Annotated in this window: 45 protein-coding genes and 1 tRNA gene (1 of these 46 only partly in view); 12 read left to right on the forward strand and 34 right to left on the reverse strand. The window is 68.6% G+C overall.

What is annotated here, in order from left to right; genetic code table 11:
• From atpA to rho, 11 genes are all read right to left on the reverse strand, one after another.
• Positions 1-326 carry the beginning of a F0F1 ATP synthase subunit alpha gene (gene atpA, locus OPF83_RS01885; protein WP_264885502.1) on the reverse strand. Its footprint begins 1,312 nt before the window's first position, so the window shows 326 of its 1,638 coding nt (coding positions 1-326); it begins with the start codon at positions 324-326; its stop codon lies beyond the left edge, outside the window.
• A 101-nt stretch (positions 327-427) separates the two neighbouring features.
• Positions 428-1,246: a F0F1 ATP synthase subunit delta gene (locus OPF83_RS01890; RefSeq protein ID WP_264885503.1), complete on the reverse strand. Its 819-nt coding sequence runs from the start codon at positions 1,244-1,246 to the stop codon at positions 428-430.
• 14 nt (positions 1,247-1,260) lie between these two features.
• Entirely contained in the window at positions 1,261-1,833 is a 573-nt protein-coding gene (locus OPF83_RS01895) for a F0F1 ATP synthase subunit B (RefSeq protein WP_264885504.1), read from the reverse strand.
• A 26-nt stretch (positions 1,834-1,859) separates the two neighbouring features.
• Positions 1,860-2,099, reverse strand: a complete 240-nt coding sequence (locus tag OPF83_RS01900) for an ATP synthase F0 subunit C (protein ID WP_264885505.1) — start codon at positions 2,097-2,099, stop codon at positions 1,860-1,862.
• Positions 2,100-2,196: 97 nt separating this feature from the next.
• Positions 2,197-2,976, reverse strand: a complete 780-nt coding sequence (gene atpB / locus OPF83_RS01905; RefSeq protein WP_264885565.1) for a F0F1 ATP synthase subunit A — start codon at positions 2,974-2,976, stop codon at positions 2,197-2,199.
• A 241-nt stretch (positions 2,977-3,217) separates the two neighbouring features.
• Positions 3,218-3,667, reverse strand: coding sequence for a hypothetical protein (locus tag OPF83_RS01910; protein ID WP_264885506.1), 450 nt, complete (start codon positions 3,665-3,667; stop codon positions 3,218-3,220).
• Between the two features lie 10 nt (positions 3,668-3,677).
• Positions 3,678-4,838, reverse strand: coding sequence for a glycosyltransferase family 4 protein (locus OPF83_RS01915; RefSeq protein ID WP_264885507.1), 1,161 nt, complete (start codon positions 4,836-4,838; stop codon positions 3,678-3,680).
• 2 nt (positions 4,839-4,840) lie between these two features.
• Positions 4,841-5,494, reverse strand: a complete 654-nt coding sequence (locus OPF83_RS01920; RefSeq protein ID WP_264885508.1) for an L-threonylcarbamoyladenylate synthase — start codon at positions 5,492-5,494, stop codon at positions 4,841-4,843.
• The gene (gene prmC, locus OPF83_RS01925; RefSeq protein WP_264885509.1) at positions 5,491-6,507 is read right to left on the reverse strand and encodes a peptide chain release factor N(5)-glutamine methyltransferase; all 1,017 of its coding nucleotides are present in this window, start codon (positions 6,505-6,507) and stop codon (positions 5,491-5,493) included. The genes OPF83_RS01920 and prmC overlap by 4 nt, the downstream gene beginning before the upstream one ends.
• 5 nt (positions 6,508-6,512) lie before the next feature.
• Positions 6,513-7,598 carry a peptide chain release factor 1 gene (gene prfA / locus OPF83_RS01930; RefSeq protein WP_264885510.1) on the reverse strand — a complete coding sequence of 362 codons (1,086 nt, stop codon included), beginning with the start codon at positions 7,596-7,598 and terminating at the stop codon, positions 6,513-6,515.
• Positions 7,595-9,613 carry a transcription termination factor Rho gene (rho, locus tag OPF83_RS01935; RefSeq protein ID WP_264885511.1) on the reverse strand — a complete coding sequence of 673 codons (2,019 nt, stop codon included), beginning with the start codon at positions 9,611-9,613 and terminating at the stop codon, positions 7,595-7,597. The genes prfA and rho overlap by 4 nt, the downstream gene beginning before the upstream one ends.
• A gap of 442 nt (positions 9,614-10,055) precedes the next feature.
• Between rho and OPF83_RS01940 the strand changes: the two genes are divergently transcribed.
• Positions 10,056-11,711 carry a long-chain-fatty-acid--CoA ligase gene (locus tag OPF83_RS01940; RefSeq protein ID WP_264885512.1) on the forward strand — a complete coding sequence of 552 codons (1,656 nt, stop codon included), beginning with the start codon at positions 10,056-10,058 and terminating at the stop codon, positions 11,709-11,711.
• A gap of 69 nt (positions 11,712-11,780) precedes the next feature.
• Here the strand turns inward: OPF83_RS01940 and thrB are convergent, their stop codons facing one another.
• From thrB to argS, 5 genes are read right to left on the reverse strand one after another with little or no spacing between them, the layout of a single operon-like run.
• Complete coding sequence (gene thrB / locus OPF83_RS01945; protein ID WP_264885566.1) at positions 11,781-12,734, reverse strand: homoserine kinase; 954 nt, start codon at positions 12,732-12,734, stop codon at positions 11,781-11,783.
• A 5-nt stretch (positions 12,735-12,739) separates the two neighbouring features.
• Positions 12,740-13,822, reverse strand: coding sequence for a threonine synthase (gene thrC, locus OPF83_RS01950; protein ID WP_264885513.1), 1,083 nt, complete (start codon positions 13,820-13,822; stop codon positions 12,740-12,742).
• A complete protein-coding gene (locus tag OPF83_RS01955) occupies positions 13,819-15,171 on the reverse strand; it encodes a homoserine dehydrogenase (RefSeq protein ID WP_264885514.1) in 1,353 nt (450 codons plus the stop codon). The genes thrC and OPF83_RS01955 overlap by 4 nt, the downstream gene beginning before the upstream one ends.
• Positions 15,168-16,586, reverse strand: coding sequence for a diaminopimelate decarboxylase (gene lysA / locus OPF83_RS01960; protein WP_264885515.1), 1,419 nt, complete (start codon positions 16,584-16,586; stop codon positions 15,168-15,170). Before lysA ends, OPF83_RS01955 begins: the two co-directional genes overlap by 4 nt.
• A complete protein-coding gene (gene argS / locus OPF83_RS01965) occupies positions 16,583-18,235 on the reverse strand; it encodes an arginine--tRNA ligase (protein ID WP_264885516.1) in 1,653 nt (550 codons plus the stop codon). Before argS ends, lysA begins: the two co-directional genes overlap by 4 nt.
• Before the next feature lie 193 nt (positions 18,236-18,428).
• Here argS and OPF83_RS01970 point away from each other — a divergent pair.
• Positions 18,429-18,501, forward strand: a tRNA-Arg gene (locus tag OPF83_RS01970).
• Between the two features lie 311 nt (positions 18,502-18,812).
• On the opposite strand, the gene OPF83_RS01975 is transcribed toward OPF83_RS01970, so the two are convergent.
• The 5 genes from OPF83_RS01975 to OPF83_RS01995 form a co-directional block, all read right to left on the reverse strand.
• Positions 18,813-19,292, reverse strand: a complete 480-nt coding sequence (locus OPF83_RS01975) for a MarR family winged helix-turn-helix transcriptional regulator (RefSeq protein WP_264885517.1) — start codon at positions 19,290-19,292, stop codon at positions 18,813-18,815.
• A gap of 75 nt (positions 19,293-19,367) precedes the next feature.
• A complete protein-coding gene (locus OPF83_RS01980; RefSeq protein ID WP_264885518.1) occupies positions 19,368-22,004 on the reverse strand; it encodes an AAA family ATPase in 2,637 nt (878 codons plus the stop codon).
• On the reverse strand, positions 22,001-23,185 hold the full coding sequence (locus tag OPF83_RS01985; RefSeq protein ID WP_264885519.1) for an exonuclease SbcCD subunit D: 1,185 nt from the start codon (positions 23,183-23,185) through the stop codon (positions 22,001-22,003). The genes OPF83_RS01980 and OPF83_RS01985 overlap by 4 nt, the downstream gene beginning before the upstream one ends.
• A 49-nt stretch (positions 23,186-23,234) precedes the next feature.
• Complete coding sequence (locus OPF83_RS01990; RefSeq protein ID WP_264885520.1) at positions 23,235-24,002, reverse strand: hypothetical protein; 768 nt, start codon at positions 24,000-24,002, stop codon at positions 23,235-23,237.
• Complete coding sequence (locus tag OPF83_RS01995) at positions 23,999-26,938, reverse strand: DEAD/DEAH box helicase (RefSeq protein WP_264885522.1); 2,940 nt, start codon at positions 26,936-26,938, stop codon at positions 23,999-24,001. The genes OPF83_RS01990 and OPF83_RS01995 overlap by 4 nt, the downstream gene beginning before the upstream one ends.
• A 235-nt stretch (positions 26,939-27,173) precedes the next feature.
• On the opposite strand from OPF83_RS01995, the gene OPF83_RS02000 reads away from it, so the two are divergent.
• A complete protein-coding gene (locus OPF83_RS02000; RefSeq protein ID WP_264885523.1) occupies positions 27,174-28,085 on the forward strand; it encodes an HNH endonuclease family protein in 912 nt (303 codons plus the stop codon).
• A 116-nt stretch (positions 28,086-28,201) separates the two neighbouring features.
• Here the strand turns inward: OPF83_RS02000 and OPF83_RS02005 are convergent, their stop codons facing one another.
• From OPF83_RS02005 to OPF83_RS02025, 5 genes are read right to left on the reverse strand one after another with little or no spacing between them, the layout of a single operon-like run.
• Positions 28,202-30,256 (reverse strand): DEAD/DEAH box helicase, encoded by a 2,055-nt coding sequence (locus OPF83_RS02005; RefSeq protein WP_309297735.1) that lies wholly within the window; start codon positions 30,254-30,256, stop codon positions 28,202-28,204.
• A gap of 54 nt (positions 30,257-30,310) precedes the next feature.
• Positions 30,311-31,546 carry an MFS transporter gene (locus tag OPF83_RS02010; RefSeq protein WP_264885524.1) on the reverse strand — a complete coding sequence of 412 codons (1,236 nt, stop codon included), beginning with the start codon at positions 31,544-31,546 and terminating at the stop codon, positions 30,311-30,313.
• Positions 31,543-32,877: a M20/M25/M40 family metallo-hydrolase gene (locus OPF83_RS02015; protein ID WP_264885525.1), complete on the reverse strand. Its 1,335-nt coding sequence runs from the start codon at positions 32,875-32,877 to the stop codon at positions 31,543-31,545. Before OPF83_RS02015 ends, OPF83_RS02010 begins: the two co-directional genes overlap by 4 nt.
• Positions 32,874-34,067 carry an amino acid deaminase/aldolase gene (locus OPF83_RS02020; protein WP_264885526.1) on the reverse strand — a complete coding sequence of 398 codons (1,194 nt, stop codon included), beginning with the start codon at positions 34,065-34,067 and terminating at the stop codon, positions 32,874-32,876. The genes OPF83_RS02015 and OPF83_RS02020 overlap by 4 nt, the downstream gene beginning before the upstream one ends.
• On the reverse strand, positions 34,060-34,698 hold the full coding sequence (locus OPF83_RS02025) for a TetR/AcrR family transcriptional regulator (RefSeq protein WP_264885527.1): 639 nt from the start codon (positions 34,696-34,698) through the stop codon (positions 34,060-34,062). Before OPF83_RS02025 ends, OPF83_RS02020 begins: the two co-directional genes overlap by 8 nt.
• Positions 34,699-34,903: 205 nt before the next feature.
• On the opposite strand from OPF83_RS02025, the gene OPF83_RS02030 reads away from it, so the two are divergent.
• From OPF83_RS02030 to OPF83_RS02040, 3 genes are all read left to right on the forward strand, one after another.
• Positions 34,904-36,238 (forward strand): D-arabinono-1,4-lactone oxidase, encoded by a 1,335-nt coding sequence (locus OPF83_RS02030; RefSeq protein WP_264885528.1) that lies wholly within the window; start codon positions 34,904-34,906, stop codon positions 36,236-36,238.
• Positions 36,239-36,338: 100 nt separating this feature from the next.
• Positions 36,339-37,028 carry a hypothetical protein gene (locus OPF83_RS02035; protein ID WP_264885529.1) on the forward strand — a complete coding sequence of 230 codons (690 nt, stop codon included), beginning with the start codon at positions 36,339-36,341 and terminating at the stop codon, positions 37,026-37,028.
• A gap of 137 nt (positions 37,029-37,165) precedes the next feature.
• A complete protein-coding gene (locus tag OPF83_RS02040; protein WP_375546188.1) occupies positions 37,166-40,924 on the forward strand; it encodes a multifunctional oxoglutarate decarboxylase/oxoglutarate dehydrogenase thiamine pyrophosphate-binding subunit/dihydrolipoyllysine-residue succinyltransferase subunit in 3,759 nt (1,252 codons plus the stop codon).
• 183 nt (positions 40,925-41,107) lie between these two features.
• Here OPF83_RS02040 and OPF83_RS02045 read toward each other — a convergent pair whose 3' ends face one another.
• The gene (locus OPF83_RS02045; protein WP_264885530.1) at positions 41,108-41,983 is read right to left on the reverse strand and encodes a glycine betaine ABC transporter substrate-binding protein; all 876 of its coding nucleotides are present in this window, start codon (positions 41,981-41,983) and stop codon (positions 41,108-41,110) included.
• A 194-nt stretch (positions 41,984-42,177) separates the two neighbouring features.
• Here OPF83_RS02045 and OPF83_RS02050 point away from each other — a divergent pair, with 194 nt between their 5' ends.
• On the forward strand, positions 42,178-43,248 hold the full coding sequence (locus OPF83_RS02050; RefSeq protein WP_264885569.1) for a magnesium and cobalt transport protein CorA: 1,071 nt from the start codon (positions 42,178-42,180) through the stop codon (positions 43,246-43,248).
• A gap of 45 nt (positions 43,249-43,293) precedes the next feature.
• On the opposite strand, the gene OPF83_RS02055 is transcribed toward OPF83_RS02050, so the two are convergent.
• The 3 genes from OPF83_RS02055 to OPF83_RS02065 form a co-directional block, all read right to left on the reverse strand.
• Positions 43,294-43,893 (reverse strand): suppressor of fused domain protein, encoded by a 600-nt coding sequence (locus OPF83_RS02055; RefSeq protein ID WP_264885531.1) that lies wholly within the window; start codon positions 43,891-43,893, stop codon positions 43,294-43,296.
• Positions 43,894-43,898: 5 nt separating this feature from the next.
• The gene (locus OPF83_RS02060; protein WP_264885532.1) at positions 43,899-44,405 is read right to left on the reverse strand and encodes a general stress protein; all 507 of its coding nucleotides are present in this window, start codon (positions 44,403-44,405) and stop codon (positions 43,899-43,901) included.
• 89 nt (positions 44,406-44,494) lie between these two features.
• Positions 44,495-45,508 carry a CoA ester lyase gene (locus tag OPF83_RS02065; protein WP_264885533.1) on the reverse strand — a complete coding sequence of 338 codons (1,014 nt, stop codon included), beginning with the start codon at positions 45,506-45,508 and terminating at the stop codon, positions 44,495-44,497.
• A 69-nt stretch (positions 45,509-45,577) separates the two neighbouring features.
• Between OPF83_RS02065 and OPF83_RS02070 the strand changes: the two genes are divergently transcribed.
• The 4 genes from OPF83_RS02070 to OPF83_RS02085 all read left to right on the forward strand — a co-directional run bounded on the left by OPF83_RS02070 (position 45,578) and on the right by OPF83_RS02085 (position 49,854).
• Positions 45,578-46,882 (forward strand): magnesium transporter MgtE N-terminal domain-containing protein, encoded by a 1,305-nt coding sequence (locus OPF83_RS02070; RefSeq protein ID WP_264885534.1) that lies wholly within the window; start codon positions 45,578-45,580, stop codon positions 46,880-46,882.
• Positions 46,883-46,884: 2 nt separating this feature from the next.
• Complete coding sequence (locus OPF83_RS02075) at positions 46,885-47,448, forward strand: DUF1003 domain-containing protein (protein WP_264885535.1); 564 nt, start codon at positions 46,885-46,887, stop codon at positions 47,446-47,448.
• A 75-nt stretch (positions 47,449-47,523) separates the two neighbouring features.
• Positions 47,524-48,675: a lytic transglycosylase domain-containing protein gene (locus OPF83_RS02080; protein ID WP_264885536.1), complete on the forward strand. Its 1,152-nt coding sequence runs from the start codon at positions 47,524-47,526 to the stop codon at positions 48,673-48,675.
• Positions 48,676-48,714: 39 nt separating this feature from the next.
• On the forward strand, positions 48,715-49,854 hold the full coding sequence (locus tag OPF83_RS02085; protein WP_264885537.1) for an Mrp/NBP35 family ATP-binding protein: 1,140 nt from the start codon (positions 48,715-48,717) through the stop codon (positions 49,852-49,854).
• Positions 49,855-49,880: 26 nt separating this feature from the next.
• Here OPF83_RS02085 and tatB read toward each other — a convergent pair whose 3' ends face one another.
• The 4 genes from tatB to sigE form a co-directional block, all read right to left on the reverse strand.
• Positions 49,881-50,375 (reverse strand): Sec-independent protein translocase protein TatB, encoded by a 495-nt coding sequence (gene tatB, locus OPF83_RS02090; protein WP_264885538.1) that lies wholly within the window; start codon positions 50,373-50,375, stop codon positions 49,881-49,883.
• A gap of 100 nt (positions 50,376-50,475) precedes the next feature.
• Entirely contained in the window at positions 50,476-52,110 is a 1,635-nt protein-coding gene (locus tag OPF83_RS02095) for a S1C family serine protease (protein WP_264885539.1), read from the reverse strand.
• A 10-nt stretch (positions 52,111-52,120) separates the two neighbouring features.
• Positions 52,121-52,642, reverse strand: a complete 522-nt coding sequence (locus OPF83_RS02100) for an anti-sigma factor (RefSeq protein WP_264885540.1) — start codon at positions 52,640-52,642, stop codon at positions 52,121-52,123.
• Between the two features lie 145 nt (positions 52,643-52,787).
• Complete coding sequence (gene sigE, locus OPF83_RS02105) at positions 52,788-53,411, reverse strand: RNA polymerase sigma factor SigE (protein WP_264885541.1); 624 nt, start codon at positions 53,409-53,411, stop codon at positions 52,788-52,790.
• Between the two features lie 191 nt (positions 53,412-53,602).
• On the opposite strand from sigE, the gene OPF83_RS02110 reads away from it, so the two are divergent.
• On the forward strand, positions 53,603-54,211 hold the full coding sequence (locus OPF83_RS02110) for an O-methyltransferase (RefSeq protein WP_264885542.1): 609 nt from the start codon (positions 53,603-53,605) through the stop codon (positions 54,209-54,211).
• Positions 54,212-54,809 lie beyond the last annotated feature (598 nt).

Genomic DNA, 54,809 nt, shown 5'->3' on the forward strand with positions numbered 1-54,809 from the left:
CGGCCGAGGAACGCGTCACCGACAGGGACGGAGAGAACCTCTCCGGTACGGCGCACCTCCTGCCCCTGGGCGATCTCGTCGAAGTTACCGAGGATAACCGCACCGATCTCGCGGTCCTCCAGGTTCAACGCGACACCGAGGATGCCGCCGGGGAACTCGAGGAGCTCGTTGGCCATCGCGGACGGGAGGCCGCTGATGTGGGCGATACCGTCACTGGTGTCGGTGACGATTCCGACCTCCTCGCGCGACGCCTCGGTCGAGACGCTGGAGGTGTAGTTCGCAATTGCACTACGGATCTCGTCGGAGGAGATAGTCAGCTCCGCCATGTCATTCCTGCTCTCACTAAAAGTGGTCTGGGCTAGTCGTTCATTAGGTGAGCACCGACCGTGGGCGACCGTTGCTCGTCATGGGGTCGGTCCCCGCCGGGTTACGGCAGGGCCCGCCGAACCGCGGCGAGACGTCCGGCGACGGACCCGTCGATGATCTCGTCACCGACGCGCACCACGACACCGCCGATCACGGCGGGATCGACCTCGACGTGCACGGTCATTTCGCGACCGTAGATGCCGGCGAGCTTGCGGGACAGCGCGTCCTGCTGCTCCTGAGTGAGCTCCGAGGCAGAGGTGACAACCGCCACCGACTGCCCCTCGATCTCCGCAGCCATCCGGGAGAGCGAGTCGATGTCGTCAGCGGGCATGCCCTCGGGCCGGGCGACGGCCTGCGAGGCGAGAGCCTCGGTGACGGCCGTGACCTTTCCGTACAAGACCTGGCCGAGGAGGGCGCGCTTGCTCTCCGCGGTAGCGTTCCTGTCCGACAGTGCCTGCTCGAACTCGGCGTCTCCGGCCACGATGCGGCCGAGTCGGAAGAGCTCGTCCTCGACCGCTCCGAGCTGCCCCTGCTCCTTCGCGGAGAGCAGGAGAGCCTCCCGGCCCAACGTCACGAGACCCTCTCGCAGGTCACGTGGGTTCGACCAGGACGATGCGACCGCAGCAAGCACCACCTCGAGGGTGGTGTCGTCGATCTTCCAGCCCAGCACGGACCGTGCGAGGTCCTGACGTGCCTCGACGGGCGCGGACGAATCCGCGACCGCTACCCGGAGAGAGCGATCCCCCTCAAGGAGGTCGACCACACTGAAGAGCTCGGAGCCGACCTTGGCTCCGGTGGCACCTCCCGCGGGATTCGCGGAGAGCCGGGACTGCAGGACTGACCGGGACTGCTCAAGGGCGTCGCGGCTTGCTGCGTGCATGTTCAGCTACTTCCTTACTTCTGGCCGGCCCCGGCGACCCCGTCGAGGTCAGCCAGGAAGCGGTCGATGGTGCCCGAACGGTGGACCGAGTCGGACAGCTGCTCACCCATGAGGCGCTCAGCGAGATCGACCGACTGGCGACCGAGATCGCTACGGAGCTCGGTGACGATCTGCTGACGCTGCGCGGCCAGCTGCTGCTGACCGGCGGCGATGATGCGATCGCTCTCGGTCTGCGCCTCGGCCTTCATATCGGCGATGATCTGCTGGCCCTGGGCCCGCGCGTCATCACGGATCTTGGCGGCCTCGGAGCGCGCTTCCGCGAGCTGGGCGTTGTACTTGTTGAGAGCTGCCTTGGCCTCGGCCTGAGCCGCCTCCGCCTTCTCGATTCCGCCTTCGATCCTCTCGGTGCGCTCGTCCAGGACCCGCTTGAACATCGGGAGGACGAACTTCCAGAAGATGAAGAGGACGACGAGGAAGGGGATCAGCGACCAGACGATGTCATACAGCGCCGGCGACAGGACGTTGGGCGTCTCCTCGAGGGGAAGCCCTTCGCCCTCGCCTGCGGCGAGGATGTGGATCGGATTCATGTCGTTGACCTTGCGCCAGTCGGCGATCAGAAGATGAAGCCGGTAACGATACCGATGAGCGCGAGGGCCTCGGTGAAGGCGATGCCCAGGAACATCGTGGTCCGGAGCTGACCGGCCATCTCGGGCTGGCGGGCCATGCCCTCGATGGTCTTACCGACAACGATGCCGATGCCGATGCCGGGGCCGATGGCGGCCAGGCCGTAGCCGACGGCGCCGAGACCCTTGAAGCTGGTCTCCGTGGCCTGCGCGAGAGTGACGATATCCATGTGGATTTTCCGTTCCTTTTCAGATGGCCGGTACGGGATGTCCGCACTCGGTCGTCGGAGTGGTCTGTGCAACCGGCGCTCTGGGGCGCCGGAAGAATTAGTGACTGTCGGCGTGGAGCGACAGGTCGATGTACACCGCGGCGAGCAGGGCGAAGATGTACGCCTGCAGGAAGATCACCAGCAGCTCGAAGAGAGTGAAGGCGATGGCCACGATGATGGTCACGAAGCTCACCGCGGTCCACCCGTTGAACTGCCAGAAGAAGAAGTTCGTGGCGGAGAACAGCAGCACGATCATAATGTGTCCGGCCAGCATGTTGGCCATGAGACGAATCGTCAGCGTCGCGGGACGCAGGACGAAGGTCGAGATGAACTCGATCGGGATCACCAGGAGGTGCAGAGCCGGCGGGAGGTTCGGGACGACGACCGACTTGCCGACGAAGGAGAAGAAGCCGTACTTCTTCGCACCCGCGTAGATGAACACGACGTAGACGATCAGCGCCATCACGAGCGGCATGCCGATTCGCGCGTTGGGCGAGATGTTCAGTCCGGGGATCACCGCCGGAAGGTTCATGAACAGCGTGAGGAAGAAGATCGTGGCGATGATCGGCAGGAACCGGTCGCCGTCCTTCTTCCCGATGATGTCGTCCGAGATGTAGGTCTTGACGAAGTCGAGTGCGATCTCGGTGACGTTCTGGAAGCCCTTCGGGACGACCTTGGCGCCGCGCATACCCACGTAGAACAACACCGCCACGACGAGCGCCATGAGCACCCGGATGATCATCAGGCGGTCCAACTGGAAGGCGGTGCCCTCGAACAGTACGGCCGGCGGGAAGAAATCATTGAGTGACGGCGGGTGGAACTCGCCCTTGAATGCCAGCAGTGACGTGCTCAGCGCTCTCTCCCCTGTTCGGGCCGTCTACTCCAGACGGTGGTCTATGTGCATCGCTCCGGTTCCGGCACACGGAACCCAGCGGCTCCGAGGGGGTCTGGAACGCGATCGCGTCCTTCCCACTTCCCGGCTTACCGCCACGGAGCATCGTAGCAAAGAGTAACGATTCGACCGCTACCGGGGGACACCACACTGACACCTGTCCCCGGCCGTGTGGAGAACGTGGCGGTCAGGGCTCCGGAACGGGTTCGACTGCGGGAGCACGATGTCGGATGATCGCCACAGATTCCGTGGCCAGGACCACGACCATCGCGATGACGATGGTCAGCGCGAACGCGGGCCGCGAGTAGAAGTCCAGCGGCTTGAGTGCGGCGACCGCCACGATCGCGACGATCAGCTTGAGCAGCCACGTCCCGAGCAATACCGCTCCGGTCACGGTGGGTGAGGTGTTGGCGGTCGCGATCACCACGACCACGGTGAGGAGAACGAACACGCCACCGATCGCCGCACCGAGCAGCGCTCCCCACAGGCCCGGCATGCCGTCGACCGCGTACCAGATCACCGCACTGAGGATGACGAGGACGATCAATGCCAGGACGCCGCTGATGAGGGCCTTCTGGAGGCCGACCGTGTGGGCGCTCTTGACGGGCTCGACGGGAGGCGTGGGGCTGTTGCTCATGCGGAGCAGCCTAGCGGGAGCTCTCGTCACCCTCCGCGCGGTGTTCTCCCCTGGACGCGCGCAGCCGGGGCACCAGTGTCGCGGCCAGGACGCTGAGGAGGCCGGCCCCGACCAGCGGCACGATCACCTCCGTCGGGAACATGGTGGCCCCGACGGCGCCGAACGCGATGAGAGACACCCACGCGTAGATGACCAGCGCCACCCTGCGGTGGGAGTGGCCGAGCGCGAGCAACCGATGGTGCAGGTGCATCTTGTCGGGCGCGAACGGGCTCCGTCCGGCGCCCACCCGACGGATCACCGCCATCACGAGGTCGAGCATCGGCACGAACATCGCCGCGGCCACGACGATCACCGGCGACAGGAGGACGAGCATCTCCTGCGGACCGTAGAGGCTCTGCGAGATCTTGCCGGAGGCGCTGGTCGACGCGGCGGCGAGCACCAGCCCGATGAGCATCGAACCGGAGTCCCCCATGAAGATGCGGGCGGGCTGGAAGTTGTGCGGGAGGAACCCGAGGAGCGCGCCGGCGAGCACGGCGGTGACCAGTGCCGGCGGGTAGGCGCCGACGGTGCCGCCCTGGTCGAGCATGATCCCGACGGAGAACACGCAGATGGCCACGGCCGCGATCGCCCCGAGGCCGGCGGCCAGCCCGTCGAGTCCGTCCACGAAGTTCATGGCGTTGACGATCCCGAGGGTGAACACCACGGTGAGCAGTCCGGCCTGGAACTGGTCCAGGACGAGGATGTTGCCGTCACCGAACGGCAGATAGACGAGCGTCCATGACACGCCCATCGCCACGAGGACTCCCGCGGCGGCCGCTTGTCCGGCGAGTTTGGTGACTGCACCCAGGCCGAGGATGTCGTCGACAATCCCCACCAGGACGATGACGGCCCCGGCCGTGATCGTCGCCTCGACATCCGGAGCGAACGGGGGGAATCCCCTGTTCAGCGCCGGGAGCTGCGCGGCGAGATACACCGCGACGAGCATGCCGGTGAAGATGCCCACGCCGCCGAGCCGCGGGGTGGGGACGAGGTGGACGTCCCGCTCGCGGGGGTAGGCCAGTCCGCCAATGGCCGGTGCCACTCCCCTGACCAGGCCGGTGACGACGAAGGTGACGAGGCCCGCGGCGACCCCGATGAGCAGGAGCTCCCGAAAGGGGATCCCGATGCCCACGGCTACCCGCGCAGTGACGCCGCGTCGACGCCGAGCACCTCGCCGACGCGCTCGGCCGTCACTGCTCCCTCGCGCACGATTCTCGGCGCGGGCCCCGTGAGATCGACGATCGTGGACGGCTCCCCGATCGAGCAGGGCCCGCCGTCGAGGTACACGGCGACGGACTCGCCGAGTTGGTCGCGCGCCTGCGCGACCGTGGTCGCCGGGGGCTGCCCGGAGACGTTGGCGCTGGACACCGCGAGCGGTCCGACCTCGCGCAGGAGCTCGATGGCGACGGGGTGCAGCGGCATCCGCAGCATGACGGTGCCCTGGGTGTGGCCGAGGTTCCAGCCGAGCGAGGGCGCCTGGTGGACGATGAGGCTGAGCCCGCCGGGCCAGAACGCGCGGATGAGGTCACGCGCGGAGGCCGGGGTGCTCACGACGAGACCGTCGATGGTCTCCCACGAGCCCACCAACACCGGAACGGGCATGTCCGGTCCGCGGCGTTTGGCCGACAGCAGTAGGTTGACCGCATCCGGGTCGAACGCGTCTGCGGCGATGCCGTACAGGGTGTCGGTCGGGGTCACGACGAGCCGGCCGGCGCGGAGGGCCCCGGCGGCGGAGCTCAGACCGACCTCACGGCCGGTGGCCTCGGTGCAGTCGTAGGTGATGGTCACCGGGCGATCCCCTTCTGGACTGTCGGGTCGACCTCGGCGACGGTGTCGTCGTCGTAGTCGTGTCGGTTCTGTTCCCTCCCGGTCGCCCCGCCGCGGGCGGTGTCGCGGCGGGTGCCGCGCGCCGTCGCGGTGACGAACCGGGGCCGACCTGCGAGGTCGGTGTGCAGTTCCACGGTACCGAAGTGTCCCTGTCGGGCGACGACCGCGGCGACCTCCGCGCCGGTCGTGTCGTCGTGTTCCACGGCGAGGAGTCCCCGGGGCGCGAGGAGCGACGCGCCCACGTCGACGAGGGGGACGACGACGACGAGGCCGTCCTCTCCCCCGAACAGGGCGGTCGCGGGCTCGTGCCCCAGCACGTCCGAGGGGAGGTCGTCGGTGATCGGGATGTACGGCGGATTCGACACCACGGCGTCGACCCGGCCCCGCAGCTGTGTCAGCAGCCCGGGGTCCGTGGCGTCGGCGTGGTGGATCTCGATCGGCGTGTCGCCTGCGGTGGCGCGTTCGGCGGCGTTCCGGCGCAGCCACGTCAGCGCCGCGTCATGCAGTTCGACGGCGTGCACCCGGGCGTCGGGGCGGGCGTGGGCGATCTCCAGTGCGATGGTGCCGCTGCCCGCGCACAGGTCCACCACGATCGGTCCCGGTCCCCCGGTCGGCGCAGGGAGTCGGTCGAGCACCCACTCGACGAGCAGCGCCGTCTCCGGCCGCGGGATGAACACGCCCTGCCCCACGGCCAGGTCCAGCAGGCCCGACGACGCACGCCCGAGCAGATACTGCAGCGGCAGGTGCTCCGCCGCCCGCGCGGCGACGATCCGGTCCACCTCGGCGAGCTGCACGGCGTCGAGCCCGTCGGCGAGCAGGAGTCGGGACAGGTCCACCCCCGCGGCGTGCGCGCAGATCATCCGCGCCTCGACCGCCGCGGAGTCGATCCCGGCGGCGGCGAGCGTCGCGGTGGCGGAGCGCACAGCGACGGGCACCGGGGTGAGGCCGGTGCCGGGAGCCGGACTCGATTCCATTCCTGCTAGCCCTGCTCCATGCGCCGCTGTCGCTCGTCGTCGGCGAGGGCGTCCAGGACCGCGTCGAGATCACCGTCGAGGACGGAGTCCAGGTTGTGCGCCTTGAACCCGACTCGATGGTCGGCGATACGGTTCTCCGGGAAGTTGTAGGTACGGATCCGCTCTGATCGGTCGACCGTGCGGATCTGGGTGGCGCGTCCCTCCGCGGCCTCCGCGTCGGCGGCCTCTTCGGCGGCGGCCTGGAGCCGGGCCGCGAGGACCTCGAGCGCGCGCTGCTTGTTCTGCAGCTGACTGCGCTCGTTCTGGCACGTCACCACGGTGCCGGTCGGCAGGTGGGTGATGCGGACAGCGGAATCGGTGGTGTTGACGCCCTGCCCGCCCTTGCCCGACGAGCGGTAGACGTCGATACGCAGGTCGGACTCGTCGATCTCGACCGGGCCCACGTCCTCGGGCTCGGGGTACACGAGGACGCCGGCGGCCGAGGTGTGGACACGGCCCTGGGACTCGGTCACCGGGACGCGCTGGACACGGTGGACGCCGCCCTCGAACTTCAGGCGCGACCACACTCCGTCGCGCGACGGTTGCTTCGAACGGATGGAGAAGGTGGCGTCCTTGTACCCACCGAGGTCCGACTCGGTGACGCCAAGAACCTGGACGGTCCAGCCGTGCTTCTCGGCGTACCGCGTGTACATGCGGGCGAGATCGGAGGCGAACAGCGCCGATTCCTCGCCGCCCTCGCCCGACTTGATCTCCATGATGATGTCGTCCGAGTCATGCGGATCGCGCGGGGCGAGCAGGTCTGCGAGTTTCGCCTCGAGCACCGACGCCTCGGCATCGAGGCGGTCGGCCTCCGCGGCGAACGAGGCATCGTCGTCGGCGAGTTCCCGCGCAGCCTGCGCATCTCCGACCGTCGACTCCAGCGCCCGGTAGCACTGGACCACCGGGGTCAGTTCGGCGAACCGCTTGCCGACGCGGCGCGCAGCGGCCGCGTCCTCGTGCAGCGCGGGATCGGACAGCTGGGCCTCGAGCCCGCCGTACTCGGAGAGGACGTCGTCGATCGACGATGGTGCCCGTCCAGCCCCGTCGCTCACTCCTCGTCCTGGGGAAGCGTCGGCGTGGTCTTGGCGACCTGCAGCAGGAACTCGTAGTTCGTGGTGGTCTTGCGCAGCTGGGACATGAGCAGGTCGATCGCCTGGTGCGTGTCCAGGCCGGAGAGGACGCGGCGGAGCTTGTGCATGATGCCCGCCTCCTCGGGGCTCATGAGCAGCTCCTCCTTGCGGGTGCCGGACGGTCCCACGTCGACCGCCGGGAAGACACGACGCTCGGCGATCCTGCGATCGAGCTTGAGCTCCGCGTTACCGGTGCCCTTGAACTCCTCGAAGATCACGGTGTCGCCCGCGGAGCCCGTCTCCACCATCGCCGTGGCGATGATCGTGAGCGAGCCGCCGTTCTCGATGTTGCGCGCCGCTCCGAGGAACCGCTTGGGCGGGTACAGCGCCGTGGAGTCGACACCGCCGGACAGGATGCGGCCCGACGCAGGCGAGGAATTGTTGTAGGCGCGACCGAGGCGCGTGATGGAGTCCAGGAGGACGACGACGTCCTGCCCCAACTCGACGAGGCGCTTGGCCCGCTCGATGGCCAACTCGGCGACCTGCGTGTGGTCTGACGGCGGCCGATCGAAGGTCGAGGCGATGACCTCACCCTTCACCGAACGCTGCATGTCGGTGACCTCCTCGGGACGCTCGTCGACGAGCACGACCATGAGGTGGCATTCCGGGTTATTGGTCGCGATGGCGTTCGCGATGTTCTGCAGGATCGTGGTCTTACCTGCCTTGGGCGGGGACACGATGAGGGCGCGCTGGCCCTTGCCGATGGGCATGATCAGGTCGATCACGCGGGTGGAGATGACGTTCTTCTCGGTTTCCAGGCGCAGTCGCTGGTTCGGGTACAGCGGGGTGAGCTTGGAGAAATCGACCCGCCCCTTGGCCTGGTCCACCGGTCCGCCGTTGACCGTGTCGATCCGGACGAGAGGGTTGAACTTCTGGCGGTTCTTCCCGCCACCCTGGTTCCCGCCGTGTCCCTCGCCGTCCCGGGGGATCTTGACCGCACCCGTGATCGCGTCACCACGGCGCAGACCGTGCCGGCGGATCATATTCATGGAGACGTAGACGTCGTTCGAGCCCGCAAGGTACCCGGACGTGCGGACGAACGCGTAGTTGTCCAGCACGTCGAGGATGCCCGCGACCGGCTGGAGGACGTCGTCCTCCCGCACCTCGGTGTCGCCGTCCTGCTGGCGGTTGCCTCCGCGGTTGCGCTCGCGACGCCGCCGACTCCGGCGCCCGCGACCGCCGCCGTCGTCGTCCCGGTTCTGGCCGTCACCACGGGGTCCGTTGCCCTCGCCCTGGTTACCGGAACCCGAGCCCTGCTCCGCCCCTTGCTGGTCGCGGTTCTGGTTGTCGCGGTTCTGGTTGTCGCGGTTCTGCTGGTTACGCCCGCGACCGCCCTGCTCACCGCCACCCTGCTGGTCCCGGTTCTGACCGTCGCGGTTCTGGCTGTCACGGTTCTGCTGGTTGCGACCCCGACCGCCCTGCTCGCCGCCCCCCTGCTGATCACGGTTCTGGTTGTCGCGGTTCTGGTTGTCGCGGTTCTGCTGGTTACGCCCGCGACCGCCCTGCTCGCCGCCACCCTGCTGGCCAGCGGCGTGGTCACCGCCGTCCTGAGCACCACGACGCTGACGACCGCCCTGCTCACGGTCTTGACGCTGATCGCCACGGCGACCCTCGTCAGGACGTGAATCCGACGTCGGTGCCGAACCCTCCGCGCCGCTGTCGCCGGTGTTCGTGCGCCCGGCGTCGGTGTCCACACGACCGGCGTCGGTGTCCGACTTCCCTGCAGGCGCAGCCTTGGTGGACGGAGCCGGTGCCGAGACCTTGGTCGCGGGGCGGCCACTGCGAGCACCCTCGATCATCGCGACGAGGTCACTCTTGCGCTTTCCGGACAGTCCCTTGAGTCCCATCTGCTGCGCGACGGACTTGAGGTCGGCGAGACGCATCTCTGCCAAGGAGGCGCCCTGTGGCGCGCTGGGGGTGGTTTCCGTCGAGGTCACGGGAATCCTTTCTGGGCCCGGGGCCGAGGCGGTGTGCACCGCCTCGCTTCGAGCAGGTGTCCGGGATCGCCGAGCCGACGTCCCGGGTGGCCGCGTGGGCCTCTCCGCACTTGCAGCGGCGCCGCATACGGAGCTTTCGTCTGAGGAGGATCCGTGTGGTGGACGAAGCGCCCACGGATGAGGATCCCTGATCGCCACTCGCCGTTCGGCCGCCGCCTATCGGGGTCGACACCAACCCTGCAGACTGGGCTGACACAGGGAAGATGACGCTGAAAACCCGATACGCGGAAACGACCCAGCGTCCGTGGCTGACCGCCAGCATACTACCCGGAGCCACCGACGTACACGTCCGCCTCCGCGCGTCGTGCCTGTACGCCCGTATGACCGAACCCTGGCGGTAACGTACTGCCCATCGCACGATCCGTATGGCAGGAGGTACCCCGTGTTCGGAACGATGCTGGACACCCCGCTGCTCATCTCCCGGATCCTCGAGAACGCGGCGGAACGCCACGGCAGCTCGACCATCACGGGCTTCGTGGACCAGGTGGAGTCCCGCACCACCAGATTCGATGTCGTCGCGGCGCGTGCGGGAGCGACAGCCCACGCACTGTCGCAGCTGGGCGTCGGGATCGGAGACGTGGTCGGTGTCCTGTCCGAGAGCCGCACGGAGTACCTCGAGGCACTGTTCGCCATCCCGTCGATGGGCGCTGTCGTCCTGCCGCTGAACTTCCATCGATCTCCTGACGCCACGGCCTCATTCCTCGAGAGCAACACCGTCTCCGTCCTGATGGTCGATCCGGAGAATCTCCCCTCCGTAGAGGAGATCGCTCCTCGTGTCGAGTCGCTCCGTCACGTCGTTGTTCTGGACAGCGTCCTCCCGCCCGGAGCCGAGAGGCTCCCTGTCGAGGTGCACGCGCTCGAATCACTTCTCGACGGATTGTCCGCGACGTACCCCTGGCCCGCGCTCGACGAGAATTCGGCAGCAGCGATCGCCTATACGTCCGGGACCACTGGCGCACCCAAAGGTGTGTCGTACACCCATCGGTCGGTCTGGCTCCATTCGATGCAGTTGTGCATGGCCGAGAGCGCCGCGCTCACCAGCGGCGACACGGTCCTCACCACGGTTCCTATCCATCACGTGATGTCCTGGGGACTCCCGTTCGCCGCACTCATGTCCGGCACCGATGTGATCATCGCCCGGCCGCGACCTGGTCAGGCAATGCATCTCGGCGCCGACATCGCCGAACTACTGGCCACCCACCGTCCGAACAAGTTCATGACCACGACGGCCACGTTGCAGAGGCTGATCGTCCGCCTCGAAGAGCATCCCCAGTCGGTGTCGCATCTCGCAGAGGTGGCCGTCGGGGGTTCCGCGGTACCGGAAGCACTGTTCGACGCGTTCGTGGAGCGGCACGGAGTGACGATCATCCAGGCATACGGTCTCACCGAGACGAGCCCGATCGCCGCCTTCGCCAGGCCCGACCCCCACTCGTCCGCCACGCACCGGCGTGCACAGACCCTCGGCCAGGGCCGGTTCCCGGCTGGCGTACAGGCACGCCTGATGGACGGGGACAGGCTTCAGCCGAACGACGGCTGGTCGGTCGGTGAACTCCAGTTGCGGGGACCGTGGGTCACCGCTCAATACCTCGACGATCATTCCCCTGAGAGATTCGTCGACGGCTGGCTCCGTACCGGTGACATGGCCACCATCTCGCCTCGCGGCTACCTCGACGTGGTCGACCGCGAGGACGACATCATCGCCTCAGGCGGCGAGCTGATCTCGAGTGTCGAACTCGAGCATTCGGTGATCCGGGACGCGCAGGTGGTCGACGCCGCGGTGATCGGCGTCCCTGACGACCGCTGGGGCCACCGGCCGCTCGTGCTCGTCCATCTCAAGCCCGGTGCACAGGTCACGGCTCGTACCCTCTGGGAGAACCTCGAGGGTCGTGTCGAGACGTGGAAGAGGCCCGATCACTGGGCGTTCGTCACCGACATCCCACGTACATCCGTCGGAAAGATCGACAAGCTGGAAATCCGCGCACGTCACGCTGCCGGCCGGTACGAGATCACCACGATCTCGCCCGGCTCCCAACACTGACATGCAGCACGTCACGTACTACGCCTGACGTCACGCAGCTGCCGCGCTGTAGCTGGTGTAGCCGCAGCGCTACGCCTCGCTGACCACCCGAGCGCCGTCGGCGATCGTCAGGTCGAGAACCCGCCAGCCCTGCGATTCCGCCGACTCCCGGAGATCGGCGGGCAGTGCGGAGGTACTGAGCACGAGAACCGTCGGCCCCGCACCGGACACGGTCGCGGCGAGTCCACGGCCACGCAACCGGGTGACCCACTCCGTGGTGGCGACCAGTGCCGGAGCACGGTACGCCTGGTGTAGGCGATCCTCGGTCGCCGCCATCAGGAACTCCGGCCGCGAACCGAGCGCAACCGACATGAGCGCGGCGCGACTGGCGTTGAACGCCGCGTCCTCGTGCGGCACCGTAGCGGGGAGGAGACCCCGTGTCTGGGCTGTGGACGAGGTTTCCGACGGCACCAGAACGGTCGCGACGATCGATGGGTCAACATCCATCCGGACGGCACTGTACTTCACCGCGGTCTCCGAACGCTCGGTCCACGAGACCACCACGCCACCGAGCACGCTCGCCGCAGCGTTGTCCGGATGACCTTCGAACTCGCTGGAGAGCTGAACCAGATGTTCGGTGGTCAGCGCGCCGTTCATCAAGCCGTTGGCCGCGACCAGACCGCCCACCGCTGCAGACGCCGATGATCCCAGGCCCCGCGAGTGCGGGATGGCGTTGACGCACGCGATACGCAGGCCCGGTGCGCCCATACCGCCTGCGCGGAGTCCCGCCTCGACAACCTTGGCCACCAGATGCGAGGCGTCTTCCGGCACCTCGCCGGCACCTTCACCGGTCACCTCCAGCTCCAGGCCGGATTCGATGACGGTGACAGTGAGCGTGTCGTACAACCCCAGTGCCACCCCGAGCGCGTCGAATCCCGGCCCGAGATTGGCGCTCGACGCCGGCACCTCGACGGTGACGGTTCGACCGACCGGCAGGATTCGGCCCCCAGAGCTACCGATGACCTCTGGTCCGGCCACGTCCATCTCGCTCATTCCAGGCCGAGGGCGCCGGCGACAGCGGTGGGATCCACAGGGACCGGCTCCACGGAGGGCATGCCGAGAAGCGCGGTGTCGGGGTCCTTGAGCCCGTTGCCGGTCACCGTGCACACGATCGTCTGTCCCGCTTCGAGCTCACCGTTCGCATGGGCGTCGAGCAGCCCGGCGACGGAGGCCGCCGAGGCGGGCTCCACATACACGCCGTCCTTGCCCGCGACCGTGCGGTAGGCCTCGAGGATCTGCTCGTCGGTGCGCTTACGGAATGTCCCGCCCGACTCCTCCTTGGCGTTGACGGCACCGTCCCAGGACGCCGGGGCACCGATCCGGATCGCTGTGGCAATCGTCTCGGGATCCTTGACCGGGGCACCGTCGACGAGCGGGGCCGCACCGGCCGCCTGCACGCCCATCATGCGCGGGCGGGTGCTGATGATCCCGTCCGCATGGTATTCGGTGTAGCCCTTCCAGTACGCGGTGATGTTGCCCGCGTTGCCCACCGGCAGGAAGTGCAGGTCCGGAGCCTTACCCAACACGTCGACGATCTCGAACGCGGCGGTCTTCTGTCCCTCGATACGGACTGGGTTGACCGAATTGACCAGGCCAATCTCGGGGTAGGTGGCAGTGGTCTTACGAGCCAGTTCGAGACAGTCGTCGAAGTTGCCGTCGACCTGGATGATGGTCGCGCCCATCATCACGGCCTGGGCGAGCTTGCCGGCGGCGATCTTGCCCTGGGGGATCAGGACCGCGCACTCCATGCCGGCGCGCGTGGCGTACGCCGCCGCCGAGGCCGAGGTGTTGCCGGTGGACGCACACAGCACCGCTCGCTGACCGCGCGCCTTCGCGTCGGTCACCGCCATCGTCATCCCGCGGTCCTTGAACGAGCCGGTCGGGTTGAGACCCTCGACCTTGAGATAGACCTCGCACCCGGTGACGGCGGAGAGGTGAGTCGCACGGATCAGCGGCGTCCCACCCTCGTACAGCGTCACCGCCTCCCAGTCCTCGCCGATCGGGAGACGATCACGGTAAGCCTCGATGAGGCCGGGCCAGCGGTGGTGCACGGGCTTGTACGTGTTGCTCATTCGGTGTCCACTCCCTCGAGACGGATAACGCTGGTGATGTTGGTGACGGCGTCCTGGTCGGAGAGCGCAGCCACCGTGTCCGCCAGTGCACGCTCCGATGCGCGGTGGGTCAGGACCGTCAGTTCGGCGGTGGGCTGTGCGTCCTCGCCGCCTTCCGCGGGCGCCTCGACCTCGGTCTGACGGACCTGCGCGATCGAAACTCCGTGCGTGGAGAACTCTGCCGCGACCTGGGACAGCACACCGGGCTTGTCGGCGACGCGCATCCGTACGTGATAGCGGGTGAGGATCTCGTCCATCGAGGCCACCGGCAGCGCGGCGTACGTGGACTCGCCGGGTGCCCGACCCGCTCCCACCTTGTTGCGGGCCGCAGCGACCATGTCTCCGAGCACAGCCGAGGCGGTCGGTGCACCGCCCGCACCCTGGCCGTAGAACATGAGGCGACCCGCGGCCTCCGCCTCGACCACGACGGCGTTGAACGCGCCGTTGACAGCCGCGAGCGGGTGGGTGTTGGGCAGCAGAGCCGGATACACACGGGCGGACACCGCCTCGGTCCCGTCCGCCCTACGCAGCTTCTCGCAGATGGCCAGCAATTTGATGGTGCAGTCCATGTCCCGGGCCGACTCGAAGTCCTCCGGGGAGATCCGCGAGATCCCCTCCCGGTAGACATCGCCGGCGGTCACGCGACTGTGGAACGCGATCGAGGCGAGGATCGCGGCCTTGGCGGCGGCGTCGTAGCCCTCTACATCTGCTGTGGGATCGGCTTCGGCATAGCCCAGACGCGAGGCCTCGGTCAGGGTCTCCGAGTAATCGGCCCCGGTGGATCCCATCTCGGAGAGGATGTAGTTGGTGGTGCCGTTGACGACGCCGACCACGCGCTCTACCTGGTCGCCGGCCATCGACCGACGGAGTGGGCCGATCACCGGGATCGCCCCGGCCACCGCAGCCTCGAAGTACAGGTCGGCTCGGGAGGAATCCGCGGCGTCCGCGAGCTCGTCGGTGTACTCGGCGAGAAGTGCCTTGTTCGCGGTGACGACGGACTTTCCCTGTCCCAGGGCGTCGAGGAGGAGGGGACGTGGCACGTCGATGCCACCCATGAGTTCGACGACGATGTCGACGTCGTCCCTGACCACCAGCGATGCCGGATCCGCGGTGAGCAGTTCGGGGTCGAGCCCACGGTCCTTGCTCAGGTCTCGTACGGCCACACCGCGTAGTTCGAGGGGTGCGCCGATCCGCGAGGCGAGCGCCTCCGCGTTCTCGGTCATGAAGCGGATGACCTCGGTGCCGACCGTGCCCATTCCGAGCACCGCCACTCCCACGGGTCGCACGCTTGACGCACTCGCGTCGCTCACTGTCCCACCTCCAGACTCGTCAGATCGTCAAGGGTCTCACGTCGCAGCACGAGTCGTGCGCGTCCGTCACGGACCGCCACCACGGCGGGCCTCCCGATGAGGTTGTACCTGCTCGACATCGAATAGCAGTAGGCGCCGGTGGACGCCACCGCGACCAGGTCTCCCGCGCCGACGTCCTCGGACAGCCACAGATCCCGGACCACCACGTCACCGCTCTCGCAGTGCTTGCCCACCAGTCGGGAAACGACCGGCTCGGCCTCGGAGAACCGGCCGACCAGCCGGGCGTCGTACTCCGCGTCATACAGTGCGGTACGGATGTTGTCGCTCATCCCGCCGTCGACGCTGACATACCGCCGGGTCTCGCCTCCGGCGAGGGTGACGTCCTTGGTGACCCCGACCTCGTAGAGGGTGACGGTACCGGGTCCGGCGATCGCCCGGCCGGGCTCAACTACCAGCGTCGGCGGCGTAAGATCGGATTCCTGGGCGAAGGAGGCGACGATCTCCTTCAACGACGCCGCGAGCTGCGCCACCGGCGGAGGATCGTCAGATGGGACGTAGCTGATCCCCAGCCCACCACCGAGATCGAGATGGTCGAGCTGGGCCGTGCGCTCGGCTCCGAACTCGTCCACGATGTCGCGCAGTAGACCGATCACCCTGCGTGCGGCGAGCTCGAACCCGTCGATCTCGAAGATCTGCGATCCGATGTGGCTGTGCAGTCCGGTCAGTCGGATGTTCTTCGCCGCGAAGACGCCGCGGACAGCCTCCATGGCCGCTCCCCCGGCCAACGAGAACCCGAACTTCTGGTCTTCGTGTGCGGTCGCGATGAACTCGTGGGTGTGGGCTTCGACGCCGACCGTCACGCGGATGAAGACGTCCTGGAAGACTCCCTCGTCGCCGGCGATGCGATCGAGGAGGTCGATCTCCCCCATGGCGTCGATCACCACGTGGCCGACCCCGTTGCGCACGGCCATTCGGAGTTCGTCAGCCGACTTGTTGTTGCCGTGCATGGTGATCCGCTCGGCCGGGAAGTCGGCTCGCAGGGCGATCGCCAGTTCTCCGCCCGAGGCCACGTCGAGGCTCAGCCCCTCCTCGGCGACCCAGCGGGCGACCTCGGTGCACAGGAACGCCTTCGAGGCGTAGTGCACGCGATCGGGACCACCGAATGCCTCGGCCATCTCCCGGCAGCGGGACCGGAAGTCGTCCTCGTCGATGACGAACAGGGGGGTGCCGAACTCGGCGGCCAGGTCGGTCGCCGTGACTCCGGCGAACTCGACGACTCCGTCATCGCGTCGTGCCGCACCACGGGGCCAGACGGCGGGTGCGAGAGACATGACGCCGGCGGCGTCGGCGGGACGTTCGCCGATCGCCGGGGCGTGCGGGTACTCGTGCCGGGTGCCGGCGGGGTGTGCGCTCACATCTTCTCCGGTGCGTTGACGCCGATGAGGCGGAGTCCGTTGGCCAGGGTCTGGCGGGTCGCGGTGCTCAGAGCGAGTCGCGCGGCGTGCAGGGCGCCGGGTTCCTCGTCTCCCATGGGCAGCACGCGACACGAGTCGTAGAAGCGGTGGTACGCGGCGGCCAGTTCCTCGAGATACCGTGCCACGCGGTGCGGTTCACGCAGGTCGGCGGCGCTGGCCACGACTCGGGGGAACTCGCCGATCGTTCGGATGAGCGCTCCCTCTCGGTCTTCGACGAGCAGGGACAGGTCCGCGCCCTCGGTCGTGACCCCGAGATCGGCGGCATTGCGCGCGAGCGAGCACAGGCGTGCGTGCGCGTACTGCACGTAGAACACCGGGTTGTCGTTCGTGGCCGACGCCCATAGCTGGAGGTCGATGTCCATCGTCTGGTCGACCGACGAGCGGATGAGGGCATAGCGGGCCGCGTCCACTCCGATCGCCTCGACGAGGTCGTCGAGGGTGATGACGGTGCCGGCGCGCTTGCTCATCTTCACCGGGACACCGTCACGGACGAGGTTGACCATCTGGCCGATGAGGACCTCGATCGTCTCCGGGTCGTCTCCGAGAGAGGCGGCCGCGGCCTTGAGCCGCGCGATGTAGCCGTGATGGTCGGCACCCAACATGTAGATGCACAGGTCGAAGCCACGTTCACGCTTGTCGAGGAAGTACGCGATGTCACCGGCGATGTAGGCGGCGTTGCCGTCCGACTTGAGGACGACGCGGTCCTTGTCGTCACCGAACGCCGTCGAGCGGAGCCACCAGGCGCCCTCGTTCTCGTAGAGGTTGCCGTTGCTCTTGAGGGTCTCGATGGCACGGTCGACCGCGCCGGAGGTGAACATCGAGTTCTCGTGCGTGTAGACGTCGAAGACCGTGCCGAACTCGGCCAGGGACGTCTTGATGTGATCGAACATCAGGTCCACGCCCGTGGCCCGGAACGTTTCGAGACTTTCGTCCTCGGGAAGGGCCAGGATGTCGGGGTGCGCGGCGACGATTCGGGCGGCGATGTCGTCGATGTAGGCGCCCGCGTACCCGTCTTCCGGGGTGGGTTCGCCCTTGGCGGCGGCGGCAAGCGACCTGCTGAAGCGGTCGATCTGTGCGCCGTGGTCGTTGAAGTAGTACTCGCGGGTCACCGCGGCTCCGGAGGCCTCCAGTACCCGACCGAGCGCGTCGCCGACGGCTGCCCAGCGGGTGCCGCCCAGATGGATCGGCCCGGTCGGGTTGGCCGACACGAACTCGAGGTTGACCCGACGGCCCGCCATGGCATCGCCTCGGCCGTAGTTCTCACCCTGCTCGATGACGGTCGCCACCAGGGAGCCCTGTGCACCGGAATCCAACCGGATGTTGATGAACCCAGGACCGGCGATCTCGGCGGCGGCGACACCCGGATCATCGGCGAGCACCGCGGCGAGGTCCGCCGCCAGGTCGCGCGGGGCCACACCGACCTTCTTGCCGAGCTGGAGCGCGATATTGGTCGCATAGTCCCCGTGTTCCGGGTTACGTGGACGCTCGACGGTGACGGCCTCCGGGACGAGCGAGACATCGGCTCCACGGTCGGCGAGGAGTGCCACGAGGGCGGCACGGATGACGGCGGCGAGATCGGCGGGAGTCACGTCTTCATATCCTAGGTGTCGGCACGTAGCGGGGGGAATCGGACACCGCTGTCGCCTGCAGGATCGAGGCCCGGCGGGGTCGATGCGGCCCCGCCCCGGGCACGGTGCTACGATCAGTCTCGCTGTTCGACGGGGTCCGGCCCCATCGGTCGACACCGTCAGTTCAGCCTCCGGCTCGCGTCGCCGGTATCCCGCCCTCGTAGCTCAGGGGATAGAGCGTTGGTTTCCGGTACCAAAGGTCAGGGGTTCGATTCCCTTCGGGGGCACCGCGAAAAACCCTCTCCCGCCTGCACAACGCAGACACGGGAGAGGGTTTCTTCGTTAATTGCCGGAAACAAGCAAGTCTCAGCTGCTCCCACAGCAACGAGGGCCGGATCAGCCGGCGTCACCATCGGGCTGATCTTCGTCCGGGGGGTGCACTCGATGGGTTCCGGGCTGCAGTCGCCGCTCATCTCCGCACCTGCGCATCAGCTGCGGGTCATGCTCCCGACGAGGTACCGGGAAATCGGTGGCATCGTGCTCGACTCCGAAACGAGACACGACCGCCGTGTTGTCCACCGCTGTCACGCGGTGGCCGTCACTTCGGGAGGACGATCCCGTCGATCTGCTCGATCCGGGACACGACACGCTCGTAGATATCGGTGAGCGCCTCGACCTCGTCGGCACTGAGTGCGTCGATGAACAGTTCCCGCACCTTCTCGACGTGCAATGGCGCGACCTCGCCGATCGCTTGTGCCCCGGTCTCGGTCAGGGTGACAATCGTGCCGCGACCGTCCTCTGCGCAGTCGTTCTTGGCGACCAGGCCGCGCCCCTCCATACGCCGCACCTGGTGGGACACACGACTGCGGTCCCAGCCCAGCGCTGCACCGAGGTCCCGCGCACGGAGCCCGCTGCCTTCGGCCTCGCTGAGACTGACCAGCACCGAGTAATCGGACTGCGACATCGACGCATCTCGCTGCAACTGCCGCTCGATCGCGAGGTCGAGCAGCTGGTTCATGTCCCGGTATCGGCGCCACATGCGCTGCTCGTCATCGGTCAACCAGCGTGTCTCGCTCATGGTGCTATTAGAGCACGGACCGTGTCACCTACCGGCGTCAGGCACAGGTCACGACGAGTTGATGCCACCACCATCTCAGTCACCCGACACGGATGAGCGGCGCATGACGTGGGTCCGGGCACCACCGATGCCTGCGAACCGGGCGCGGTCACAGGTGAGGACCACCACCTGGGACGTCGACGACGCGGCCGCGATCACGGCGCCCATCGTCAAGCGGCGTGTGGGGTCGGTATAGCCCATCGTGTCGTCGAGGAACACCGGCACGCCGGCCTCCCCGACCAACCGCGCACACGCGATTCGCACGATCACCGCGAGTTGCTCTCTGGCGCCTCCGGACAATGCGTCATAGTCGACCGTGACGTCGCCCAGGCGACGTGCTTCGATCGTCAGGTCGTCACCGAGCCTGACGTCGAAGTCTCGACCGTAGACAAGCGAACCCAGGTCGACGACCGCGCGGTGGAACGGCTCCTGGTACGCGCGCATCGCCTCGGAACGGCGTGTGGTAAGGGTTCGGTGGAGCAGGTCCGCGGCCCGCGCCCGGCGCCACAGCGCATCGTTCTCCCGTTGGGCTTCGCGGAGTTCCCGGTCTGCGGCGGACACCTCACCCAGCCGTCCCTGGTCGCCGATGACGTTCACCCGCCCCAGTGCGGTGGCCACCCCGTTGGCGGCTTCCCGCTCCTCCTCCCTCAGGGCTGCCTGCGAGGCACGGACGTTCTCCAGCAGTTCGGGCGGTGCGTCCGCGAGTACCGCGTCGAGATCCGCTCGTGCCCGTCGTGCCGCCTCTCGAGCCTGCTCGACTTTCGCTCGAGCCCGCTCCTCCCCCTCAGCCAGGGCGTCGTCCGCCACCGCCTCGCGGGCACGGGCAAGGACGTCGGCGCTCGCGGCCGACCGGGACGCGGCATCCTCGGATAATGCCTGCCTCGTGGCGTGAGCGGTCCTCATGCTCGCCACCTCCGTCGCGGCCGTCCGGTCTTCGGCTCTCCGGACACTAAGCAACTGCTCCGCAGCTGCTGCAGCGGCGACCGGATCGCCCTCGTCCCGGTCACCTCCGACAGCGTCACCCCCGACATCGCGGGCGGCGTCGACTGGTCCGGAATCCCGGAGCTGGTCACGTAGCGCGTCCCGACGGGTGACCAGATCCTCGAAAGTGTCCCCGACCAACAGGTCGGTCCTTCTCCGGCGCAGTGAGGCGATCTCCGCGCGGAGCTCGGTGGTCAGCTTCAACCGCTCCTCGGCCGCGGCCCGACTGTCCACCCCCAGCTCTGTCAGCAACGCCCCGAGCTGCTCGCGCGCCGCGAACACCTCCCGGCGCACCGCGTCGGTATCGCCTGCGGGGACGACTTTCAGCGCGACGGATCCCACCTCGAATGTCGTGTCCTCGACGATCCGGAGGGACCACCCCGGATCCGCCTCGCGGGTCTCTCCGGCGAGGTCTACCTCACCGCTGCCGGAGACCTCGACGGTGGGGGCGCTGGCGACACTCCTCACCTCGGCTTCCCTCAGCGTGTCGTCCGCGGACCTGATCTGCTCGACCGCAGCCTCATCGACCTCCACCTCGACGAGACGCGCCTGGACGGCCGCGAGTTCGTCCCCGACCGAGGTCAGGGTGGCGACGAGGTGATCCACCCTGTCCAGTTCGGTTCGCCGATGCTCGTTCTCCTTGGCGGCACGGACCGCGTCGAGACGTGCCCGGGCGCCGGTCAGATCGGCTTCCGCGGCCTCGAGCGCGATGCGGGCCCCGTCTGCACGGTCTTCGGCCGGTGCCAGCCGCTCGGCGATCTCCTCGACCTCGTCGCGCAGCCGCTCCGCTCTGGTCCGATCGCGCTCGACCTCCTCAACGAGCGCCGTGCGTTCGCGCGCACCGCGAGACGCGGCATCGTGCTCGGCGGCAGCACGGTCCACTTCGGCTTCCGCCTCGGCGCAGGCATGCCGTCGCTCTACCACGATCGCCCCGGCGGCCTCGAGACGCACGACCTCGGCATCGACCGATGCCAGTGCCTCCCTACGGGCACGATGCACGGCGACCTGCCCGGCGTGGTCCTCCACCGCGGCGTCGAGCTCGGCGTGCGCGGCCCTGGCCGCGGACAACGCCGCACTCGCGTCGAGCACTCTCGCGTCCGACTTCGCGAGCTCTCCGGTGGGATCCCCCTTGCGCGCGGTGAGATAGCGGTTGCGCTCCTCCGCTACCCGCGAGATGAGCGAATCATCCCCGGTGGGATCTCCGCCGCCCGCCGCCGCGTCCAACGCACGACGGAGTGAATCCATCCCCTTGGCGGCATCGACCTGGCCGATCGGTTCGTCCTGAGCGATGCGGAGTGCACGCCACAGCGAGCGGTCCACCTTGCGGTCCAGGAGGTCCCGTACGTGGTCATGAGCGTCGTCGCCCGTGAGCGCCTGGCGGGCTGAGTCCGGGAACTCCAACGAGGTCCGCTTTCCCCGGACGAACTCCTTCCTGTACACCATCCGTTGACCATCGACTGTGAACTCGGCCTCGACCACCACCGGGACATCCCGTCCGACCGGGCTCGCCGCCTTGACGTCGGCACGACCGGACGAGGCCTTGTGTTCCAGGAGCATCTCGAGTGCGTCGAGGAGGCTGGTCTTCCCCGACTCGTTGGGCCCCTCGATCACCAGGACCCCTCGCCGTGGCACCATGACCTCTTCACGGGTCACGCCACGGAAGTCCTCGAGCAACAGTCGGTGCAGGATCATCGCGCTCCCCCGTCCACGAGGCGGTACAGCAGACTCAGTGCATTGCTGGCGTCCTCCGCCTCCGGTCCACCGCTTGTCGCGACCTCCACCAGGTCTCCGACGGCCCGACTCGCGTACCCGTCGACGAGATCGGTCAGATCCGTGTCCTCAGCCCGCACCACGAGGTGGGTCCGGGACTCACGGATAAAGGCACTCGCGAACAGAGCGTCCCACCGGTCGACCAACTCGTCGATCCGTGCTCGGAGCGCCACCCCGACGGTCCCGGTGAGACCGAGCTTGAGCACGGTCCGCGGCTTGTCCCCGATCGCCTCGATTCGCTCGGCGAGTGCGTCCAGGTCCGACTCCGTGTCGATCTGGGCGTTGACCGCAAGGAAGGACCACCGACCGGTCCGATGAGTGGTGACTGTGGCGGCACGGTTCCGCCCCGGTCCCGCGGCGTGGAGTTCGACGAGGAGGGCGGATCCGGAATCCTTCTCCACATCGTCGAAATCGGTCGTCTCGGGACTTCCGGAGAACCAGATCCGCTCCCCCGAGCCGACCTGCGTCACCGAGTGTCGGTCTCCCAGCGCGACGTAGTCCACACGTCCGGAGTCGACGGCCCCCTCCAGTTCTGCCACCGAGAGGGCCTCGACCGACGGCGAGTGCCCTCCGTACACCTCGTCGGTCCCACCGTGCGCGACCAGGACCCGGACCCCGTCGGTGGGCTCGAGTGCGGCCAGTAGTGCGGGCATCCGCGAGGGATCCGGACGCTTGGAGGTCCAGGGCACCCCCACGATCTCGACCCCGGGGCGGATCTCGACCGGGTCCGCGCCGTCGAGTACGACGACCTTCCCGCTCTCGACCACCCCGGAGAAGTCCCGACACCGCAGAACGGACGACACGTCCAGCGGGTCGTGGTTGCCCGGCAGGATCAGCACCGGAACGGGGAACGACGCCAGGACCTCGGCCGCGCGTAGCACCACGGACCGCGGCACCGCATTGTCCTCGAACGCGTCGCCTGCGACCACGACGAACTCCGCCTCGTGCTCTACCGCGAGCTCGGCGAGCTCGGCGACGGACGCGAGCCTGTCGGCGGTGTACCGGGCCTGCGCGTCGTCGCCGAGGAACCGACGGGTCATCCCGAGCTGCCAGTCGGCCGAATGGAGGAAGCGGACGGCGTCACCGTCCCGTGGCGTGGTCATGGCCGCATCGTAGGTCGCCGGTATGACACGGTCGCCCCTGACACGGGTCTCACGGCGCCCCGTAGTGACCGAACGCGTCGAGGAAGTCCTCCAGATCGGCCACCACCCTCAACTGCTCGAGCGGGTCGTTCGTCGCAGCGGCCGCCATCCGTCGCGTGACGGGTGCGTCCAGCAGATCCTCCAGACCTGCCGGTGCCGGAGAGGGAACGGACGGGAGCAGCGGGTCGCTGCCCCACAGGCTCTCGGCCATGTCGACGTCGACCCCACCGGACTCACCCGCTCCGTCGCCGCGAAGCAGGATCCCGAGGGTGTCGGCGCTGAGACCGCGGAGCTCGAACATCACCGAGGGCGAGGCGTCCCACCACTCCACCATGATGTTCGCCGCCGCGAGAACGTGACGGCACGGACCCGGCTGTACCGGGCAATGACAGGTGTACGAGGTGGCCCCGTCGACCGCCGGGAGCAGGAGGAACCCGACGGTGTCGGAGAAGTCGCCGGCGAGCGCTCCGAGTATCCCGTGCTCCTCCCGCCGCAGCGCCTCACGCAGTGACTCGGAATCCGAGTGGTCCAGCGGGGCGAACAAGAACTCGACCGTGAAGGGTAGAGGTCTGCTCCCGGCGACGTCGCAGCGGACGATCCGTCCCGAGTGTTCCAGTGACAGGACCTTGTCCTCGCGCGCGTCGCTGCGTCCGAGGTACGCCTCGGTGCGCGACACGCCCGACTCGAGATCGGCGGTCCACCGCCTGCTCCACATGTGGCCACCGAACGCGCCAGCGCGCGAGCGCGCCGTGATCCCGGCACCCGGCCCCGGACTCACGGTTCGTCCACCCCTTCGCCGCTGAGCGACACGAGCGCGGCGAGATCCGCGTCGTCCATCTCGGTCAGGACCCCGGCGAGCGGTCCCAGGGTCATGTCCGCCAGCTCACGCTTCGACTCCAACAACTCGTCGATCCGGTCCTCGACGGTGCCCGGGGCCACGAGGGTCCGGACCTGGACGACCCGTGACTGACCGATCCTGTGCACGCGATCGGTGGCCTGGTTCTCGACCGCCGGGTTCCACCATCGGTCCAGGTGCACCACGTGATTGGCCTCGGTCAGGGTCAGCCCGGTGCCGCCGGCACGCAGTGAGGCAAGTATCACCGACGGTCCGTCCGGACGTTGGAAGTCCTTGACCATCTCGGCCCGTCCGGCGGCGCTCACACCACCGTGCAGGAACGGCACCGAGTGCGCGGCTCTCCGCTCGAGCATCGGGACGATGAGATCCCCGAACGCGCGATACTGCGTGAACAGCAACACCTTCTCGTCCGCGTCGAGGATCTCGGTGAGCACCTCGTCAAGGGCAGCGAGCTTTCCGGAGCGGTGCGTGCCACCTCGAAGGAGCGCCGACCCGTCGCCGAGGTAGTGCGCGGGGTGGTTGCAGACCTGCTTGAGCGCAGTGAGTCCGGACAGGATCGCCCCTTTTCGCCCGACCCCCTCGGCGTCCTTGACCTGCTCGAGCATGTCCTCCACCACGGCGCGGTAGAGCGTCGCCTGCTCGCGGGTCAGGGGCGCGTCCACGCGGATGTGCTGCTTCTCCGGCAGGTCTGCCGCGACCCGGGGATCCGACTTGAGTCGGCGCAGCACGAACGGTGCCACCAGAGCCCGGAGCCGGGATGCCGCCGCCTCGTCACGATGGGACTCGATCGGGACGGCGAACCGCGCGCGGAACGTACTGGCGGATCCCAGCACACCGGGGTTGACGAACTCCATCACCGCCCGCAGTTCGTCCAGACGGTTCTCGACCGGGGTGCCGGTGAGCGCGATCCGGTGCTGCGCGGGGAGGGCTGTGAGGGCCCGGGCGGTGGCCGTGCCGGGGTTCTTGATGGTCTGGGCCTCATCCGCGACCAGGCGGCGCCAGGGCACCTCGGAGAGCAGGTCGACATCCCGGGTGGCCGTGCCGTAGGAGGTGAGGACGAGATCGGCAGCGCCCAGGCGTTCCGCCGCCCCGTCTCCCCTGTCGCGTCCCGCTCCGTGGTGGACGGCGACACGGAGCTCCGGAGCGAACGTCGCCGCCTCCCGCGCCCAGGTGGCCACCAGCGTCAGCGGCGCCACGACAAGGGTCGGCCCGCGGGTGTCCCCCGCGACCTCCGACGCGACCTCCGACGAGATCAGTGCGAGTACCTGCATGGTCTTGCCGAGCCCCATGTCGTCGGCGAGAACGGCACCCGTGTCGGCGCGGGTCAGCGCGGAGAGCCACCGGACGCCCTCGAGTTGGTACGGGCGTAGCGTCGCCCGGAACCAGTCCGGGAGTTCGAGCCGGATCGACGACGACGACGGGAGCCATCCCAGAGTAGCGGGCGCCTCCACCTCGACGCCCTCGGCCTCCTCGGACATGAGCGCCGCCGTGACGGCCCGCGGGGTGACGGGCCCGCCCTTCGTCGAGGCCAGGAAGCGGGCGGCGCGGCGGAGTGCACCGGGATCCGCTCGGACCCAGCGGCCGCGGAGCCGGACCAGGTCAGTGGCGCTGTCGAGGAGCATCTGGACCTCGGCCGCGTCCAGCGCTTCGTCGTCGACGATCATCTCCCAGTTCACGTCCGACAGCTGGTCCAGCCCGAGACGACGGCCGGAGTCGACGGCCTCGGTCCCCGGTTCCGAGACCACGACCCGGATGGCGGCGCGGACCCGGGTCCACGCGCGCGGGAGGAGCACCTCGACCCCACGCCCGCGCAGTGTCTCCACCCCGTGGTCGACCAGTGCCACCACGAGCTCGGTCGGCAGGAACAGATCCGGTCCATCTGGTGCCGGTTCGGCGCTCCCCAGCGGGGGCCACGACCTGACCGCTCTCTCGACGACGTCACGCACCGCATCCGAGACCGCCGAAGGGTCGGGGAGCTCGGAGTATGGGCGCAGGGAATCGTTGCCACTGCGCACCAGTACCTCGAGCCGCCAGAGGACCCCTCCCCGGGCGCGCCCAGGGCGGGCATCGCCTTCTGCCTCGCTGCCCGGCGTGGTGCTGACCTCCGCCGCGCCACCATCGACCGGCCCGGCCTCCTCGTATTGCGGTTCGACGACACGGAACACCACGTCCACGTCCCGTGCAGCGGCCGCGCGACCGAAGTCCGCGATGGCCCCGGCCAGAGCCTGGCCGCCTGACGTGACCTCCCCGCCGGTGATCAACGACGTCCCGAGTGAACTCCGACGATCAGCGGCCAGTGGTGCGAGTGCCATCCGGGCGTGCTGGTCGGCGAGTGCCGAGAACACCCTGTCCAGCTCGTCACGCCCGGCGACGAGTCCGTGACAGCGGGACAGGCACTCCGCGGCCCACGCGCTCGTGGCGGGCGACGCGACGAGTCGCCACTCGGCGGACCACCCTCCCTCGACACGACCGAGCTGCGGCACCACGTGGCCCGCACTCACGAACGCGGCAACCCCCCGGGACAACGCGACCAGGGCGCGAGTGCTAGCACCGAGCCACGGCTCGTCGCCCTCCACCAGGGAACACAGGTCGATGGCCGCAGCCACGGACACCCGGATTCCCGGCACGGTGGCGTCCCGGATTCTGCCCTCCACCGGGACACGCACACCGAGCCTGTGGCTCAGCGTGTACTCCTCGAGAAAATCCACGACGGCGACCGGCGCGCCCGCCCGTTGCACCGCGGCGGGCGACCCGGCGGGAGCGACCGAGTCCGGACGCCGCAATCCCGTGTCACACCACAGTCCGATGGTGCCGGACTGCCACACCGCGTGCAGCCTCGGTCGGGGTGTCTGACTCACGCCCACATGTAAGCACGCCGGTCCGACAGGGCTGAAAGCACGCAGGTCCGACTGGGCTTGCTATAAGTTCGCCGGTCCGAGAGGGCTTGCTGTAAGCACGCCGGTCCGACAGCGAACTGTGTGCGTCTGGGCCGTCGTCGTCGTCCATTCCACAGTCCCTTTCCCCCTCCACAGGCGCGCGCTCCCGGCACGGTTTCCCGGCGGTCCCGGGTCCCCGACCCGGGATACTCGCCCCGTGCTCCCCGAACGCGACTCCCCCACCACCGGGACGCCACGGTCGGTCGCCGTGGCTGCCGCGCACCTCCGCCGACTTCTCGGTGTTCCCATCCCGGAACCCGCGCGGTCATCCCGTCCGATGTCCCGGCACGTGTCCGCGCAGGTGCCGCTGCGGGCCCTGGTGCTGGGCGTCGTCGTGGTGTCAGTCCTCGGGGTGGTGGTCGCGCAGGGCCAGCCACACGGCTCGGCGCCCGGGAGCCCGTCGGAGGACGACGTCAGCGAACTCCTGGACCGGGTAGCGGTGGTCTCGCAACGGCCGTCGGTACCGGGCTACGAGCGGGACTGCACCGGTGCCTCGGCCTGCGTGTTCGGGCCCGCGTGGACTGATGCCACCACGGCGCCGGGTGGCGGTAACGGCTGCTCGACCAGAGAGGACGTCCTGGCTCGCGACATCCGTGCCGCGCCAGCGGACACAGCTTCGGCGGACACGGCCTTGGCGGACGGGGCATCCTCCGACACAGTGGCGGTCACCAGGGACGCCGGTACTACTACACGGTGCGTCACACCGACCGGAGTCCTCGCCGACCCGTACAGCGGCCGGGTCGTCGACGTGGCACTCTCGGGAACCCGGGCGATCCACATCGATCACGTGTACCCGTTGAAGGCCGCCTGGGACCTCGGCGCGTGGAGATGGACGCCCGACCGGCGGGCGCGCTTCGCCAACGACACCGACGCCAACCTGCTCGCGGTGACCGGCACGGTCAACACCGGCAAGAGCGACTCCACGCCCGCGGACTGGCTTCCCCCCGACCCCGCCCGGCACTGCTTCTACGCGGCCAGATACCTCACGGCCGCGATCACCTACGGTCTCCCCGTCACCGCCGACGACCACGACGCACTGTCCGGCGCGATACGCCGGTGCCCCGGGTGACGGTCACGATCCTGCAGTTCGGAGGCCCGACACTCGTGCCCGAACGGCGGTGGAATGGCGGCGGAACGGCGGATGCCCCGACCCGATCCCGGGCCGGGGCATCTCACGCCGCCTGTCTAGTTGCGGTCGCGGGGGCCGCCCGAACGGCCACGGAACCCGCCGCCGCCACGCCGGTCGTCGTCGCGACGCGGTCCGCCACGGCGATCGTCGCCGCCCCGGTATCCGCCACGTCCGCCGCGATCGTCACGGTCATCGGACCGTCCACCGCCCCGACGGTCGTCGCCGCCGCGGTAACCACCCCGACCGCCCCGGTCATCCCGGTGACCCCCGCGGGGACGGCCACCACGGTCATCACGGAACGACGACGGGCGACCCGCCGGCGCGCCACTGTCCGGCCGGATGTCGATCTCCTCGCCGCCGACGATAATGCCCTTCATCGACTCGAGCTGGTCCCGCGGCAGGTCCGCCGGGAGCTCCACCAGCGAATGGTCGAAGCGGATCGAGATGCGACCGATGTCGCCCCCACGCAGGCCCGCCTCATTGGCGAGCGCGCCCATGATCGACCCCGGCTTGACGTTGTTCCGCTTGCCGACCGCGATCCGGTACTGCGACATGTTCTTCCCGGACCGCGACTGGCGGGGACCGTCGAAATCGCGGGCCGGACGCTCACGTCGGTCGTCATTGCGGTCACGACGCTGCGGACGCTCCTGCTCTCGCATGAGGAACTCATCCGAGTTCCGCGACTGCGTGGCCAGTGCCGCGGCGATGTCCGCCATCGACACCGAGTGCTCGGACGCGTAGTCCTCGACGAGGCGACGGAAGAGCGCGATATTGCTGTCCTCCAGGCTCTCGGTGATGGACTGCGCGAACTTGGCCATACGCATCTCGTTGACGTCGTCCACGCTCGGGAGCTGGATCTCGGTCAGCGGCTGTCGGGTGGCCCGCTCGATCTGCGAGAGCATGCGGCGCTCACGCGGCGTGACGAAGAGCAGTGCCTGTCCACTCCGGCCGGCACGACCCGTGCGGCCGATCCGGTGGACATAGGACTCCGTGTCGTGGGGGATGTCGTAGTTCACGACGTGGCTGATACGCGGGACGTCCAGGCCACGCGCCGCCACGTCGGTGGCGACGAGAATGTCCGTGCGCCCGTCCTTGAGCGCGTCGATCGTGCGCTCGCGGAGGTTCTGCGGGATATCGCCGTTGATCGGCGCCGCAGAGAATCCCCGGGCCCGGAGACGCTCGGCGAGCTCCTCCGTGGCCGACTTGGTGCGCACGAACATGATCATGGCGTCGAAATCCTCGACCTCGAGGACCCGGGTCAGCGCATCGAGCTTGTCCCGGTGCTGCACCAGGACGTAGCGCTGCGTGATGTTCGGCGCGGTCGAGGTCTTGGCGGCGACCTTCACCTCGGCGGGATCGGTGAGGTACCGCTGCGAGATCCGACGGATGGCCGACGGCATGGTGGCCGAGAACAACGCGACCTGGGTCGACTCCGGGGTGTCGGAGAGGATCGTCTCGACGTCCTCCTGGAACCCCATCGCCAGCATCTCGTCCGCCTCGTCCAGGACAAGGTGGCGCAGACCGGAGAGATCCAGGGTCCCCTTCTTGAGGTGATCGATGACACGACCGGGGGTACCGACGATGATCTGAGCGCCGCGTCGGAGACCCGAGAGCTGGATCCCGTACGCCTGACCGCCATAGATCGGGAGGACGTTCACCTGCGGCATACCCGACGAGTAGGTGATGCAGGCCTCGGCGACCTGGAGAGCCAACTCACGCGTCGGCGCGAGGATGAGCGCCTGCGGCTTCTTCACCGCCGGGTCGATGAGCGAGAGGATCGGCAGGGCGAACGCCGCCGTCTTACCGGTACCCGTCTGCGCGAGTCCCACGACGTCCCGACCCTCGAGGACCAGGGGGATCGTCGCAGCCTGGATGGCCGACGGGACCTCGTACCCGACCTCGCGGACGGCCTCGGCGACGGCGGGCGCGAGGCCCATGTCGGCGAAGGTGACCGTGTCGGAATCGTCCGTGTCCGAGCTCGACCGGGTCGATCCGGTCGGAGCGGACTCGTCCCGGGCGGGCTCGGGGGATTCGGCGGATTCAGTGGCGCTGGCGGCGGTGTCGACCTCGTCGCCGACAGTGGCGGTACGGTCCTCGTCGTTGTTCTTCATGAGGTGGTCCATGCTACGACGTCGACACCCCGATTCGCGAGACGATGGCGCAGGTCATTCCCCCGTCACGGAGCCGTTCCGCGACGGATGGGTCTCTCGGGCGAAGATCCACGGGAGCGTGGCGAGCATCAACATGACCCCGGACACCACGAATCCGGTCGTGTACCCGAGCCTGTCGACCACGAGTCCCACGAGCACCGGGCCGAGGATCGCGCCGGAGTCGCTGGCCATCTGAAACGTCGCGAGGACCTTTCCACCCGCCCGGTCCGCTCCGATCACATCCGCCACGGCGGCCTGTTGGGCCGGGTTGAGCACTCCGGCCCCCATCCCCGCCACCACGGACGTGCCCACCAACAACGGCACCGTGTCAGACCAGCCCAGAGCGATGGTCGCGACACCCGAGACGACGAGCCCGCCGAGCACCAGTGGCTTCCTGCCATACCTGTCCGTGAGGTACCCGGCGAGAGAGATCACCACGGCGGTACCGACCGCGAACGACGCGAGCGTGAGCCCGGCGATCCTCGCTCCGTCCTCGAAGGTCGCCGCGGCGAACAACGGCACGATCGCGACACGGACACCGAACGAGGACCATCCGTTCACGAAGCTCGACACCAGCGCCGCACGGTAACCGGAGTGACTCAACGCCTCGGGCAGGAGCATCGGTGGCTGCTCGGCGACATCGTCGCCGGGTACCCTGCGTCGCCCACCCCGGAGGAACACGGCGACCACTCCGGTGGCCACGATCAGAGATCCGGCGTAGACGAAGAACGGGACGCGCATTCCGAACTCGGCGAGCACTCCGCCGATCACCGGGCCGCCGATGTTCCCGATGAGGAAGGCGGTCGCGTACAGCCCGGCGATGCGTCCCCGGGCGCCCGGCGGCGACAGCCTGGTGAGGAGAGCCATCGCCGAGATCGTGAACATGGTCGAGCCGAGACCACCCAGTCCCCGGAAGAGCAGGAGCTGCCAATATCCCTGGGCCAGTCCGGTGGCGAGCGTGGACACCGCGACGATGAGCAGGCCGGTCATGTAGACCCAGCGCTCCCCCATCCTGTCGACGAGGAACCCGCCCGCCGGCGCGAACACGAGACGGAAGAACGCGAAAGCGCTGACCACGACCGACGCCGCGGTCACCGAGACGTTGAAGCTCTGCGCGAACTGTGGGAGGACGGGGGCGACGAGCCCGTACCCGACGGCGATCGCGAACGCCGCGGCGACGAGGACCCAGACATCGGCTGGGAGCCGGTCCTTGGTCGCGGGTGACCGGGTGTCGCCGGTGGCGCCCCTCACGCCGAGCGGAGGACGTGGGCCAGGACGTCCGCACCGAAGTGCAACGCGTCCACAGGCACCCGCTCGTCGACGGCGTGGAAGTGACCGAACACGTCGAAGTCGTCGGGCACACGCAGCGGGACGAACCCGTAACCGGAGATGCCCAGACGGGCGAGATGCTTGTTGTCCGTGCTGGCCGGCAAGAGATACGGGACGACCACGGAATCCGGGTCGGACGCGAGCACGGCCTCGCGGATCACGTCGACCAACTCGGCGTCCGCGGGAGCGGCGATGGGCGGCTCCCAGATCCAGTCCACGGCGACGCCCTCGCCGAGGTCGGTCTCGATCTCCGAGCGGAAGGTGTCCTCACCGCCGGGCAGGACGCGACAGTCGATCTCCGCCCGGGCCTCGGTGGGGATGACATTGGTCTTGTAGCCCGCGGACAACACCGTCGGCGATGCCGTGTGGGACAGCGAGGCGGCGACGACCGGCCCGAAATGCCCCAGCACCCCGAGTCGCTCGGGGAGGTCGGCGATGTCGCCGCTCCCGCCCGTCAGCTGCCCGACGGTGGCCGCGAGCGCGGTGTTCGCCTCGGTCGGCGCGACAGGGAACTCCCGGGACGCCACGCGGTGCACGGCGCCGGCGACGGCGGCCACGGCGTTGTCCTGGGTCGGCCGTGACGCGTGTGCGGCGGTGCCGTGCGCGGTCACGCTCGCCCACGCGACGCCCTTCTCGGCGACAGCGATCGGATACAGGCGCTTGTCGCCGACGGGGACGGACCACCCGCCCACCTCGCTCAGTGCCTCGGTCATGCCGTCGAAGAGATCCGGCCGCTGGGCCACGACCCACTTCGCGCCCATGATCCCGGCGGCCTCCTCATCGGCGAAGAAGGCCAGCAGGAGCGTCCGGCGCGGCACGATCCCCTCGCGGGCGTAGTGGCGGACCACCGCGAGGGTCATCCCGAGCATGTTCTTCATGTCGACGGTCCCGCGGCCGTACAGCCACCCGTCCCGGATCTCGCCGGCGAACGGCGGCACGGTCCAGTTCTCGGCGACGGCAGGGACCACGTCGACATGCCCGTGGACGACGAGTCCTCCGGCATCCGGATCGGTCCCCTCGATGCGCGCGAACAGGCTGCCCCGACCGGGCACGGACTCCACGAGCTCGCTGGCGATACCGACCTCGTCAAGGTATTCGGCGATTCGGCGGCACACCCGGGTCTCGCCGTCGCCGATCGTCGACGGGTCTCCGGTGTTGGTCGAATCGATCGAGACCAGATCCGCGGTGATCGCCACAGCCTCCGCGTGTAGCTTCTCGCGAGCCTGATCGGACATCGACTGGTCGACGGTCACCCGAAACACTTCCCTTCGCCACGGTAGGTGGGCCACTCGTCCACGATCGCGGGCCCCTCTGCAGTGTCGTCCACCACGAGGAGCGTGTCGAACCGCTCGCACAACTCGCCGGCCTTGGCATGGCGCCACCAGGACCGGGAACCGATCGCGACCTCACCCCGGACCGGGGTCTGGACCTCGCCCGCGCCCTCGCGACCGAGATAACGCAGCCCTGCCGGGGACGCGGGTACCGGGAGCCTGTCGGACCCGGGCACACCGGAGGCCACATATCCGCCGTAGAGGAAGGTCGTGAGCCCGCGGGCCGGGGTGCGGACGGCCGGCAGGGCGAAGAACAGCGCGGGCCTGGGCTCGAAGGTCGTGTAGTGGTCGAACAATCCCGGGACGTACAGGCCCGAGCCGGCGGTGACCTCGGTGACCGCCGGGGCCGCCGAGCTCTCGGCGACCGAGCCCGAACCACCCGAGTTGATGATCTCCGGCGCCGCACCGGTCAGCCGTTCGATCGTCTCGGAGACCCCCTGCCGGATGTCCACCAACCGGCGCATGGACAGCCGCTTGACCAGCCCGATCCCCCGTACGTTGTCCGGCACCCCGGCCACCTGAGCCTCGTAGAACATCGCGCCCACGACCCGGAACCCCTTGTCCAGTGCCGCACGGACCAACGGCTCTACATCCACTGCGTCCCGCAGGGGTGATCGCCTCACCCCCAGGTGGACCGGCCCGATCCGCAGGGAGCAGTCCACATCCACACACACCCGCGCACCGCCCGCGCCGGCGTCACGGGCGATCTCGAGCTGGCGCACGTCATCCACCATCAGGGTCACCGCCGCGAGCGCCGCCGGATCGGACCCCAGCTCCCGGAGCGCCGACGTATCGACCGTGGGATAGCCCATCAGCACGTCGTCACACCCCGCGCCGACCAGCCACAACGCCTCCCGCAACGAGTACGCCATGATCCCGCGAACGGCGGCGTCACCACGCAGGTCCGGACCCAGAGCCTCACGCAGCACTCCACGTGAGCGGACGGACTTGCTGGCGATCCGGATCCTGGTCCCGGCAGCCCGACGCCGGAGGTCCCCGAGATTGGCGCGCAGGCTCGGCAGGTGTAGAGCCGCGAGGGGTGCGTCGATCCCGGCCGTGGCGGCCTCGAGATCGCGGGTCACGTCGATCGCGGACACGATTCGCTCAGGCATCCTCGAGTGGGAGCGCGTCACGGACCACAAGATCCACGGCATGGTGGAGCAGCCTGGCGGCCTCGTCGTCGTCACGGAGGATCTGCCACCTCTGGCCCATACCCACGACCATCGCCAGGACCACCTGGACCATCTGGTCCAGCCCCATACCCCACCGCATCCCGGCGGCGGACGCGGTGCGCTCCAACACCGACCGCACGATCGCCGCATTGGATTCCTGCTGGTCACGGGCCAGTCCCACCTCGGGCAGCCCGTAGTTGCGCAGCGAGTACGACACGATCTCGTACGTGAGCAGCTGCCTGTCCGGCGAGGCGGTGATGACGGCCCAGACGAGATCGATCGCCTCGTACAGCCGTCGGCGCAGCCCCTCCGGCCCGGCGGTACCCGAATCGAAATCGACACTGACGAACGCGCTCGCGGCCTGGTGGACCTCGAAGTTGACCGCACCGATGAGCTCTTTGAGAAGCTCTTCCTTATCGGTGTAGCAGTAGTGGACCACGCCCAGCGACACGCCGGCGCGCTCGGCGACGCCGCGCACCGTCACCGCCGAGAGCCCGTCGTGCTCGGCGATCTCCAGGGCCGCCTGGAGGAGTTGCGCACGGCGCTGATCGGCAGGAAGTCGTCTGGTCACCCGGTCATGGTACGACGACGACGAGTGCTCCGAGCGGGTTAACCGCGACCTCCCCCGAGGCAGGACGGGCGTAGACGTTCACGCGGGCGCCCCCGTGCAGGTACGTCGTCCAGGACGCCCCTTCTGCCCACCTTTGTGACACAGCCGGCTGACCCGCCCGCGGGCACCCACCCGGGTCGCCCGCCGCGTTGTACTGTCGGGTTCCATGACGACCTCGACCGCACCGTGGACCAACTGGACCGGCAACGTCATCGCGCATCCAACCTCCCGGGTCGCCCCCACCACCGTCGCCGAGGTCACGGACACGGTGATCGCCGCCGCCGAATCCGGCACACGCGTCAAGTGCGTCGGCGCGGGTCACTCGTTCACCCCCGCGGCGGCCACGGACGGCGTCCTCATGACACTCGACGACCTCACCGGCATCGAGTCGATCGTCCCCACGCGCGGCGCCGACGGCCGGGTCGACGGCGCCGACGTCACGGTCTGGGCGGGGACGCGCCTGCACCGCCTCGGCCACCTGCTGTGGGATCTCGGACTGGCCCAGCCGAACCTCGGGGACTTCGCCGAGCAGTCGCTGGCGGGCGCCGTCTCGACCGGTACGCACGGAACGGGACTGGGACACCCCGGGATCCCCGCGACGGTGGTGGGACTCCAGCTCGTCACCGCGGACGGAAGCGTCCTGTCGTGTTCCCGCGACGCGAACCCCGAGGTGTTCGAGGCCGCGCGGCTGGGCATCGGCGCCCTGGGGATCATCACCAAGATGACGATCCGGTGCGTACCGGCGTTCGCCCTCCGCGCCGACGAACGTCCCTGGACTCTGTCCGCCGTCATGACGGACATGGAGGGCTTCGCACGTTCGGCGGACCACGCCGAGTTCTACTGGTTCCCCCACACCGACTCGATCAACGTCAAGCGGAACACCCGGCTCCCCGGGGACACGGAGCTCGAGCCGGTCGGCCGACTGCAGACGGCGATCAGTGACGAGTTCCTCTCCAACGAGGGCTTCGACGCGATCTGCCGGATGGCCGCGCGCCGCCCCTCCCTGGCTCCCCGCCTCAACAGGTTCACCTCTCGGGCCCTGTCCGCCCGCACTTTCACCGACCGCAGCTACGCGGTGTTCGCCTCACCCCGCCGGGTGCGGTTCCGGGAGATGGAGTACGCCGTCCCGCTCGCCGCGGCGGGCGCGGTGCTCGGAGACATCCGGGACATGATCGACCGCTCGGGCGTGTTGACCCCGTTCCCGATGGAGGTCCGGTTCGCCGCCGCGGACGACGTGTGGCTCTCCACCGCCCACGGCCGCGAGGTCTGCTACATCGCCGTGCACCAGTACCACCGGATGGACCACACCGAACTGTTCCGTCAGGCCGAGGAGATCTTCCTCGCCGCCGGCGGCCGACCGCACTGGGGGAAGATGCACACCCGAACCGCCGAAGACCTCTCGGCGATGGTCGGGCGTTTCGACGACTTCGTCGCCGTGCGGGACCGGCTCGACCCCGACCGGGTCTTCGGCAACGTCTACACGGAGCGGGTTCTCCCCTGACCCCTCGAGACCTCTGATTCCGTACCCTGTGCCGTACCGGCGGGTATCCGCCCTCATCACCAACGGTCCAAATCTCCCCTCACCCGACGAAGGAGAACCCGTGCCAGACCGCGACGAGTCACAGTCCCCGATCTCCGGCCCGGCAGCCGGTCTGATCACCGCCGCCCTCCGGCGGGCGATCCGACTCCAGTCGGGGACGGCCAAGGCGTACGTCCGCAAACTCCGCGAGGACCATCCTGATGAGAGCCCGGCCCGGATCCGGGAGCGGGTGGACACCCTGTTCCTCGGGGCCGTCACCGCTTCCGGCGCCGCCGTGGGCAGCACCGCTGCGATCCCCGGCATCGGCACCATCGCCGCCTTCGGCGCGATCGGTGCCGAATCGGTGCTCTTCCTCGAGGCCACGGCGTTCTACACGCTCGCTGTGGCCGAGGTGCACGGCCTCGACGTGCACAGCAGCGAGCACGAGGAACTCCTGGTCATGACGGTCATGCTCGGCGCCTCCGGGACCGCACTGCTGGCCAACGCAGTCGGCTCCTCCGCAGGATCCGCCAAGAACGTCTCCCTCGCGAGCAGGGCGCTGCGGATCCCCGGGCTCGCCGAGATCAACAAGCGGATGCTCAACCGCTTCGTCCGGAAGTTCGCCGTGAAGAAGGCGGGCCTCGCCCTGGGCAAACTCGCCCCCGCCGGGGTCGGTGCCGTCGTCGGTGGGTGGGGCAACCGTAAGCTCGGTCGGACGGTCGTGGAGACCGCCGACGCCACATTCGGTGCTCCGCCCGGCGAGTGGTCATAACAGGTGAACCCCGGATGATCACTCGACGACATCCCCCTGTCAGGTGAGATCGAGAACCCCGCGCGGGCAGAAGGTCTAGCCTGGGAGTCATTCGGCGTGTGAAACCCAACACAGAACGAGAGAGGCCCCCCAGCATCGTGAGCAACACCGTCTCACAGTTCGGACAGAACCAGTGGCTCGTCGACGAAATGTACGAGCGTTACACCAAGGACCCGTCCTCCGTGGACAGCTCCTGGCACGAGTACTTCGAGGCCAACCCGGAGGCCGCCTCCGCCTCCGCCTCCGGGAAGAACTCGACGGGCGGCGCCCGGGCGACGTCCGGTCCAGCTCGGACCACCGAGGCCGCAACGAAGGGAGCCGACGGCGACGCGGCACCGTCCGCCCCCAGCGGGACCCCGGCCACCAACCGCGCCGATAAGCCCCAGACCTCGCGGGAGGGCTCCGGTACCGCTCCCGTCCGCACCCCGGAGACCCGGAACAAGCCGGACGCCCCGGCCCCGAAGAAGCCCGTCCGCCCGGACTACTCGCCGCCGGCCGAGCCGGAGAGCGCTGTGCTACGGGGACCTGCCGCCGCGATCGTCAAGAACATGAACGCGTCACTGACGCTGCCCACGGCGACCTCTGTCCGCGCCGTGCCAGCCAAGCTCATGATCGACAACCGCGTCGTGATCAACAACCACCTCAAGCGCACGCGTGGTGGAAAGATCTCGTTCACGCACCTCATCGGGTACGCCATGGTGCAGGCCGTCAAGGCCTACCCCAACATGAACAACCACTACGCTGAGGTCGACGGCAAGCCGAACTCCGTCACCCCGAACGGGATAAACCTCGGCCTGGCGATCGACATGAAGACCAAGGCGGGCCGCAGCCTGGTCGTGGCCGCGATCAAGAACTGCGAGAAGCTCGACTTCCGCGGATTCCTCAACGCCTATGAGGACATCGTCGCCCGTGCCCGCGTCGGCAAGCTGACGATGGACGACTTCTCTGGTGTCACCATCTCCCTGACCAACCCGGGTGGCATCGGCACCGTCCACTCGGTCCCGCGCCTGACCGTCGGCCAGGGCGCCATCCTCGGTGTGGGTGCAATGGAGTACCCGGCCGAGTTCCAGGGCGCGAGCGACGAGCAGCTGGCGAAGAACGCCGTCGGCAAGATCACCACGCTCACCTCGACCTACGACCACCGCGTCATCCAGGGCGCGGAGTCGGGCGAGTTCCTCCGTGAGATCCACCGCCTCCTCATCGACGACACGTTCTACGACGAGATCTTCACCTCGCTGGCGATCCCGTATGAGCCGGTCCGCTGGCGCCAGGACATCACCGACCCCCGCGTCGACAAGGACGCCCGCGTCCTCGAGTTGATCGCCGCCTACCGCAACCGCGGACATCTCATGGCGGACATCGATCCGCTCGACGGGATGCACGCCCAGCGTCGCCGTACGTTCCACCCCGACCTGGACGTGAACTCCCACGAGCTCACCCTCTGGGACCTCGATCGGGAGTTCTCGGTCGGCGGTTTCGTCGGCAGGGACCGCATGAAGCTGCGCGACGTCCTGTCGGCACTCCGGGCGGCCTACTGTCGCAAGATCGGCGTCGAGTACACCCACATCCTCGAGAACGAGCAGCGCAACTGGCTGCAAGACCGTCTCGAGGGTGTCGACGACAAGCCGACCGTCGCCGAGCAGAAGTACATCCTGTCGAAGGTCAATGCCGCCGAGGCCTTCGAGACCTTCCTCCAGACCAAGTACGTCGGCCAGAAGCGCTTCTCGCTCGAGGGCGCGGAGTCCGTCATCCCGATGATGGACGCGGTCATCGACGAGGCCGCCGAATTCGGTCTCGACGAGGTCGTCATCGGCATGCCCCACCGTGGCCGCCTCAACGTGCTGGCCAACATCGTGGGCAAGCCTTACCGCACGGTCTTCACCGAGTTCGAGGGCAACATGGACCCCTCGGCCGCCCACGGTTCGGGCGACGTGAAGTACCACCTCGGTGCCGAGGGCATCCAGTACCAGATGTTCGGCGACAACGAGATCAAGGTCTCGCTCACCGCCAACCCCTCGCATCTCGAGGCCGTGGACCCCGTACTCGAGGGCATCGTTCGCGCCAAGCAGGACCTCATCGAGGACGAGGAGTGGCGTCTGGAGTACCCGGTCGTCCCGCTCATGCTCCACGGTGACGCGGCGTTCGCCGGCCAGGGCGTCGTGGCCGAGACGCTCAACCTCTCGCTGATCGACGGCTACCGCACCGGCGGCACGATCCACATCGTGGTCAACAACCAGATCGGCTTCACCACCGCACCCGAGGCGGGCCGGTCGAGCCAGTACTGCACCGACGTCGCCAAGATGGTCGGCGCGCCGATCTTCCACGTCAACGGTGACGACCCGGAGGCCTGCGTCCGCGTGGCGCGCCTCGCGATGGACTTCCGCCAGGCGTTCAAGAAGGACGTCGTGATCGACCTCGTCTGCTACCGCCGCCGTGGCCACAACGAGGCCGACGACCCGTCGATGACGCAGCCGCGGATGTACGAGGTGATCGACGGCAAGAAGAGCGTCCGTCAGTCGTACACCGAAGATCTCGTCGGTCGTGGCGACATCACCGAGAAGGAAGCGGACAACGCGCTCCGCGACTTCCAGGGCCAGCTCGAGCGGGTGTTCAACGAGGTCCGGGAGCTCGAGAAGCACCCGGTCAAGGCCTCGCAGTCGATCGAGCCGGACCAGCCGCTCCCCCGCGTCGTCACGTCGATCGACGAGTCCGTCGTCCACGCCATCGGCGACGCGTTCGGCAACCTGCCCGAGGGATTCCACATCCACCCGCGCGTCAAGCCGGTCTACGAGGCCCGCCAGAAGATGGCCTACAACGGCAACATCGACTGGGCGTTCGCCGAACTGCTGGCCATCGGGTCACTGACACTGGAGGGCCGCACGGTCCGCCTCACCGGTCAGGACTCGCAGCGCGGTACCTTCACGCAGCGCCACGTCGCGATCGTCGACAAGACCACGGCCGAGACCTATTCGCCGCTCCAGCACCTGGACGGCGCCGAGGGCCGGTTCGAGGTGTGGAACTCCGCCCTCACCGAGTACGCGGGTCTCGGCTTCGAGTACGGCTACTCGGTCGGCGACCCCGAGGCACTCGTCATGTGGGAGGCCCAGTTCGGCGACTTCGTCAACGGCGCCCAGACCATCATCGACGAGTACATCTCGTCCGGTGAGGCCAAGTGGGGCCAGAAGTCCTCGGTCACGCTGCTGCTGCCGCACGGCCACGAGGGCATGGGCCCGGACCACACCTCCGGCCGCATCGAGCGCTTCCTCCAGCTGTGCGCCGAGGGCTCGATGACCGTCGCCCAGCCGTCCACGCCGGCGAACTACTTCCACCTCATGCGACGCCATGCCACCGGTATCAAGCGTCCGCAGGTGGTGTTCACGCCCAAGTCGATGCTGCGCAACAAGAAGGCCGTCAGCCCCGTCTCCGACTTCACCTCGGGCAAGTTCCGCTCGGTCATCGACGACCAGGTGTTCGTCGACGGCAGCAGCGACCCGAGCAAGGTCAAGACCATGCTGCTGGTCTCCGGCAAGCTCTACTACGAGCTCGCCGCGCGTCGGGACAAGGACGAGCGGGACGACATCGCGATCGTCCGCCTGGAGCAGCTCCACCCGATCCCGCACCGTCGCCTGCGCGAGGCGCTGGACCGCTACCCGAACCTCTCGGAGGTGCGGTGGGTCCAGGAGGAGCCGGCCAACCAGGGTGCGTGGAGCTTCCTCGCCCTGGAGTTGCCCGAGCGGATCGACGACTTCCCGCGCCTCAAGCGCGTCTCGCGTCGCCCCATGGCCGCCACCTCGACCGGACTGAGCAAGGTCCACGCCGTCGAGCAGAAGGCCCTGGTCGACGAGGCGTTCGCCTGATCAGCACCTGACACCTCGAAGGGCCCGTCCGATGGACGGGCCCTTCGACGTTGGTAGAGGGCGGGTGTCGTGGAGGATCGATCTACTGAGAATGTCCTGCGAATCAGGCCAGGTCAGCCCTGCGCAGGCCAGCTCACGCCAGCCCAGCGCACACCAGCGCACGTCATTCCAGCGCAGGCCGGCTCAGTAGCCGTGTTCGTCCAGCCAGAAGTTGGCCAACGCGACCGGTGAGGCCGTGCCGACATCGACGCCCACCAACAGTTCGCGGACATCGGCATCGGTCAGCTCACCGCTGATCCTGTTGACCAGATCCAGCTGGTCCTCCGTCAACGAGCCCTTCCGGAACACCGGGATGATGTTCTGGGCGGTGATCGCCTCGTCGTCGTCGTCCAACATCACCAGGTCCGCCTCGTCCAGGATCGGATCCGACGATCGGACCACTCCGACACCGACCGCGCCACTGCGCAGGGCGTCGCGCACGGTTCCCGGATTCGACCCGAGCGGCACCCGTGCCGCGAAGCCGCAGTCATACGCCTCACCGACCGCGCGGGACAGTTCCTGATCCGCCAGGACCTCGGGCCTGGCACCGAGCGTGAGGGTGCCACACCGCCCGGCCAGATCGGACATCACCGACAGACCCATCTGCTCGGACGTGTTCTCCGAGACCACGTACGCCGGCGCGTCCTCGGCCGGAGCCGGGTCTCCCGCCGTGACCCCTTCGGGCAGCGCCGCGACCATGGCCGGGTAGACCTCGTCCGCGGCCACGGCCGTCGACGACGGATCGAACATGCGCAACAGCTCACCGGTGAAGCCGACGGTGAACGTCGCCTCCCCCGACGCCACCGCATCGACGACCTCGGCCTCGGTTCCGGACTGGGGACGGTTCTCCACCCGCCAGCCCTGACGGACCAGCGCATTACCGTAGATGTGACCGATGATCTCGGCCTCGGCGAACGACGCGGTCTCGATGATCACCAGCGGGGAGTCCTCGTGCGCCGGAACGATCGACGACTGCGCCTGACAGCCCGTCAGCGCCACTGCGGCGACCGCCGCCGACACGACCGTCCGCCACCCAGTCCGTCTCCACGACCGCCGCATCCGACCACACTCTCTTCTCGTCACACCGTGCCCACGCCCACGCGCGGCACTCCCGGATTCTCATTCTCCCAGCCCCGGCCCCGGATCGTCACGCCGCGTCCCGGGGTGGCGGCTACTGTCTAACCTGATCTGCGAAAGGAGCGCCGGTGCCTGCCATGCCCCGACGACTACGGGTCGGCGTCCCCACGTCGTCCCGGTCGACACCCGCCACACCCGCCACGGCGGTCCCCGATTCGGTCGTCGACTGCGGCATCTATGTCGACGGCGTCCGCGTGCCCGGAGAGTTCACCCACGACGAGGCCATCCGCGAGGTCCGGTCAACCGGCCGCGGATTCGTGTGGATCGGGTTGCACGAACCCGACGTCCGGTTCATGGAGACACTGGCCGAGTCCTTCGGGATCCATGAACTCATCGCGGAGGACGCCTCGGTCGGCGACCAGCGGCCCAAACTGGAGGCCTACGACACCACCTTGGTCCTCAACATCTACTCCGTGCAGTACCAGCCCCACGACTCCCTCAGCGAGGTGAACGAGATCGTCACCATCGGCGAGGTGATGATCGTGCTCGGTCGCGACTTCGTGGTGACCATCCGACACGGCGACTTCGCCGAACTGGCCGGGATCCGCGCCGAACTCGAGTTTGCACCACAGCGGCTCGCAGTGGGACCGGCGGTCGTCATGCATGCCGTGGCCGACCGCATGGTGGACAACTACACCTCGGTCGCAGACGCCGTGGAACTCGACGTCGACGCTCTGGAAGCTGCGCTGTTCACCCCGCGCGCCGACGTGGACATCGAGCTCATCTACCTACTGAAGCGCGAACTCGTGGAGCTCAAGCACGACATCGCGCCGCTCGCCCGGCCACTCCACCGCCTGTCGGCGGACCACCTCGACCTGGTTCCGACCGAGATCCGGCACTACTTCCGCGACGTCCAGGATCATCACACCCAGGTCGCGGCGGAGGTCGCCGCACTCGACGAGCAGGTCACGTCCCTGGTCCACGCCGCGGTCGCGATGATCGGTGTGCGGCAGAACACGGACATGCGCAGGATCTCCGCCTGGGTCGCGATCGCCGCCGTCCCCACCATGATCGCGGGGATCTACGGCATGAACTTCGAGCACATGCCCGAGCTCTCGATGGAGTACGGGTACCTCTACGTACTGGTGTTCATGGTGGCCACGTGCGCGGTGCTGTTCTGGGTCTTCCGCAGGAACAAGTGGCTCTGAGGCCGACGACGGGCGTATCGCGACGCTCGTCGAACCCGGCCTGTCTCAGCGGGACCGTCCCGGGTTGACCGCGGAGCGACCGGGGTCCGAGACGTCGATACCCGCCTCGGCCCACGCCTCCTCCAGTTCCGCCGCACCTTTCATCCGCACCCACGCCGCCTCGGTGTGTGTCACGGGCACCGCCCGGAACACCTCCACCGGAGCAGCCTCGCCGGGCAGCTCCACGACAGGGATCTCCGGCTCCCTCAGGACCACGGCGGTGAACGCCGCGCCGGGCCAGAGCGGCTCCCCCAGATCGATGAGCGCCCCCGCCTGCAGGACCAGTCCCTCGATCATCGGCGTCGACGCCATCACGGCAAGTGCGCGGACGAGTCCGTCGACTCCGCCGCGGAGGACGAGACTCAGTTCGGCCCGTGGCGCGGTCGGATCGGGCACCAGGGCCGACGGGTCCCCCATCGGGTTGGCGGAGCAGCCCAGCGAGACGTAGCGGACCACCCCGGTCTCGATGTCGACGAAGCGCAGGATCCGGATCGGGGGCGCGCCGAGGAACGTCACCGACGCTTCCTGCGGGTCCGGACCGAACTGACCCACCAGATGCTCGCGGACCTTCTCCAGTACCCCGGCGTCACCGAGCGGGGAGTCCATCTCCTTCACTTCAGTCCGAGCCGGGCGAGTTCGTCACGCGCCCGCTCCGCGTTGGCGGGCTCGCACAGTACGTCGTACCGTCCGGCCACCAACTGGGAGGTCGACGCGAAGTCCCGCTTACCCCTTGTCGCCGCGTACGACAGGGACGCCGAGACGAGTCCGAAGACCATGCCACCGACGAGGCCGGTGAGCACGACGCCCCACAGCGGCTGGGTGAACATCCCGAGGATCAGGCCCACGAACAACCCCAGCCAGGCGCCCGTCGCCAGGCCCCCGAAGAGGACCTTCGGCCACGTGAGACGACCGGTGACCCTCTCGACCTGCATGAGGTCCACCCCGACGATGGTGACCTCGTGGACGGGGAAGTTCTCGTCCGCCAGATGGTCGACCGCGGCCTGAGCCTGTTCGTACGTCGGGTAGGACCCCACGACCCACCCGGTGGGAGGCGTCGGGAGCCCCGGGGACTGGACGGCACGAGATCGGCCCATCGCCGGGTTCACGCGAGAACTCATTGATCAGTCCTTTCGGGAGCTGTCCGGGAACTCGTGTCCACGGATACTCGGGGGCAGTCGTGTTCGATGGTCAGGCGCGTGCTCGATGGTCAGGCGTCTGCCGAGCCCTGAGACGAAACCGTCATCCCGGCCGCGCGGCCACGCGCGGAGACCACCAGTGCCATCTTACGGCTGGCCTCGTCGAGCATCTCGTCCCCGAACATCACGGCACCCCGGGCGCCGCCCTCGACGGATGTCGAGTGAGCATAGGTCGCCAGGATCCCCTCGGCCTTGTCGAACTCCTCCTGGCGCGGACTGAACACCTCGTTACCCGCGTCGACCTGGGCGGGATGCAGCACCCACTTGCCGTCGAACCCCAACGCCGCGGTGCGTGCGGCAGCACGCCGGAAACCCTCCTCGTCCCGCACCTTGAGGAACGGACCGTCGATCGCCTGCAGTCCGTGTGCTCGCGCCGCGACGAGAATCGACATCAACACGTGGTGGTAGGCGTCGCCCGGGGCGTACCCGTCCGGCTGCTCCCCCACCGTGAGGGTGCGCATGCCGATGGAGGCCATGAAGTCCGCCGGCCCGAACACGAGGGTGAGAACCCGCGGGCTCGCCGTGGCGATCTCGTTGATGTTCGTCAGACCGAGAGCGTCCTCGATCTGGGGCTCGATACCGATATATCCCACCGGTAGTCCCGCGGACTTCTCCACCTGGGACAGCACGAGATCCAGTGCCACGACCTCCGAAGCTGACCGCACCTTGGGCAACAGCAGCGCATCGAGATGTGCGCCGGCACGCCCGACGACCTCCGTGACGTCACCGACCGTGTACTCGGTGTTCCAGGCGTTGACCCGCACGACGACCGTCTGCGCGGTGAACCCACCCGAGACGAGCGCGTCGACGACGTTGCTCCGTGCCTCGATCTTGGCCGGACCGGCCACCGCGTCCTCCAGATCGAGAAACGCCTCGTCGACGGGGAGTCCCTTCGCTTTGGCGATCATTTTGACGCTGCTGCCGGGAACGGCGAGAACCGTGCGGCGCGGCCGCGACCGCAGGTCCGCGATCCGGGTCGCGGCGTCATCGGCCACAGAAGAGCTGCTGCGGATGTGGTCGGTCATCGTGGGTGGTTCTCCCTCTGGTCCGGTTCGGCAGGAGGTGTCCGCCGGGCGGCGACTAATCTGATCCGCATGGCGAACCTCAACAAGGCCTTCGTCGCCAGGCTAGCCGGACTCCCGGTGATCGGACCTGACGGGGACGACATCGGACGAATCCGTGACGTCGTGGTGACCATGCGGTCCGAACACAAGCCGCCCCGGGTGATCGGCCTGGTGGTGGAGCTGCCGACCCGGCGGCGGATCTTCGTACCGATGCTGAGGGTGGCGGCCATCGAACCCCGCTCCGTCTCGCTGGTGTCCGGGACCATCAACCTGCATCGCTTCCAGTCACGCCAGGGTGAGGACACCGTTCTGGGGTCGATCGTCGACTCGATTGTGTACGCCCCACCCTCGGGCACCGGTCCGAATGTCGACGACGACGAGCTAGTCCGTCACCAGGTCGTCGACGTGGAGATCGAGCGCCAGAGGTCTCGGGACTGGCTGGTGTCGAGGGTCGCCGTCCGCGTTCGCCGAGGCCGCTCCCCACTCGGCCGCCGCGGCCCCGTCTCGATCCACCCGTGGTCGCGGATTCGAGGACTCGATCACACGGCGATCGGTGCACCGGGCCACGGTGCGGAGAGCCTCGTCGAGCAGTACGCGGACCTCCGACCAGCCGACGTCGCCAACGCGATACGCGAACTCCCCGAGTTCCGGCGCCTCGAGGTCGCCCGCACGCTCGACGACGAGCGACTGGCGGACATCCTCCAGGAGCTCCCGCATGACGAGCAGACCGAGATCGTCACCAGACTCGAGGTGGAACGCGCAGCGGACGTGCTCGAGGCGATGGATCCCGAGGACGTGGCGGATCTCCTGGGCGAGCTCCCTGAGCCCGAGGCCGAATCACTGCTGGCCCGGATGAGCCCCGCGGACTCGGCACCGGTCCGGATGCTGCTGACCTACGACGCGGACACCGCCGGCGGCCTCATGACGCCGGAGCCGATCATCCTGTCGCCCCAGACCACCGTCGCCGAGGCACTCGCGCACTGCCGCAATCCGGATCTCAGCCCGGCCGTGGCCAGCCTCGTGTTCGTCGTTCGTCCGCCCACCGCGACCCCGACCGGTAAATACCTGGGCTGCGTCCATATCCAGGCCCTGTTGAGGGAACTCCCGTCGACGATGGTCGCCGAGACCCTCGACACGAGTCTGTCGTCGATGCGTCCCACGGACTCTGTGGACGCGGTGACCCGGTTCTTTGCCACGTACAACCTCGTCTGCGGCCCGGTCGTTGACGACGAGGGACACCTGCTCGGGGCCGTCGCGGTGGATGAGCTCCTCGACCACCTCCTGCCGGAGGACTGGCGTGACCTGGACCTCCACGACGACAGGGAGACCTACTGATCATGAACGAGTCCTCGACCCGATCCCCGCTGTCCACCCCTGTCACCTCGCGCCGTCCCCGGATCAGTTTCGATTCCGACGCGATCGGCCGCTACAGCGAGAGCATCGCGCGCTTCTTCGGCACCGGCAGGTATCTCGTCATCCAGACGGTCGTGGTGATCGTCTGGATCATCCTCAACGTCGCCGTGGTGGCACTCCGGTTCGACCCCTACCCGTTCATCCTCCTGAATCTCGCGTTCTCTACTCAGGCCGCCTACGCCGCTCCGCTGATCCTCCTCGCCCAGAACCGCCAGGAGGACCGCGACAAGTCGGCGCTCAAGGAGGACCGACTCCGCGCGACGCAGACCAAGGCCGACACCGAGTTCCTCGCCAGGGAACTTGCGTCCGTCCGCCTCTCCGTCGGCGAGACCGTCACCCGCGACTACCTGCGACGAGAGCTCGACGACCTCCGGGATTCGATCGAACGGATCGAGACGCTGCTCGCTGCCGCGGACGGTGGTGCAGTCGGCGGTGCCGGTAACAAATCGGGCGAGGAAGACGACTCACAGTGGAGTGGTCGGGGGTAACCTCGGCCCGAGAGGATGCGAGAGAAGGGGACATGCCTCGGGCATGCCGTATCCGATGACCGCTAGGGGGAGGGTTTGCGCAGAATCGCGCCGAACGTCGATCGTCGAGTACTGACCAGCGCCGCGGTGACCGCGACCGCCATCGCGGTCCTTTCCACCGTCGGACTGTCCGTGGACAACTCGCCTCCCGATGCTCCCGAGATCACTCCGCTGGCCGAATCCGGGCCGCAGACGTCCACGTCGGACCCGACCACCGCCGCGTCCACGACCCCCGAGACCACCGACCCCACCTCCGAGAAGCCTGCGCCCGAGGACGACCCGGGCGCGGCCCACATCGCCCCCGCGACGATTCCCGACGGCCCGCTGGGCATCCCCGGTATCGCACTCGACGCCTACCACCGCGCCACGGATAGGCTGAACGCCGAGCAGCCCGCGTGTGAGATGGACTGGACCGTGCTCGCCGGCATCGGTCAGGTGGAGTCCAATCAGGGACGGGGCGCGTTCGACGTCCACGGCAACACCATCGGTCGCATCGTCGGACCCCGCCTCGACGGTTCGATTCCGGGAACCGCGGTCATCAAGGACACCGATGGCGGCCGTTTCGACGGCGACCGCGACTTCGACCGTGCCGTGGGTCCCGTGCAGTTCATCCCGTCGACCTGGGCGACGCTGGGACGCGACGGGAACGACGACGGACTCGCCGATCCGAACAACATCTACGACGGGGCGCTCGCCGCCGCCACGCTCCTGTGTAACCAGGGCGGTTCGATGGCCGACCCGGCCGCGCGCAGCCGAGCAATCCTCTCGTACAACAACTCGCTGGCCTACGTCGCCAACGTGAACGCCTGGGCTCACGGCTACGCCGTCAACGCGTACCCGCTCCCCTCGGATCTGCCCCCGATCCACCAGCCCGAACCCACCATCGAGCCGCCGAAGCCCCCGGAACACTGCCCCGAGGGCTGGGAGGGCACGCCGACCGCGGCTCCCGAGACGGCCGAGGAGGGCAAGCCCCCGAACCCCGTGCCGGGTTGCACGGAGGTACCCGCACCCCCGGCACCGGACAATCCCGCACCGACTCCGCCGTCGGCGACCCCGTCCCCGGCGGGGTCTCCCGCGCCGGCACCGGTCGCAGAGAACGCACCGGCCGCCCCGCCGCCCGCGCCTGTCGGTCTCCCGGTGATCGAGCTGCCCTGCATCCATCCGTTCTGCCCGCCACCCCCGGCCTGAATCCCGTCGCCGAAATACGACGCCTAGACTCGGGTCATCATGAGTACACCCAGCGAAGAACTGATCCGCGCTGCCCTGGCAAAGGTCGATGACCCGGAGATTCGGAAGCCCCTGACGGAGTTGGGCATGGTCAAGGGCGTCGAGGTGGATCCGGCCACCGGCCGGGTCGACGTCGGCATCTATCTCACCGTCGCCTCCTGCCCGATGCGCGACACCATCTCCGACCGGGTCCGCTCGGCGGTGTCCGATGTGCCCGGTGTCGGTGAGGTCGCCGTGGAGCTCGACGTGATGAGCGACGAGCAGCGGACCGAATTGCGTAAGCACCTGCGCGGCGATGCGGCGGAGCCGGTCATCCCGTTCGCCCAGCCGGGAAACCTGACCCGCGTCTACGCGGTTGCCTCGGGCAAGGGTGGAGTGGGCAAGTCCACCGCGACGGTCAATCTCGCGACCGCCCTCGCTGATCGCGGACTGTCGGTCGGCGTGCTCGATGCCGACATCTACGGCCACTCGATCCCGCGCATGCTCGGGACCGATGCCCGTCCGACCCAGGTCGAGCAGATGATCCTCCCGCCGGTCGCCCACGACGTGAAGGTCATCTCGATCGCCCAGTTCACCAAGGGCAACACCCCGGTGGTCTGGCGTGGCCCGATGCTCCACCGCGCGCTCCAGCAGTTCCTCGCCGACGTCTACTGGGGCGACCTGGACGTGCTGCTGATGGACCTCCCGCCCGGTACCGGTGACGTGGCCATCTCGATCGCACAGCTGATCCCGTCAGCGGAGATCCTCGTGGTGACCACCCCTCAGCAGGCCGCCGCCGAGGTCGCCGAGAGGGCGGGATCCATCGCACTGCAGACCCGCCAGCGCATCGCCGGCGTCATCGAGAACATGTCGTGGCTCGAACTGCCTGACGGCACCCGGATGGACGTGTTCGGCAGCGGAGGTGGCGCGGAGGTCGCGGCCAACCTCTCCCGTTCGGTGGGCGCCCCGGTCAAGCTCCTCGGCCAGGTCCCGCTCGAGAAGTCGGTCCGTGAGCACGGAGACGGGGGCACCCCGATCGTCCTCGCCGAGCCGGACTCACCGTCGGGCAAGGCCTTCCGCGAGATCGCCGACAACCTCGCGGTCCGTCCGCGCGGGCTCGCCGGGATGAACCTGGGGATCGACACCACCCGACACCTCTGACCGGCAGCTACCCTACGTGCCGTCCTCTACGTGGCGTCGCTGTCCCAGACCGCCCCACCGGCCGGCGGGGTGGGAGCGGGAGCAGGAGCCGGGGCTGCGGTCGCGCCGGTGGTCCCCGACGCTGCGGGGGGCGGCGCCGCGGCCTTCGGCTTGGTGGATGGACGCGGATCGACGGTCTGAGATCCGACGGTCGCGGCGGCCGCCGCGCCACCAGCGGGGGCGGCGGCGTCGAAGTTGCCGGTGAACAGCGAATCGTCGCCGTCCAGCAGGTGCTTGGTCACCATCGCGCGGGGACTGAGCCCACGTAGTTCGTTGAGCTGCTTGATCGGCTCGCTGAACTCCTCGAAGTCAGCTCCGTAGTCGTCCTTGAGCTGCTGCTGTGCATTACTCGCGAACTCTTTGACCTTGCGTATGGTTCCGGCGAGCCACCGGGCAGCCTCGGGTAGGCGCTCGGGTCCGAGAATCACCAGCGCCACCACGCCGAGCACAAGGATCTCGGACCAACCCACGTTCGTGAACATCGTTGTCGAGGATACGTCGTCCGGCCCCCCGACGGGAGTGCGCCGTCGTCCGGGGGAGGTCCGATCCCCTACCCGGGCGCGTCAGGGGCGGGTGGGCAGCTCAGTCCAGGGCCGGCCGCACGGTCAGTTCGACGCGCGAACCGTTGCGGATCACCTCGACGGGCACGTCGTTGTCAGCACCCGCCCGGCGCACGGCCACCACTAGTTCGTCGGACGAGCGAACGGGGCGATCACCGACCTTTGTGACCACGTCCCCCTCGAGGAGACCGGCCTCCTTTGCGGGCGATCCGTCGCGGACGTTGACGATCTCTGCGCCCTCCACCGATCCGTTGTCGGCCTTTCGCGCGTTGACGCCGATGGTCGCGTGGCGCACGGTTCCGTCCTCCATCAGCGCTGTCGCGATGGTGCGCACGTCGTTGACCGGGATGGCGAACCCGAGCCCGATGGAGCCGCCCGACTGGGTGAAGATCGAGGTGTTGATGCCGATCACGGCGCCGGTTCCGTCGATGAGCGGACCGCCCGAGTTGCCGGGGTTGATCGCGGCGTCGGTCTGGATGGCGTCGATCACCACGTCGCCGTCGGAGGTCGCCTCACCGAGCGCGATGGGGCGTTGGGTGGCGGAGACGATCCCCTCGGTGACGGTCCGGACGAGGCCCAACGGGGAACCGATCGCGATGACCTGTTCGCCCACCTCGACGTCGTCCGAGTCGCCCAGCGCCGCGACGGTGAGGTTCTGCACGTCGGTGACCTTGAGGACGGCGAGGTCCATCTGCGGGTCCGTCCCCACCAATTCGGCGGGTGCGCGGGAGCCGTCGGAGAACACCACGTCGATGTCGGCGCGGTCGGCAGCGCCGTCGAGGGTGGCGACGTGGTTGTTGGTGACGATGTAGCCCTGTGGGTCGATCACGATGCCGGATCCCTCGCCGCGCGCCGACGGGGTGGAGACCTGGATGCTCACGACGGCGGGCTGGACCCGACGCGCCACCTCGCCGACGGTGTTGTCGGGTCCCGACGCGTCGTCCGGGGCGTCGGCGATCCTCACCGTGGAGGTGGTGAGGACGCGAGCGGAATCGGCGACGACGGCGCCGACGGCACCGCCTGCGAGGGCGACGACGGCGACGACCGCAGCCGCCCCGGCGAGTGCTCTCCTGCTGAGTCGCCGTTCGAAGAGCGCCTCCGAGAGGGAGAGCCGAGGTGCCCGGGGAGCATCCGGGGCAGTCAGGTCGACGGGTTCGTGTGCGGTGGACTCCTCCACGGCCGGGGCTCCCAGCCCGACGGGCGCCTGGGGGTCCCGCCACGGGTCCGGCTGCGGAGGCGGCGGAGTGGAGACCTCGTCCTGCCAGGACGGATGACGCTCGATTCCGCGCTCGGCGCCGGGTGCGGGGGCGAATGCCTGCTCGAGCGCCGGGTCAGCCGGCTGAGGACCACTCGCGGACGAGGAGTTCCCGGACGTGCCTCCGCCGGTCCAGCCCCCGCCGATCGAGTCCCCCCCGGTCCTGTCCCCGCCGGTGCCGTCAGAACCAGCAGCGCCGACTACACCCGCAGCACCGACTACACCTGCAGCCCCTGAGGTGAAGCGGGGGTCGAAGGCCCCGGTGACACCCTCTGGTCGGCTGAACCGCGCAGCGATGTCGTCGTCGACATCCGGGCGGTCTATCGGGGCGGGCTCGCGCAAGGGGCGGTCCGGGGCGTCTCCCCGTGCCGCGTCGCCGGGCACACCTGTCTGGTCCTCCACTCGGCCCACCCTAGTGGTCGGTCCCGCGGAACCGGCGCAGCAGCCTCGACCACGGGGTGGCCTCGGCGCGCCCACCTCCCACGTCGGGACCGGCCGCACCTGTCGGCCCGTTCCCCGGCGTCCTCTCCCCCGGCGTCCTCGGCTCGGACTCCCCGGCCCCTGGCGCTCCGGATCCTGGCGCCGTGTCATCGACGGTCTCCCCGAGACCGCCGAGAGAACTCAGACGGTCGCGAAGGTCGCTGGGCATACGGATGGGGCCGGACCCGCGGAGAGCGCGGCGGGCCTCACGCTGGTCGTCCACCTCGCGACGACACTGCTCGCACTGCGCGAGATGCGCGTCAGCCCGGGTCTGCCCGGCGTGCGGCAGGCGACCGTCCACGTAGGCGGCAGCGGCTTCGGTCGAGAGGTGATCGGTGGACAGGAAGGTCCTGCGTCTGCGTGGCGGCCCCGTCTGTCCGGCGATCTCGCGAGCGGACTCCTGCGAGAGCCTGAACTCGGGGGTCGGTTCGCCTCCAGGCGGTCGTTGCTCCACCGCACGCCCTCCAACTCCGGTCCTGCGCTCGACCCGGTCGCGGCCTGCCAACGCCGGGTTGCAGGGCCGAGCAGGGATCACGTCGATCCCGTCAGAGGTTCAACGCCCGGGAGTCCTCACGGGTTCCCGGGCGGGAGTACCGCACTCACTCGGTCCTGCTGTGCACTCCGGTCACTCCGGCGGCTTCGAGCTCCGCCCGCAGCGCGGCACGTCCACGGTGGATCCGACTGCGCACGGTCCCCATCTTCACGCCCAGGATCCGCCCGACCTCCTCGTAGCTGAGATCCTCGATGTCGCTGAGAACGACAGCCGCTCGGAACTCAGGCGACAGATTGGCCAGTGCCGTCTGGAGGATCGGATCGAACGTCTCCTCCGACAGGACCTGCTCCGGGCTGCGCTCACGTCCGGGGACACGCTCGGCGTCATCGGGAAGCGTCTCGAACCGGATACGCGACTTCCGCCGTGCGGAATCAAGGAAGAGGTTGGTGACGATCCGATGCATCCAACCCTCGAACGTGCCCGGCTTGTACTTGTCGAGCGAGCGGAACACCCGGATGAACGCCTCTTGGGTGATGTCCTCGGCGTCGTGGGCGTTGCCACAGAGGCGAAATGCCAGACGATAGACACGGTCACCGTGTTGAGCGACGAGATCAGACCACGAGGGCATATCAGCGGCCGCACCGGTGGCGTCGAAGCGCGCAGTCCCCGTGAGATCGTCACGATCGGTCTCGGAGACGATCGTCGTACCGTGCACGGTCCGTGAATACAATGGGCCACCTTCCGCGCGACCGTCGTGGTCACGCTGCGCTACACGCATCCTCACGATGCGACAGGACCACCATCCCTCATGGAGATGACCGAACAGTAGATCCGCGCTGAGATGTGACTGAGAGTCTCATACCGATCCGATCACCGCGAGTTGGACACCGAACACTCCACAGCACCGGATAGCCTGTCCTGGTGTCCGATTCCTCAGATGTCCCCGCCACCGACCGTTCCGGACTCGACGGCATAGCGCTTCGGAGCGCCGCACTCGTCGACGACGCCCTCTACTCTGCCGCCCGCACCGAGGCGGACGAACTGGGCGCCGCCTCCCCGGATGCGTTGACCGCGGATGCCATCCGACTCGTGGCCAGACTGACCAAGACTCGCGCAGCGGTGTGCATCAGCCCCGCTCCCGGCGTGCCCGCCCTGGCGATCCTCGCCGCCGCAGGACCGGACGGAGGCGCGGTCGTCACGTGCATCACCGACGATCCGCATCATCTCGACGCCGCCAAGTCCGCGGTCCGCTCGGCCGGCCACCCGGCGTCGGCCGCACGGTACATCGCGGCGCGCCCGCTCGACGTCGCCGACAAGCTCGCCGATGGCGCCTACGACCTCGTCGTTGCCGATGTCCCTGCGCACTCCCTGACTCGAGTGGTGTCTCGCTCGCACCAACTCCTGCGCGCCGGGGGTGCCCTGGTTCTCCTCGGTGAGCACGCCCCCCTGCCCGAGGAAGCGGAGCTGCCCGAGCACGCGCATGTCACCGTGCTTCCCGTCGGGAACGGACTCACGATCGTCACCCTGTAGCCGCGCCGGGCCGCCGTCCCTCGTCATCCCCTGATTCTGGCGGACCATTTCGACTGACATCCTGCACCTCGCGTTGTACTTGGGTCCTCGCGTTGCGCTGAGGTCCTCGCGTTGGACTGTTTGGAACTGCCTTCCCGCTCGTGCGTGGGGGAAGTTCTGCGTCATGGCGCATGCGCGGAGCTCGACTGGCGGTCGGTGATGCCTCAGTGAGCTCCACCCTTGGGCCCCACTCTTGGACCCCACTGACACGCTCTGCGAATCCAGCCGCAAGCCGGACTCGATGCGATAGCGCAGTCCAGGTCGGCCCCCCGCATTCCCCTTGTATCCGGCCAACCCCGGCCATCCCCAGCCAACCACCCAATACCGTTACCAAACCTAGACCGCACATTCGAATAGGTGCCCGTACACTAGAAACCAGGTTCGAAGTAGCGAGGCCGGTTCAAGTAGCGAACGGCGGCGAGAAGAGGGGGCACCGATGGGCACCACAGCCGATGGCGCTTCCACCCCACCGTCCAGCCAGCCGTCCAGTCGCCGTTCCGGCTCGTCGTCCGACCTGCTCACCGAGGCGACCGGAGCCCTGCGTGCGGGGTGGGAGGCA

The organism is Dietzia sp. NCCP-2495, from assembly GCF_026011735.1.
Taxonomy (GTDB): domain Bacteria; phylum Actinomycetota; class Actinomycetes; order Mycobacteriales; family Mycobacteriaceae; genus Dietzia.

What these genes read in the sequence shown, in the direction of transcription:
- OPF83_RS02020 (WP_264885526.1), bottom strand. Translation starts at nt 34,067, where the DNA reads ATGCCTGAGCGAATCGTGTCCGCGATCGACGTGACCCGCGATCTCGAG.
- OPF83_RS01980 (WP_264885518.1), bottom strand. Translation starts at nt 22,004, where the DNA reads ATGATCCTGCACCGACTGTTGCTCGAGGACTTCCGTGGCGTGACCCGT.
- thrB (WP_264885566.1), bottom strand. Translation starts at nt 12,734, where the DNA reads ATGGACGTGGCCGGACCAGAGGTCATCGGTAGCTCTGGGGGCCGAATC.
- OPF83_RS01985 (WP_264885519.1), bottom strand. Translation starts at nt 23,185, where the DNA reads ATGACCACGCCACGGGACGGTGACGCCGTCCGCTTCCTCCATTCGGCC.
- OPF83_RS01900 (WP_264885505.1), bottom strand. Translation starts at nt 2,099, where the DNA reads ATGGATATCGTCACTCTCGCGCAGGCCACGGAGACCAGCTTCAAGGGT.
- OPF83_RS01895 (WP_264885504.1), bottom strand. Translation starts at nt 1,833, where the DNA reads ATGAATCCGATCCACATCCTCGCCGCAGGCGAGGGCGAAGGGCTTCCC.
- OPF83_RS02065 (WP_264885533.1), bottom strand. Translation starts at nt 45,508, where the DNA reads ATGACCGACCACATCCGCAGCAGCTCTTCTGTGGCCGATGACGCCGCG.
- OPF83_RS02060 (WP_264885532.1), bottom strand. Translation starts at nt 44,405, where the DNA reads ATGAGTTCTCGCGTGAACCCGGCGATGGGCCGATCTCGTGCCGTCCAG.
- OPF83_RS02055 (WP_264885531.1), bottom strand. Translation starts at nt 43,893, where the DNA reads ATGGACTCCCCGCTCGGTGACGCCGGGGTACTGGAGAAGGTCCGCGAG.
- prmC (WP_264885509.1), bottom strand. Translation starts at nt 6,507, where the DNA reads ATGGAATCGAGTCCGGCTCCCGGCACCGGCCTCACCCCGGTGCCCGTC.
- OPF83_RS02030 (WP_264885528.1), top strand. Translation starts at nt 34,904, where the DNA reads ATGACGACCTCGACCGCACCGTGGACCAACTGGACCGGCAACGTCATC.
- OPF83_RS02085 (WP_264885537.1), top strand. Translation starts at nt 48,715, where the DNA reads ATGAGTACACCCAGCGAAGAACTGATCCGCGCTGCCCTGGCAAAGGTC.
- OPF83_RS01890 (WP_264885503.1), bottom strand. Translation starts at nt 1,246, where the DNA reads ATGCACGCAGCAAGCCGCGACGCCCTTGAGCAGTCCCGGTCAGTCCTG.
- OPF83_RS01975 (WP_264885517.1), bottom strand. Translation starts at nt 19,292, where the DNA reads ATGAGCGAGACACGCTGGTTGACCGATGACGAGCAGCGCATGTGGCGC.
- OPF83_RS01910 (WP_264885506.1), bottom strand. Translation starts at nt 3,667, where the DNA reads ATGAGCAACAGCCCCACGCCTCCCGTCGAGCCCGTCAAGAGCGCCCAC.
- tatB (WP_264885538.1), bottom strand. Translation starts at nt 50,375, where the DNA reads ATGTTCACGAACGTGGGTTGGTCCGAGATCCTTGTGCTCGGCGTGGTG.
- thrC (WP_264885513.1), bottom strand. Translation starts at nt 13,822, where the DNA reads ATGAGCAACACGTACAAGCCCGTGCACCACCGCTGGCCCGGCCTCATC.
- OPF83_RS02050 (WP_264885569.1), top strand. Translation starts at nt 42,178, where the DNA reads ATGCCCCGACGACTACGGGTCGGCGTCCCCACGTCGTCCCGGTCGACA.
- OPF83_RS02070 (WP_264885534.1), top strand. Translation starts at nt 45,578, where the DNA reads ATGGCGAACCTCAACAAGGCCTTCGTCGCCAGGCTAGCCGGACTCCCG.
- OPF83_RS02005 (WP_309297735.1), bottom strand. Translation starts at nt 30,256, where the DNA reads ATGAAGAACAACGACGAGGACCGTACCGCCACTGTCGGCGACGAGGTC.
- OPF83_RS02075 (WP_264885535.1), top strand. Translation starts at nt 46,885, where the DNA reads ATGAACGAGTCCTCGACCCGATCCCCGCTGTCCACCCCTGTCACCTCG.